Origin of the sequence: Streptomyces sp. LBL, assembly GCF_029893585.1 — a bacterium.
In the GTDB taxonomy this organism is placed as follows: domain Bacteria; phylum Actinomycetota; class Actinomycetes; order Streptomycetales; family Streptomycetaceae; genus Streptomyces.
Genome location: NZ_JARXYX010000008.1, coordinates 1 through 57,671, shown reverse-complemented (window position 1 = coordinate 57,671; position 57,671 = coordinate 1). Strand labels below are relative to the sequence as shown.

The 57,671-nt window shown below is 69.5% G+C and carries 41 protein-coding genes and 5 pseudogenes (1 of these 46 running past the window's edge); 27 read left to right on the top strand and 19 right to left on the bottom strand.

The annotated features are described in order from the left end of the window. From M2271_RS11645 to dnaK, 5 genes are all read left to right on the top strand, one after another. A protein-coding gene (locus tag M2271_RS11645; protein ID WP_280887074.1) for a phage holin family protein crosses the window boundary here: on the top strand, positions 1-934 show its 3' end. 1,214 nt of this gene lie to the left of the window's left edge; only the last 934 of its 2,148 coding nucleotides appear in the window; its start codon lies off the left edge, out of view; the stop codon is at positions 932-934. A gap of 172 nt (positions 935-1,106) precedes the next feature. After that, on the top strand, positions 1,107-1,535 hold the full coding sequence (locus tag M2271_RS11640; protein WP_280887073.1) for an OsmC family protein: 429 nt from the start codon (positions 1,107-1,109) through the stop codon (positions 1,533-1,535). 123 nt (positions 1,536-1,658) lie between these two features. Continuing rightward, entirely contained in the window at positions 1,659-1,820 is a 162-nt protein-coding gene (locus M2271_RS11635; protein ID WP_280887072.1) for a hypothetical protein, read from the top strand. Positions 1,821-1,987: 167 nt separating this feature from the next. Next, a complete protein-coding gene (locus M2271_RS11630; RefSeq protein ID WP_280887071.1) occupies positions 1,988-2,746 on the top strand; it encodes a glycerophosphodiester phosphodiesterase family protein in 759 nt (252 codons plus the stop codon). A 126-nt stretch (positions 2,747-2,872) separates the two neighbouring features. After that, on the top strand, positions 2,873-4,765 hold the full coding sequence (gene dnaK, locus M2271_RS11625) for a molecular chaperone DnaK (protein WP_280887070.1): 1,893 nt from the start codon (positions 2,873-2,875) through the stop codon (positions 4,763-4,765). Between the two features lie 47 nt (positions 4,766-4,812). Here the strand turns inward: dnaK and M2271_RS11620 are convergent, their stop codons facing one another. Further along, positions 4,813-5,676, bottom strand: a complete 864-nt coding sequence (locus M2271_RS11620; protein WP_280887069.1) for a helix-turn-helix transcriptional regulator — start codon at positions 5,674-5,676, stop codon at positions 4,813-4,815. 139 nt (positions 5,677-5,815) lie between these two features. Continuing rightward, a complete protein-coding gene (locus tag M2271_RS11615; protein ID WP_280887068.1) occupies positions 5,816-6,685 on the bottom strand; it encodes a helix-turn-helix transcriptional regulator in 870 nt (289 codons plus the stop codon). A 219-nt stretch (positions 6,686-6,904) separates the two neighbouring features. Here M2271_RS11615 and M2271_RS11610 point away from each other — a divergent pair, with 219 nt between their 5' ends. Then, entirely contained in the window at positions 6,905-7,210 is a 306-nt protein-coding gene (locus tag M2271_RS11610; RefSeq protein ID WP_280887067.1) for a 4a-hydroxytetrahydrobiopterin dehydratase, read from the top strand. 27 nt (positions 7,211-7,237) lie between these two features. Here the strand turns inward: M2271_RS11610 and M2271_RS11605 are convergent, their stop codons facing one another. Further along, positions 7,238-7,609, bottom strand: coding sequence for a substrate-binding domain-containing protein (locus M2271_RS11605; protein WP_280887066.1), 372 nt, complete (start codon positions 7,607-7,609; stop codon positions 7,238-7,240). Here M2271_RS11605 and M2271_RS11600 point away from each other — a divergent pair. From M2271_RS11600 to M2271_RS11595, 3 genes are all read left to right on the top strand, one after another. Beyond that, the gene (locus M2271_RS11600; RefSeq protein WP_348539160.1) at positions 7,602-8,651 is read left to right on the top strand and encodes a glycoside hydrolase family 32 protein; all 1,050 of its coding nucleotides are present in this window, start codon (positions 7,602-7,604) and stop codon (positions 8,649-8,651) included. The two genes, M2271_RS11605 and M2271_RS11600, sit on opposite strands and share 8 nt — an antisense overlap. Further along, positions 8,540-9,100 (top strand): GH32 C-terminal domain-containing protein, encoded by a 561-nt coding sequence (locus M2271_RS42505; protein WP_348539165.1) that lies wholly within the window; start codon positions 8,540-8,542, stop codon positions 9,098-9,100. Before M2271_RS11600 ends, M2271_RS42505 begins: the two co-directional genes overlap by 112 nt. 118 nt (positions 9,101-9,218) lie before the next feature. Then, a complete protein-coding gene (locus tag M2271_RS11595) occupies positions 9,219-11,036 on the top strand; it encodes a rhamnogalacturonan lyase (RefSeq protein WP_280887264.1) in 1,818 nt (605 codons plus the stop codon). 178 nt (positions 11,037-11,214) lie between these two features. Here the strand turns inward: M2271_RS11595 and M2271_RS11590 are convergent. Then, positions 11,215-11,529: pseudogene (locus tag M2271_RS11590) on the bottom strand (cellulose-binding domain-containing protein); the annotation flags it as partial. A gap of 148 nt (positions 11,530-11,677) precedes the next feature. Next, positions 11,678-14,593, bottom strand: coding sequence for a glycoside hydrolase family 48 protein (locus tag M2271_RS11585; protein WP_280887065.1), 2,916 nt, complete (start codon positions 14,591-14,593; stop codon positions 11,678-11,680). 250 nt (positions 14,594-14,843) lie between these two features. Here M2271_RS11585 and M2271_RS11580 point away from each other — a divergent pair, with 250 nt between their 5' ends. Both M2271_RS11580 and M2271_RS11575 read left to right on the top strand, forming a co-directional pair. Continuing rightward, complete coding sequence (locus M2271_RS11580; protein WP_280887064.1) at positions 14,844-16,316, top strand: cellulase family glycosylhydrolase; 1,473 nt, start codon at positions 14,844-14,846, stop codon at positions 16,314-16,316. A 284-nt stretch (positions 16,317-16,600) separates the two neighbouring features. Next, positions 16,601-18,325, top strand: a complete 1,725-nt coding sequence (locus tag M2271_RS11575) for a glycoside hydrolase family 6 protein (protein ID WP_280887063.1) — start codon at positions 16,601-16,603, stop codon at positions 18,323-18,325. A gap of 23 nt (positions 18,326-18,348) precedes the next feature. Here the strand turns inward: M2271_RS11575 and M2271_RS11570 are convergent. Next, positions 18,349-18,471, bottom strand: a pseudogene (locus tag M2271_RS11570) (phytanoyl-CoA dioxygenase); the annotation flags it as partial. Between the two features lie 109 nt (positions 18,472-18,580). On the opposite strand from M2271_RS11570, the gene M2271_RS11565 reads away from it, so the two are divergent. Beyond that, entirely contained in the window at positions 18,581-19,501 is a 921-nt protein-coding gene (locus M2271_RS11565) for a class I SAM-dependent methyltransferase (protein WP_280887062.1), read from the top strand. Between the two features lie 50 nt (positions 19,502-19,551). Beyond that, positions 19,552-19,756 (top strand): annotated as a pseudogene (locus M2271_RS11560) (short-chain dehydrogenase); the annotation flags it as partial. Between the two features lie 13 nt (positions 19,757-19,769). Here M2271_RS11560 and M2271_RS11555 read toward each other — a convergent pair. Both M2271_RS11555 and M2271_RS11550 read right to left on the bottom strand, forming a co-directional pair. Continuing rightward, entirely contained in the window at positions 19,770-20,465 is a 696-nt protein-coding gene (locus tag M2271_RS11555; RefSeq protein ID WP_280887061.1) for a glycoside hydrolase family 75 protein, read from the bottom strand. A 506-nt stretch (positions 20,466-20,971) separates the two neighbouring features. Then, entirely contained in the window at positions 20,972-21,808 is an 837-nt protein-coding gene (locus tag M2271_RS11550) for an aldo/keto reductase (RefSeq protein ID WP_280887060.1), read from the bottom strand. Between the two features lie 500 nt (positions 21,809-22,308). Between M2271_RS11550 and M2271_RS11545 the strand changes: the two genes are divergently transcribed. The 5 genes from M2271_RS11545 to M2271_RS11525 are packed head-to-tail and all read left to right on the top strand — an operon-like array spanning position 22,309 to position 31,899. After that, positions 22,309-23,514 (top strand): glycoside hydrolase family 88 protein, encoded by a 1,206-nt coding sequence (locus M2271_RS11545; RefSeq protein WP_280887059.1) that lies wholly within the window; start codon positions 22,309-22,311, stop codon positions 23,512-23,514. A gap of 4 nt (positions 23,515-23,518) precedes the next feature. Further along, positions 23,519-24,307 carry a heparin lyase I family protein gene (locus tag M2271_RS11540; protein WP_280887058.1) on the top strand — a complete coding sequence of 263 codons (789 nt, stop codon included), beginning with the start codon at positions 23,519-23,521 and terminating at the stop codon, positions 24,305-24,307. 13 nt (positions 24,308-24,320) lie between these two features. Beyond that, positions 24,321-27,587, top strand: coding sequence for a glycosyl hydrolase family 28 protein (locus M2271_RS11535; protein WP_280887057.1), 3,267 nt, complete (start codon positions 24,321-24,323; stop codon positions 27,585-27,587). Further along, on the top strand, positions 27,587-29,854 hold the full coding sequence (locus M2271_RS11530; RefSeq protein ID WP_280887056.1) for an alpha-galactosidase: 2,268 nt from the start codon (positions 27,587-27,589) through the stop codon (positions 29,852-29,854). Before M2271_RS11535 ends, M2271_RS11530 begins: the two co-directional genes overlap by 1 nt. An 11-nt stretch (positions 29,855-29,865) precedes the next feature. Continuing rightward, positions 29,866-31,899 carry a PQQ-dependent sugar dehydrogenase gene (locus M2271_RS11525; RefSeq protein ID WP_280887055.1) on the top strand — a complete coding sequence of 678 codons (2,034 nt, stop codon included), beginning with the start codon at positions 29,866-29,868 and terminating at the stop codon, positions 31,897-31,899. A 258-nt stretch (positions 31,900-32,157) separates the two neighbouring features. Here the strand turns inward: M2271_RS11525 and M2271_RS11520 are convergent, their stop codons facing one another. The 3 genes from M2271_RS11520 to M2271_RS11510 form a co-directional block, all read right to left on the bottom strand. Beyond that, entirely contained in the window at positions 32,158-33,105 is a 948-nt protein-coding gene (locus tag M2271_RS11520; RefSeq protein WP_280887054.1) for a nucleoside hydrolase, read from the bottom strand. A gap of 164 nt (positions 33,106-33,269) precedes the next feature. Then, complete coding sequence (locus M2271_RS11515; RefSeq protein ID WP_280887053.1) at positions 33,270-35,096, bottom strand: AMP-dependent synthetase/ligase; 1,827 nt, start codon at positions 35,094-35,096, stop codon at positions 33,270-33,272. Positions 35,097-35,617: 521 nt separating this feature from the next. After that, a complete protein-coding gene (locus M2271_RS11510) occupies positions 35,618-36,481 on the bottom strand; it encodes a LysR substrate-binding domain-containing protein (RefSeq protein ID WP_280887052.1) in 864 nt (287 codons plus the stop codon). A gap of 238 nt (positions 36,482-36,719) precedes the next feature. On the opposite strand from M2271_RS11510, the gene M2271_RS11505 reads away from it, so the two are divergent. Then, positions 36,720-37,757, top strand: coding sequence for a bile acid:sodium symporter family protein (locus tag M2271_RS11505; protein WP_280887263.1), 1,038 nt, complete (start codon positions 36,720-36,722; stop codon positions 37,755-37,757). On the opposite strand, the pseudogene M2271_RS11500 reads toward M2271_RS11505, so the two are convergent. Beyond that, positions 37,693-38,957: pseudogene (locus M2271_RS11500) on the bottom strand (DUF4185 domain-containing protein). The gene M2271_RS11505 and the pseudogene M2271_RS11500 overlap by 65 nt on opposite strands. 11 nt (positions 38,958-38,968) lie before the next feature. Next, positions 38,969-40,933: a sialidase family protein gene (locus M2271_RS11495; RefSeq protein ID WP_280887051.1), complete on the bottom strand. Its 1,965-nt coding sequence runs from the start codon at positions 40,931-40,933 to the stop codon at positions 38,969-38,971. Between the two features lie 323 nt (positions 40,934-41,256). Between M2271_RS11495 and M2271_RS11490 the strand changes: the two genes are divergently transcribed. Beyond that, positions 41,257-41,955: a response regulator transcription factor gene (locus M2271_RS11490; RefSeq protein ID WP_280887050.1), complete on the top strand. Its 699-nt coding sequence runs from the start codon at positions 41,257-41,259 to the stop codon at positions 41,953-41,955. Positions 41,956-42,033: 78 nt separating this feature from the next. On the opposite strand, the gene M2271_RS11485 is transcribed toward M2271_RS11490, so the two are convergent. The 4 genes and pseudogenes from M2271_RS11485 to M2271_RS11470 all read right to left on the bottom strand — a co-directional run. Continuing rightward, a complete protein-coding gene (locus M2271_RS11485) occupies positions 42,034-43,548 on the bottom strand; it encodes an HEXXH motif-containing putative peptide modification protein (RefSeq protein WP_280887049.1) in 1,515 nt (504 codons plus the stop codon). A gap of 96 nt (positions 43,549-43,644) precedes the next feature. After that, positions 43,645-43,779, bottom strand: a complete 135-nt coding sequence (locus tag M2271_RS11480) for a hypothetical protein (protein WP_280887048.1) — start codon at positions 43,777-43,779, stop codon at positions 43,645-43,647. Positions 43,780-44,120: 341 nt separating this feature from the next. After that, positions 44,121-44,969: a formate dehydrogenase accessory sulfurtransferase FdhD gene (gene fdhD / locus M2271_RS11475; RefSeq protein ID WP_280887047.1), complete on the bottom strand. Its 849-nt coding sequence runs from the start codon at positions 44,967-44,969 to the stop codon at positions 44,121-44,123. Between the two features lie 7 nt (positions 44,970-44,976). Beyond that, positions 44,977-45,291: pseudogene (locus M2271_RS11470) on the bottom strand (4Fe-4S binding protein); the annotation flags it as partial. 134 nt (positions 45,292-45,425) lie between these two features. Here M2271_RS11470 and murJ point away from each other — a divergent pair. Next, on the top strand, positions 45,426-47,102 hold the full coding sequence (gene murJ / locus M2271_RS11465) for a murein biosynthesis integral membrane protein MurJ (RefSeq protein ID WP_280887046.1): 1,677 nt from the start codon (positions 45,426-45,428) through the stop codon (positions 47,100-47,102). A 457-nt stretch (positions 47,103-47,559) separates the two neighbouring features. Here the strand turns inward: murJ and M2271_RS11460 are convergent, their stop codons facing one another. Beyond that, entirely contained in the window at positions 47,560-50,949 is a 3,390-nt protein-coding gene (locus tag M2271_RS11460; protein WP_280887045.1) for a glycosyl hydrolase, read from the bottom strand. A gap of 424 nt (positions 50,950-51,373) precedes the next feature. Between M2271_RS11460 and M2271_RS11455 the strand changes: the two genes are divergently transcribed. From M2271_RS11455 to M2271_RS11430, 6 genes are all read left to right on the top strand, one after another. After that, positions 51,374-52,612: a transposase gene (locus M2271_RS11455; protein WP_280887044.1), complete on the top strand. Its 1,239-nt coding sequence runs from the start codon at positions 51,374-51,376 to the stop codon at positions 52,610-52,612. A gap of 230 nt (positions 52,613-52,842) precedes the next feature. Continuing rightward, the gene (locus M2271_RS11450) at positions 52,843-54,177 is read left to right on the top strand and encodes an OFA family MFS transporter (protein ID WP_280887043.1); all 1,335 of its coding nucleotides are present in this window, start codon (positions 52,843-52,845) and stop codon (positions 54,175-54,177) included. Further along, positions 54,146-54,280 (top strand): hypothetical protein, encoded by a 135-nt coding sequence (locus M2271_RS11445; protein ID WP_280887042.1) that lies wholly within the window; start codon positions 54,146-54,148, stop codon positions 54,278-54,280. Before M2271_RS11450 ends, M2271_RS11445 begins: the two co-directional genes overlap by 32 nt. Before the next feature lie 150 nt (positions 54,281-54,430). After that, complete coding sequence (locus M2271_RS11440; RefSeq protein ID WP_280887041.1) at positions 54,431-55,378, top strand: beta-ketoacyl-ACP synthase III; 948 nt, start codon at positions 54,431-54,433, stop codon at positions 55,376-55,378. A gap of 333 nt (positions 55,379-55,711) precedes the next feature. Further along, complete coding sequence (locus M2271_RS11435) at positions 55,712-56,389, top strand: GntR family transcriptional regulator (RefSeq protein WP_280887040.1); 678 nt, start codon at positions 55,712-55,714, stop codon at positions 56,387-56,389. 299 nt (positions 56,390-56,688) lie between these two features. Further along, complete coding sequence (locus M2271_RS11430; protein ID WP_280887039.1) at positions 56,689-56,988, top strand: hypothetical protein; 300 nt, start codon at positions 56,689-56,691, stop codon at positions 56,986-56,988. 125 nt (positions 56,989-57,113) lie between these two features. Here M2271_RS11430 and tnpA read toward each other — a convergent pair whose 3' ends face one another. Beyond that, a complete protein-coding gene (tnpA, locus tag M2271_RS11425; protein ID WP_280887262.1) occupies positions 57,114-57,521 on the bottom strand; it encodes an IS200/IS605 family transposase in 408 nt (135 codons plus the stop codon). Positions 57,522-57,671: the final 150 nt, after the last annotated feature.

Here is a 57,671-nt window from a genome sequence, read left to right as displayed (position 1 = left end):
CGGGCGCACCGCCGTCTACGCCGACCTCGTCGCGTACGACGAAGTGGCACACCACTCCGGGCCGATGAGCCGGGACGCCGAGAAGGTCCTCGAGCGTCTCGACCGGTCCCTCGCGCTGATCGAGAACGTCGCCGACCACGCCCCCCGCCCGTACCGGATCGTGGTGCTCTCCGACCACGGGCAGAGCCCCGGCGAGACCTTCCGCACCCGCTACGGCCTCACCCTGGGCGACCTGGTGCGGGCCGGCTCCGGGCTGCCCGTGCCGCGCCGGGCGCGGCGTACCCACAGCGGTGCCGAGGCCCGCGCGGCCGTGCGCGCCGCGCTGCGCCGGCCCGTCGAGGAGGGCCGCGAGCAGTACCGGCCCTCCCGCCCGGCGGAGCCGGTCGTGCTGGCCTCCGGCAACCTGGGCCTGGTCTCCTTCCCCGACGTGCCGCACCGGATGACCAAGGAGGAGATCGACGCCCGCCACCCCGCCCTGCTGGCGACGCTCGCCAATCACCCCGGCATCGGCTTCCTGCTGGTCCGCAGCGAGTCGCACGGCGGGGTCGTCCTCGGCCCGTTCGGCGCGGAGATCCCGCTCGACGAACTCGACGAGAACCCGGGCCCGCTCGCGGACTTCGGGCCCGGCGCCGCCGCCGCGGTCCGCCGCACCCACTCCTTCCCGCACACCGCAGACATCATGGTCAACTCCTGGTACGACCCGGCCGAGGGCGAGGTCCTCGCGTTCGAGGAGCAGATCGGCTCGCACGGCGGTCTCGGCGGCGCCCAGGGCAGACCCTTCGTGCTGTCGCCGCTCGTCCTGTCCGCGCCCGTCGAGGGCGGGACGGAACTCGTCGGTGCCGAGCACATCCACCGTGTGCTGCGCCGCTGGCTGCGCGAACCGGACGGCCCCCAGGTCCCGGTGGAGGCACAGCCGGAACGACGCGCCGCCTGAATCGACGCCTGGTGCGACGTCCAGTGGGTGCGCCGAGAGCCCGCCCGACCGATCGCGCGGGGAGCCCGGCTGCTGTTCGGTCCGCGTGCGCCGGTCTTGCGAGTGAGCTGGGCCGGAGTGTGATCGGATGGTGCCGTAACCCCGGAACCGGGACCATACGAAAGGAAAGACCGTGGCCACCACGCGCTCCGCACACACCATCTGGGAAGGCAACCTGCTGGAGGGCAACGGGGTCGTCACCTTCGACTCCTCCGGCGCCATCGACGAGCAGCCGGTGACCTGGGCCGCCCGTACCCAGGAGGCGAACGGCAAGACCAGCCCCGAGGAGCTGATCGCGGCCGCCCACTCCAGCTGCTTCTCCATGGCGTTCTCGCACGCCCTCGCCGGGGCCGGCAACCCGCCCACCAAGCTCGTCACCTCCGCCGACGTCACCTTCCAGCCGGGCGAGGGCATCACCGGCATCCACCTCACCGTCGAGGGCGAGGTGCCGGGCCTCGATGAGGCGGGCTTCGTCGCCGCGGCCGAGGAGGCCAAGGTCAACTGCCCGGTCAGCCAGGCCCTGAAGGCCGTACCGATCACGCTGTCCGCGAAGCTCGCCTGAGCCGCGTCCGGGACACGGCACCCGACAGGCCGCCCCGCGCCGGGGCGGCCTGTGCGTGCGCCCGGCCGGTTCGCGGACACCGGTCCGGGTAAGCAGCTGAACGGCGGCGGAAGGACGGGGACGGTGGCAGGAACCTCCAGCGGGACGACGGCACTCGACTCCGCGACCCGTGAACTCACCCGCGCGGTCCTGCTGTTCAGCCTCGACGCCCGGGCCCGCCCGCAGCACTCCGCCTCCGGCCGCTCGTCGACCGGCTCGACTTCGGCCGCTTCGAGCCCCATCTGAGGTCCAGCGAAGCCGTACTGCCCGTACCGGTGCTGACCGTGCCCCTGACTCCCGAGGACCTGCGTCCGCCGGGGTCAGCAGACGCTCCGGCTCCCTCCTGTCCCCGCCCGACGGCCGGCCCGCACCGGTGCCCGCGCCCCGATCCCCGCCCGGGAGCTGACCCGCCGATGCCGCGACGACCCGCCGTGTCCGCGCACCGGGGCGGCTCCGAACACGCCGGCGCAGCCACCTGGGAGGCGTACGAGGACGCGGTCCGCTCCGGCGCCGAGTACGCCGAGTTCGACATTCGCCGTACGGCCGACGGCGTCCTCGTCGTCTTCCACGACCCCCGCGTCGGACCCGCCGGCCCGCCCCTGTCGACGCTCACCCACGCCGAGCTCAGTGAGCGGGCCGGATACGCCGTCCCCGTCGTGGAGGACGTCATGTCCCTGATCGCCGGAAAGCTGGCCGGGCACCTGGACCTGAAGGAGGTGGGGTACGAGCGCGCGGTGATCGACCGGGCGACCGCCCTGCTCGGCACCGACGGCTTCGTCGCCACCACTCTGGAGGATCGTTCCGTGGCGGCCATCGCCCGCGCCTTCCCCCGCGTACGCACGGCCCTGTCCCTGGGCCGCGACCGCCGGGAGATCGCTCCCACCCGGCTGGCGGCCACCCGGCTGAGTGAGCTGCTTCCGATCCGACGGGTCCGGGCCTGCGGCGCCTCCGGGGTCGCCGTCCACCACCGGCTGGCGCGGGCGGGCGTGCTGCGTGAGGCGGCCCGGCACGGCCTGCTCACCATGGTGTGGACGGTCAATGACGACCTGCCGCTGCGGACGTTCCTAGGGGACCCGCGCGTCGACGTCCTGGTCACCGACCGCCCCCGCCGCGCCCTCGCCCTGCGCGTCGGCCGACCCGACGAGCGCCCGGCGGGGTACCAGTCCGAGTAAGGCGGGGTGGGTACCCGCCCCGGCGAGCCTGGGTACCCGTCCCTTGACAGGACCTCCCATTGACAAGTAGGCACTCAGGTTTTGTGCTGGAATGGGGAGGCTCCCTGGCGCCGGAAGGGGACAGCGATGGGACGTGCGGTCGGAATCGATCTCGGGACCACGAACTCGGTGGTGGCCGTGCTGGAGGGCGGTGAACCCACCGTCGTCGCCAACGCGGAGGGGGCCAGGACCACACCGTCCGTCGTGGCCTTCGCCAAGAGCGGCGAGGTGCTCGTCGGCGAGGTCGCCAAGCGGCAGGCGGTGACGAACGTGGAGCGCACCGCCCGCTCGGTCAAGCGGTACATGGGCGAAGCGACCTGGCGGTTCCCGGCGGAGGGCGCGGTCGACGGCACCCGCTACCGGGCACAGGAGCTGTCCGCGCGGGTGCTGCAGAAGCTGAAGCGGGACGCGGAGTCCTACCTCGGCGAGGACGTCACGGACGCCGTGATCACCGTGCCCGCGTACTTCGACGACCCGCAGCGGCAGGCCACCAAGGAGGCCGGGGAGATCGCCGGCCTGAACGTCCTGCGGATCATCAACGAGCCGACCGCCGCCGCCCTCGCCTACGGACTCGACCGGGGCGAGGAGCAGACGGTCCTCGTCTTCGACCTCGGCGGCGGCACCTTCGACGTGTCGCTGCTGGAGATCGGCGACGGCGTCATCGAGGTCAAGGCCACCAACGGCGACACCCGTCTCGGCGGCGACGACTGGGACCAGCGGATCGTCGAGCACCTGGTCAAACGTTTCAAGGGGCAGACGAACGTCGACCTCGGCAACGACAAGATGGCCCTGCAACGGCTGCGCGAGAGCGCCGAGAAGGCCAAGATCGAGCTGTCCAGCTCCTCCGAGACGACCATCAACCTGCCCTACATCACCGCGTCCGCCGAGGGCCCGCTGCACCTCGACGAGAAGCTGACCCGGGCCCAGTTCCAGGAACTCACCGCCGACCTCCTCGACCGCTGCAAGACCCCGTTCCACCAGGCGGTCAAGGACGCCGGTATCAAGCTCGCCGCGATCGACCACGTCATCCTCGTCGGCGGCTCGACCCGGATGCCCGCGGTGACCGACCTGGTCAAGGAACTCACCGGCAAGGACCCGCACAAGGGCGTCAACCCGGACGAGGTCGTGGCCGTCGGCGCGGCTCTCCAGGCCGGCGTCATCCGCGGTGACGTGAAGGACGTCCTGCTGCTCGACGTCACCCCGCTGTCCCTGGGTATCGAGACCAAGGGCGGCATCATGACGAAGCTGATCGAACGCAACACCACGATCCCCACCCGCCGTTCGGAGATCTTCACGACCGCCGCCGACAACCAGCCCTCGGTGGGTATCCAGGTCTACCAGGGCGAACGTGAGATCGCCGCGTACAACAAGAAGCTCGGCGTCTTCGACCTCACCGGCCTGCCGCCCGCGCCGAGGGGCGTGCCGCAGATCGAGGTCGCCTTCGACATCGACGCGAACGGGATCATGCACGTCTCGGCGAAGGACCTCGCGACCGGCCGGGAACAGAAGATGACCGTCACCGGCGGCTCCGCCCTCCCCAAGGACGACATCGACCGCATGATGCGGGAGGCCGAGCAGTACGCCGAGGAGGACCGCACCCGCCGGGAGGCCGCGGAGACCCGTAACCAGGCCGAACAACTCGTCTACCAGACCGAGAAGTTCGTCCGCGAGAACCGCGAGATCGAGGACAAGGTCCCGGCCGAGACCAGGGGGGAGGTGGAGACAGCGGTCGCCGAGGTCAAGCGGCTCCTGGAACAGAAGGCGGAGACCGACGCCCTGCGCACGGGCGTCGAGAGACTCGCCTCCGTCAGTCAGAAGATGGGCCAGGCCATGTATGCCCAGGCCCCGCAATCTCCGCCGGAGGACGCCTCCGACGGGCACGGCTCACCGCAGGACGAGGAGGGCGTGGTGGACGCGGAGATCGTCGACGACGAGAAGGACGAGAAGGACGGGAAGGACCAGAAGGGCGGGGCGGCCTGACAGTGCTCATGGGCTGGGCTGGGCTGGGCCGCCTGACCGGGTTCCGCTCAGAAGTCCTCGCGCCGTTCCCGCAGCAGCTGCTTCGTGCGCTCCGCCGAGGCCGCCCGCGCCGACATGTGGTCCAGGACCTCCAGATGCGTGGCGACCTCCCGGCGGGAGTCGAGATAGAGGGCGCCGGTGAGGTACTCGGTGAAGACCATGTCGGGCAGCTCCGGCTCGGCGAAGCGGAAGAGGGAGAAGGGTGCGTACGTCCCAGGATGCGGGCCCTGCTCGAACTCCGCGATCTGGAGCGTGACCCGGTCGCCCTCGGCGAACTGGAGGAGGGCGTCCAGTTGGTCGCGCATGACCTTGCCGTGGATGCTCACGGGTCGTCGCAACACCGTCTCGTCCATGATCACCCACAGGTGGGGCGGGTTCGGCCGCTCCAGCAGGCGCTGTCGGGCCAGCCGCAGCGACACATGCCGCTCGATCGTCTCCGGCCCTGTCTGCCCTATCGTCCCGGCCTCCATGACGGCGCGGGCGTAGTCCTCGGTCTGCAGCAGGCCGGGGACGAAGTGCGGCTCGTAGGAGCGGATGATCTGCGCGGCTCCCTCCAGGCTGACATAGAGGCTGAACCATTCCGGCAGCACGTCGTGGAAGCGCTGCCACCAGCCCGGCTGGTTCGCCTCCTCGGCCAGCGCGACGAACGCGGCCGTCTCGTCCTCGGGGACGCCGTACGTCTCCAGCAGCACCTGCACGTACGGGATCTTCAGGGCGACGTCGGCCGTCTCCATCCGCCGAATCGTCGCGGGGGCCACCCGCAGCCTCCGCGCGGCCTCCTCGCGTCTGAGGCCGGCGCTCTCCCGCAGCTCCTGCAGCCGCCTGCCCAGGACCACCTGACCCACGGTGGGCGCAGGACGCCGCTCACTCACCCCACGCCTCCCCTACGCGTCGAAGGTCGACGCAGTGTTTCATGCTCCGTCATCAGTCTCAGCGCTCACAGCCGCTGTTGTGTCACTGCCGCGCTACTCCGCGGCTCCTTCACCTCGTGGGTGATCGGCCAGGGGCCCGTCAGGGAAGCAGCGAGTGAAGGTATTTGACGGTCGCCGGGTCGGCCGGGAGCAGTGTCTCGATGGCCAGTTCGGCGACGGTCACGTCCATCGGGGTGTTGAAGGTGGAGATGGAGGAGACGAAGGACAGCGTCCGGCCCTCGTGCTCGATCCGCATCGGCAACGCGAAGCAGAGGGCGGACTCCGCCGGTTCCCCACCCTCCTCCGGCGCCTCCGTCTCAGCCTCCGTCTCAGCCTCCGCCCCGGCTTCCGGCACCGGATACGCCGCGACCTCCTCGTACAGCGCCCGCAGTTGCTGCGAGCGGTGCAGGGCGATCTGCCGTCCCATCTGTGCGAGCAGATGCCCGCGCCACTCACGCAGGTTGCGGATGCGCGGCGCCAGCCCCTCCGGGTGCAGAGTCAGCCGCATGGCGTTGAGCGGCTGGGTGAGCAGGGACTCCGGGATGCCGTCCAGGAGCATCAGGACGCCCCGGTTGGCCGCGACGACGTTGTACAGCGCGTCGACCACCAGCGCCGGGTAGGGCTCGTAGCCCTGGATCAGCCGCTGCAGTCCCTCGCGCAGGGCGGCCAACGCCGGGTCGTCCAGCGGGGTGTGCGGGTAGCGGGGCGCGTAACCGGCCGCCAGCAGCAGCGCGTTGCGCTCCCGGACGGGCACGTCCAGGTGCTCGGCCAGCCTGAGCACCATATCCTCGCTCGGCTTGGAGCGGCCCGTCTCGATGAAGCTGATGTGCCGGGCCGAGGAGTCCGCCCGCAACGCCAACTCCAGCTGACTGACCCGCCGTTGCTCCCGCCACGCCCGCAGCAGGGGACCGACGCCCTGGTCGGCGGGGGTGGCGGCGGGCGCGGCGCTTCCGGGGGCGACAGTGGTCATACGGACGACCGTAGTCGAGGAACGGCACCCGGCACATGGACGGCGACGGCAGCAGAGGAACGGTCTCCGCCTGCACGACGGTCAGGCAGAGGAAACGGTCTCCGCCACCACGAACGGACGGCTGCCCGGCTGACCAGCGGGAACCTTCCTGACCAGGACCGAAGCAGCCCACCTGTGGCAGGCTGAAGAAGCACCCGGCATCCAGGAAGGAGCGAGGTCATGCCCGTGGAACCGCTGTCACAGAAGGAGATCGAGGACCGGCTCGCGGAGCTGCCCGGCTGGTCGATCGACGGTGACCGTCTCACTCGGTCCTACCGGCTCGGCAATCACTTCGCCGCGACCGCGATGGTCGTCCACATCGCCCAGGTCCAGGAGGAACTCGGCCACCACTCCGACCTCACCCTCGGCTACAACACGCTGTCCCTGAGCGTGAACACGCACAGTGCGGGCGGCGCGGTGACCGAGCTGGACTTCGAGCTCGCACGGAAGGTGGAGGCGCTCGCCCCAGGCCACGGGGCCCAGTGACACCGGTACAGCGCTGCCCGGCGGGGATCAGCCCTGGGCGGGGGCGCCGATGGAGGCGCGTTCCCGAAGCGGCAGGGGCACCCGGTGTACGGCTGCCTGGAGCGGCCCATCGCCGAGAATCAGCTCCACAGCGAGGCGGCCGAGCTGGTAGTGCTGCAGTTTCAGGGTGGTGAGTGCCGGGCGCAGTGCGGACGCGATGTCCTGGTCGTCGAAGGAGACCACCGACACGTCGCCGGGCACCGAAAGACCTGCGTCAGCGAGCGCCTGGTAGGCGCCCAGTGACACCCGGTCGGTCAGGCACACGAGCGCCCGGGGCCGATGGCCCGCCGCGAGCAGGCTCTCTCCTGCTCCGCCCCCACTGCGCCTTGCCGCACCTTTCGAAAGGTCCCGTGTGTCCACGCCGCCCGCAGACCCTCACCTGCCCGCCGTACACCTGCGACCGCCCCGCAACTGGATCAACGACCCCAACGGGCTGGTCTTCCACGAGGGCCATTACCACGTGTTCTTCCAGTACAACCCGCACGGACCGCAGCACGCGACCATGCACTGGGGCCACTTCCGCAGCCCCGACCTGATCAACTGGGAACCGCTCCCGGTGGCCCTCGCCCTCACCCCCGACGGCTACGACGCCGACGGCTGCTTCTTCGGCAACGCGATCTCCGCCGACGGCCGCCTGGTCGCCTTCTACTCCGCCCACCGCACCGACCGCTGGTGGCAGCCGGTCACCACCGCCGAGTCTCACGACGGCGGCCACACCTGGACCAGGCGGCCTGAGCTGCTCATCCCACAGCCACCGGCCGACACCACCATGTACCGGGACCCCTACGTCTGGCAGCAGGACGGCCGCTGGCGGATGCTGGTCGGCTCCGCCCTCGCCGACGGCCGTGGCGCGGCACTTCTCTACGAGTCGGACGACCTGGAGAACTGGGGCTATCGGGGTCCCTTCCACTCCAGCAGGCCCGCCTCCACGGCCGAAGCGGTGGGCTGGGAATGCCCTCAATACGCCACCTTCGGCGACCGCGCCGTCCTGATCGTCAGCGACTGGACCCCGCAAGGAGGCCCCAGCCATACGACGGTCCACACCGGCAGGGAGGAAGACGGCCGCTTCACGGCGTCCGCACCGCCGGTACCGCTGGACCACGGCCCGGACTTCTACGCCCCCGCCCTGCTCAAGGCACCCGAAGAAGACCGCTGGCTGCTGTGGGGCTGGGCCTGGGAGGCCCGCGACGCCGACTGGGTGGACGAAGCCGGCTGGGCCGGCGTCCTCACCCTCCCCCGTGAGGTGACCCTCACCGCCGACGGCACGGTCGTCCAACGCCCCGCCGCGAACTGCTCGCCCTGCGCGGCGCACGTGTACTGCACCGCACCGGACACCTCAGCCGGTCCGAGACAGCCGAACTCGGCCATATCAGCGGCACCTTCGACCTCACCGCCGTCCTGACGCCCGACCCCACGGGCACCAGCGGCCTGCGCCTGGTCACCTCCGCGGACGGCACCGAGTACCTCGACATCACCATCGATCCCACCGCAGGCCGACTCACCGTCGACCGCGGCCACGCATCACTGGACGCACGGGCGCGCGGCGGCTCGTACGTCGTTCCGTGCCCGGCCGCGGCGGCTCCCGGCGCTCCCGTCGAGTTCCGCGTGATCGTGGACCGTTCGATCGCCGAGATCCATCTCGCCGACGGCCAGGTTCTCACCCTCAGGTTCTATCCGCTCGCCGACGGACCCTGGCGGCTGCAGGCCCGCACGACAGGCACCGGCCGCGGCGACTTCACCGTCGAGGCATGGAACCTGAATCCGGGCGGAATGCCCCAGGCACCGGTGCCGGTCAGGATCGGTGAATCGACCGGGAGGGGCGGCAACCCGAGCCCGCGCGGTGGCGACTGACAGGGAACGGAATCCGTCCGTCCCCCAGGAGGTTCGTCCCGTGCAGCACCCGCACGCGCACCCGCAACCCCGGCCGCTCGCTCCCGCACACCGCAGACGCCGCGCGCTGCTCGCCGCGGTGACCGCCGCCGCGACCCTCGTCGGCGCCGGACTGACCACCGCCGACACCGCCGAGGCCGCCACCGCCCGCCAGGTCGAGAAGCTCGACCGCGGAGTCGTCAGCGTGCACACCGACGCCGGCAACCTGGTGAGCTGGCGCTGGCTCGGCACCGACCCGAACGACGTCTCCTTCAACGTCTACCGTGCGGGTACCAAGGTCAACTCCACGCCCGTCACCGGCTCCACGAACTACTTCCACTCCGGCGCACCCGCCCAGGCCGACTACACGGTCCGCGCGGTCGTCGGTGGCGTGGAACAGGCCGACTCCGTGCACGCCGTCCAACTCCGCACCGGCTACAAGGATGTTCCGATCACCCCGCCCGCCGGCGGCACCACCCCCGACGGCGTCGCCTACACCTACGAGGCGAACGACGCCTCCGTCGCCGACCTCGACGGGGACGGCGCCCTCGACTTCGTCCTCAAGTGGCAGCCCACCAACGCCAAGGACAACTCCCAGTCCGGCTACACCGGCAACACCTTCGTCGACGGGATCAAGCTCGACGGCACCCGGCTGTGGCGGATCGACCTGGGCCGCAACATCCGCTCCGGCGCCCACTACACCCAGTTCCAGGCGTACGACTACGACGGCGACGGCAGGGCCGAGGTCGCCATGAAGACCGCCGACGGCACGGTCGACGGCACCGGCGCGGTCATCGGCAGCTCCTCGGCCGACCACCGCAACTCCAGCGGCTACGTCCTGTCCGGCCCCGAGTACCTGACCATGTTCGACGGCCGGACCGGCAAGGCCCTGCAGAGCGTCGACCACGTCCCGGCCCGCGGCACGGTCTCCTCCTGGGGCGACTCGTACGGCAACCGCGTCGACCGCTTCCTCGCGGGGACGGCCTACCTCGATGGTTCCCGCCCCTCCCTGATCATGGCCCGGGGCTACTACACCCGTACGGTCATCGCCGCCTGGGACTGGCGGGGCGGCGCCTTCACCCGCCGCTGGACCTTCGACACCGGTTCCTCCACCAACAGCGGCAAGGGCTACGACGGGCAGGGCAACCACGCCCTGTCGGTCGGTGACGTCGACGCCGACGGCAAGGACGAGATCGTGTACGGCGCCATGACCGTGGACGACAACGGCTCCGGGCTGTGGACGACGAAGCAGGGCCACGGCGACGCGGCCCACCTCGGCGACCTCAACCCCTCCCGGGCGGGCCTGGAGTACTTCAAGGTCGACGAGGAGACCAGCAAGCCGGGCTCCTGGATGGCCGACGCGCGCACCGGCAGCATGCTGTGGCAGACCGTCTCCGGCGCCGACAACGGCCGCGGGGTCGCCGCCGACATCTACGCCGGCAGCGCGGGCGCCGAGGCATGGTCCGCCTCGGACACCACCCTGCGCTCGGCGACCGGCGCCTCCCTCGGCAGGGAGCCCTCCAGCACCAACTTCGTCAGCTGGTGGGACGGCGACACCGTCCGCGAACTCCTCGACGGCACCCACATCGACAAGTACGGCACCTCGGGCGACACCCGCCTGCTGACCGGTTCCGGAGTCCACTCCAACAACGGCACCAAGGCGACCCCGTCCCTGTCCGGGGACATCCTCGGCGACTGGCGCGAGGAGGCCGTCTGGCCGACCTCGGACAACACGGCCCTGCGGATCTACTCGACCCCGGTCGAGACCGGCACCAGGATCACGACGCTGCTGCACGACACGATGTACCGCACGGCACTCGCCTGGCAGAATACGGCGTACAATCAGCCGCCGCACCCCAGCTTCTTCCTCGGCAACGGGATGGCGACGGCACCGCGGCCGACGGTCCACACCCCATGAGCCGCTGAGAACCGCAGGCCGAGGCCGCCCCCGCCCCCGACGTCGACTCGGAGACGGCGATCTTCACCGGCGGTGTGAAGCAGTCCCCGCGCGGCTCCGGCACAGCCCCTCCGGCCCTCGCCCGGCCCTCGCCCGGCCCCCGTCCGAACCCGTGTCCGGACGGGGGCGCCTCACGGACTCAGCCGACCCTGCAGTTCTGGTCGCCCAGCTTGAACACGGTCGGTTTCGGATTGCTCCCCGACCAGCTCCCGGTGAACCCGAACCCCACCGACGAGCCGGCCGCCACGGCCCCGTTCCAGCCGACGTTCTTCGCCGTCACCGCCGTGCCGGACTGCGCGGCCTCGGCGTTCCAGGCCTGCGTGACCTTCTGGCCGTCGGTGAAGGTCCAGCCCAGTGACCACCCGTTCCAGGCCCCCGACCCGGTGTTGGTGAGCCGCACGTCCGCCTGGAAGCCGCCCGACCACTGGTTGGTGACCTTGTACGTCACCGAGCAGGTGACGAGACCGCGCGCGCGGAGTTCTCAAGCGCTCCGGAGACGGGCGCTGCTGTATCGATCTGCGGCTTCGCCGCGTGGGAGCGACCAGCCACAGACGGGGCCCACAGCTCACGTACCGCCCGACCCGCGGAGCGCTTGGCGGGGACTATTCGAGGAGCTCCGCGTACGAGCCCATGGCCGTGGCGATGTCCGCCTGGGCCCAGAACCGGTGGTACGTGAAGGAGGGCGCGGCTCCGCCCGCCAGATAGGCCTCGATCTTCGACCAGGCCGGGTCGTTCTTGTAGAAGGACCGGATCGACTCGAAGGTGGACGAGGAGTTGACCGCGTCGCCGTTCGGCATCGTCCCGGTCCAGCCGGAGGGGACGTAGACGCCGTCGTCGAAGCGGTTGTAGTCGGCGCGGGTCTCCGGGACGGCGATGCCCAGGCCGTCCTGGTCGTTGTTCCACATGCCGTCGAGGAGCGCCTTCGCCGTGCTCGCCGCCTGGGTGTCGCCGGAGCGGTCCGCGTAGTACGTCAGGGTCTTGGCGTACGAGGCGGTCACCCCGACGTCGTTGGTGTAGTCGGCGACGGTGGCGTGAAGTCCGCTGTTGGCGCCGGGACTTGACGCGTTCCAGGTGTCGGGCTGGCCCGACCACTGGAGTGTCGAGGGGATCCGGTAGGTGCCGTCCGGGTTGATCGTGGTCTTGGACAGCGCCCAGTCGACCCACTTGTCGAGGACGACCTTGGCGTCCGCGTCGCCGGTCTGCTGGTAGTACTCGGCCACTCGCTCCATCGACCAGGCCTGGAAGCCGAACCACTGGTTGGACGGGGGGTCGTGGTAGACGGGCTGCTGGTCGTAGTACATGCCGTAGAACGTGGACTTCCCGGCGGGCGGGGTCGCGTACCGGCCCGCCCAGCTGTTGGTCGCGCCGCCCGCGATGGCGCCCTCGTCCGACTGCAGCCAGCGGTAGAACTCCAGCTGCCGGTCGAGCGACTTGGCCCAGTCCGCCTGCCCTGTCACCGACTTGGGTTTCAGGTCGGCGTAGGAGCTGAGTGCGTAGGCGGCGAGGGGGTTCTGGTAGCCGCCGTGGGCGTGGCTGGAGCTGATGCGCCAGGCCCAGCCCGCCGAGGCGTCGGTGGCGCCGCCCCAGGCGTAGTACCAGGACATCAGGTAGTGCGAGGCGTCCTTGCCGGTGCCGGCCGGGCAGGTCGACGGTCCGACACAGTTGCCGATCTTCTTGAAGTACTTGTCGTACATCGAGTAGCGCAGGTAGTCACCCATCTTCGCGGCCTTGCCGACGGTCGCCGAGACGTCACCGCCCTTGCCCTGCTGCTTGGCCCAGACGTCCGCCCAGTACGCGGCCTGGACGGCACGCGCGTCGGCGTCGGGGGCGTTGGTGAACTTCCACTGCTTCGCGTAGGACGCGTCACCCGTGAAGAGGTCCAAGTACCCGTTCGTACCGCCGTACTTGAAGGCGTCACAGGTGGGCTGCGGCACCGTCTCCCACACCGACTCCTGCGCGCCGCGCTGGAAGGTGTTGATGTACGACGGTCCGGTGTCCGTCGGGCCCGCCTCGCACGTGCCGGGCGAGTTGCCGTAGCCGTACACGTTGTCGACGTCCTGCAGCCAGTGCATGCCGTAGACGTCGTCCGTGCCGTAGGCGCTCTTCAGCTCACCGGCGATCGGGTCCGAACCGACGGGGACCGAGTTGTCGAGCTTCGCCGGATACTCGTTCGGGGTGTCCAGCTCGGGTGCGTACGTCGCCGGTTTCGAGGCGTTGTAGAAGGAGTTGGTCGGCTGGTCGGCGTGGGTGGGGATCATGTACTTCTCCATGATCTCCCAGGCGCCGTTGAACTTGGTCCAGTCGCCGGTGACCTTGCCGTACATGGCCTGCAGCCACAGGAGGTAGCTGTACGCCTCCGACGTGGTCTCATGTCCCTGGTCCGGTGCCTCGACGATCAGCGTCTCGACCGAGTGGTAGGGGATCCCCTCGGGCGAGAAGTAGCCGCTGGCAGGATTGGTGATCTTGCCGTACAGCTCCAGGAACCGGGCGTCGTACTCCTTCGACGCGGCGATCTGGGTGACCGTCACCGAGGCCTTGCCGTGACCGGTGGCCGTCGACTCGAAGGTCGCCGCGCCGGTACCGGACGAGTCCGCTGTGATCGTCACCTTCTGCGCGGTACTCCAGTTCGAGGGCGTGAAGGTGAGCGACGCCCCGCCGGTCGCGGTGAGGCCCGAGTTGCCCGTGGTGCGGGCGGTCGTCACGGTCACATTGGCGGACGGCTGCGTCGACAGCTTCACGTCGTACGTCGCCGTCTTGCCCTGCTGGACGGCCAGTTGGCTGGTCGAGGCGACCACGACGGGACCCGAGGCGACCGTGATGCCGACCGGCGTGGACTCCGCGGACGCGCCCAGGCTGTCGTACGCCTTGGCCAGCAGTGAATGACTGCCCACGGTCAAGCCGGAGGCGGAGAGCGAGTAGGGCGCGCTGGTGTCCGTGCCGAGCAGGGTGGTGTTGTCGTAGAACTCCACCTTGCTGACGGTCGCGTTGTCCGCGGCCGCGGCGGTCGCCGCGAGCGGGACCGCGGCACCCTGCGTGTAGACCGCGCCCGCCGCGGGGCTGGTCAGCACGGTGATGGGTGGCTGGTGCGCGCCCGTGCAGCTGGTGCCGTTGACGGCGAAGTTCGTCGGCGCCGCGTTGGTGCCGCTGTAGCTGAACTGCGCGCCCGCGGAGACGGCCGCGCCGGCGGCGATCGTGGCGTTGTGCGAGGCGTTCTTCACCGTGATCGCCTGGCCCGACTGGGACCAGACGCCGTTCCAGCCGTTCGCCAGCTTCTGGTTGCCGGCGTAGCCGTAGGTCAGGGTCCAGCCGTTGACGGCGTCCGTGCCGCGGTTGGTGATCGTCAGATCCGCGGTGAAACCGGCGCCCCAGTCGTTCGTCTTGTAGTCGACGCTGCACTGAAGCGGCGCCGCCTGAGCAGGAGTCGAACCCGTACTCAGCATCGCGAGCGGCAGCGCGAGGGCCGCCAGGGCAGCGGTCCAGATACGCCGAGTGGCCCGGCGTCTCTTCCTGGGGGACATGTGCTGGTTCCTCCTTGCGGCTCGGAGAAGTCAAGGCTTGAACCAGTGGGAGCGCTCCCATAGTGGGGACGGGGGTGAGAGGGGTCAAGATGCTTGAAGAGTCGAAAAGATTCGATGAGCGGTGTCGAGGGAAAGTCGGCTACCCCTCTGTTCTTTGCCGTCACGTGGCGCTACCTTCCTTGACACCAGTGGGAGCGATTCCATCAGTCGACGCGTCTGTCACGGCGCGCTGATCTGCAAGGAGTCGCTCATGCGACACCCTCCGCGTTCAGTACTTTTAGCCGTCACCGGCGCCCTCGCTCTTATCGGGTCCATGACGGTTACGGCAGTCACGGCGTCCGGGGCCGCCCCCGCCTGCTCGGTGGAGTACTCCGTCACCAGCCAGTGGGACAGCGGCTTCCAGGGAACCGTGAAGATCACCAACAACACGGCCGGCGTGAGCAGTTGGCAGCTCGCCTTCGACTTCGCGAACGGCCAGAAGGTCAACCAGGGCTGGAACGCCAAGTGGTCCCAGTCCGGGACGACGGTCACCGCGGCCAACGAGAGCTACAACGGGCAGCTGGGCACCGGCGCGAGCGTCAGCGCCGGGTTCGTCGCCTCCTCGTCGGGCAGCAACGCCGTACCGACCTCGTTCAAGCTCAACGGCACCACCTGCAACGCCGACACCGGGCCGACCGATCCGACCGATCCACCCGCCCCTGGCGACGGCACGGCCCCTGTCCTTCGCGTCGTGGGCAACAGGCTGGTCGACGCCTCGGGCGCGACCCGCCGCATGCTCGGTGTGAACCGCTCCGGCGGCGAGTTCATGTGCGTGCAGGGCCGCGGCATCTGGGACGGCCCGGTCGACGACGCCTCCGTCAGGGCGATCGCCGACTGGAAGGCCAACACCGTCCGTATCCCGCTCAACGAGGAGTGCTGGCTGGGCCTTTCCAACATCCAACCGCAGTACGCCGGCGCCCACTACATCGACGCGGTCAAGGACCTGGTGGCGAAGGTGAAGGCGCACGGTATGACGCCGTTGCTCGAACTGCACTGGTCCTACGGCCAGTACACCGGCAACTCCGCAGGCTGCTCCGACGTGCACGCCAGTTGCCAGAAGCCGATGCCCGACCTGCAGTACTCGCCGGCCTTCTGGACCTCGGTGGCGAACACCTTCAAGGACGACGCGACCGTCGGCTTCGACCTGTTCAACGAGCCCTACCCGGACCGCGCCACCGCCACGACCACCCAGGCGTGGCAGTGCTGGCGGGACGGCGGCACCTGTCCCGGCATCGGGTACCAGGTCGCCGGCATGCAGGACCTCGTCGACGCGATCCGGGGAACCGGCGCCAGGAACCTCATCCTGGCCGGCGGACTGGCGTACTCCAACGACCTGAGCCAGTGGCTCACGTACCGGCCGACCGACCCGGCGGGCAATCTCGCCGCCGCCTGGCACGTGTACAACTTCAACACCTGCGCCAACGAGAGCTGCTGGAACTCCACGCTCGCCCCGGTCGCCGCCCAAGTACCGCTCGTGGCCGGGGAGATCGGCGAGAACACCTGCTCGCACGGCTTCGTCGACCAGGTCATGAAGTGGTTCGACGACCGCGGCCTGTCCTACCTGGGCTGGACCTGGAACACCTGGGACTGCGGCACCGGTCCGTCCCTGATCTCCCGTTACGACGGTACGCCCACCGCGTACGGCGCCGGGCTGCGTGACCATCTGCGCGCCCTGAACAGCTGACAACCCCGCAACCGAGTCACCGGCAACCAAGCCGGCCCGCAACCGAGTCACCGGCAACCAAGCCGGCCCCGCGACCGAGTCACCCGCAACCGAGCCACCGGCAACCGAGCCGGCCCGCAACCGAGTCACCCGCAACCGAGCCGGCCCGCAACCAAGCCTGGCCCGCAACCGAGTCAGTCCGCAACCAAGTCAGTCCGCAACCGAGTCAGTCCGCAACCAAGTCAGTCCGCAACCGAGTCAGTCCGCAATCGAGTCGCCCACAACCGAGAAGGAAACCCGCGCTCATGAGTCGTACCAGAACCGCGATGTTCGCCGCCCTGGCGCTGGTCGCCGGGGCCTCCGGGACGGCGTTCGCCGTCGTTCCCGGCGCCGTCGGCACCGCCGCCGCCGCACCCTGCACCGTCGACTACAAGGTGCAGAACCAGTGGGACACCGGCTTCACCGCCAACGTCACCGTCACCAACAACAGTGCGGCGAAGTCCAGTTGGTCGGTGAAGTGGTCGTACGCCGGCAACCAGAAGGTCACCAGCGGCTGGAGCGCCAAGCTCAGCCAGAGTGGCGCCGCCGTCACCGCGGCCAACGAGAGTTACAACGGCTCGCTGGCCACCGGCGGTTCGGTCAGCTTCGGCTTCCAGGGCACCTACAGCGGCACCAACGCGATCCCGGCCGCCTTCACTCTCGACGGCGTGACCTGCAACGTCGACGGCGGCCCCACCGGCCCCACCGACCCCACTGACCCGACGGACCCCGGTGGCGGCACCCGGGTCGACAACCCCTACAGCGGCGCCAAGGTGTACGTGAACCCGGAGTGGTCCGCGAAGGCCGCCGCCGAGCCGGGCGGCAGCCGGATCGCCAACCAGCCCACCGGCGTCTGGCTCGACCGGATCGCCGCGATCAACGGCGTCAACGGCGGGATGGGCCTGCGCGCCCACCTCGACGAGGCACTGAAGCAGAAGGGCTCCGGCCAACTCGTCGTCCAGCTGGTGATCTACAACCTGCCCGGCCGCGACTGCTCCGCCCTCGCCTCCAACGGCGAGCTCGGCCCGACGGAGATCGACAAGTACAAGACGCAGTACATCGACCCGATCAAGGCGATCCTCGCCGACACCAAGTACGCCGGGCTGCGGATCGTCACCACCATCGAGATCGACTCGCTGCCCAACCTCGTCACCAACACCAGTGGCCGGCCCACCGCCACCCCGCAGTGCGATGTGATGAAGGCCAACGGCAACTACCAGAAGGGCGTCGGCTACGCCCTGAACAAGCTCGGTGACGTGCCCAACGTCTACAACTACATCGACGCCGGGCACCACGGCTGGATCGGCTGGGACGACAACTTCGCCGCCAGCGCCACCGTGATGAAGGAGGCGGCCACCAGCGAGGGCGCCACCGTCAACGACGTCCACGGCTTCATCACCAACACGGCCAACTACAGCGCCCTGAAGGAGAACAACTTCACCATCAACGACTCGGTGGCCGGCAAGTCGGTCCGCGAGTCGAAGTGGGTCGACTGGAACCGGTACGTCGACGAGCTGTCCTTCGCCCAGGCGTTCCGCAACCAACTGGTGTCGACCGGCTTCAACTCCGGTATCGGCATGCTGATCGACACCTCCCGCAACGGCTGGGGCGGCACCGCACGGCCGACCGGCCCGGGCGCCACGACCGACGTGGACACCTACATCAACGGCGGGCGATACGACCGCCGTATCCACATCGGCAACTGGTGCAACCAGTCCGGCGCCGGCCTCGGCGAACGCCCCCAGGCCGCCCCCGCCGCCGGAATCGACGCCTACGTCTGGATGAAGCCTCCGGGCGAGTCCGACGGCTCCAGCAGCGCCATCCCGAACGACGAGGGCAAGGGCTTCGACCGGATGTGCGACCCGACCTACACGGGCAACCCGCGCAACGGAAACAACCTGTCCGGCGCCCTGCCCAACGCCCCGGTCTCCGGGCACTGGTTCTCGGCCCAGTTCCAGGAGCTGATGAAGAACGCCTACCCGGCGCTGTGACACCCTGACGTGATCCGCCGGAGTCAGCCCTCGCGGGCCAGACCCCGGCGGATCGCGAACTCCACAGCGGAGTGGTCCCCGTCCGCCCGCTCCAGATCGAAGGGCACCGCCGGATCCAGCGGCGGCTGCGCCACCCTCGGGAAGGTAGCTGCCCGCCCTCTCCGCCGTCGGTTTGTTGCCATCGCGGCAACATCAGTAGCCCCCGTGCGGTGCGTCGGCGCACGCTGGCCCCAGCGCGACGAGAGGCTGGCCACCATGGCGCACGACCATCTGCACGATCACCAGGACCGCAGCCGACACCACCACGACCACACCGATGTCGACTGGGGCGAGATGGCCCCGATGCTGGAGTCCCAGGCGGAGCTGTTCACGCCCCTGTACGAGCGGGCCCTGGCCTGGCTCGGGCACAAGCAGACCGAGCCCGGGCTGATCGTCGACGCGGGCAGTGGCCCCGGTGTCGTCTCCTGTCTGCTCGCCGACGCCTTTCCCGGCGCCCGGGTGGTCGCCGTGGACAGCGCCGAGTCGCTGCTGGAGCGGGCCCGCACCCGGGCCGCGAGGCTCGGCGTCGCCGACCGCTTCGACATCCTCGCCGGTGAACTGCCCGGTGTGCTGGACGCGTTGGACTACCCGCCCGACCTGCTGTGGGCCGGCCGCAGTCTGCACCACCTCGGCGACCAGCGGGCCGCGATCGCCGCGTTCGCCGCGCGGCTCGCGCCCGGCGGCACCCTCGCGCTGATGGAGGGCGGCCTGCCCGCCCGCTTCCTGCCCCGTGACCTCGGCATCGGCCGGCCCGGGCTGCAGGCCCGGCTGGACGTGCTGGAGGAGGAGTGGTTCGCGCGGATGCGCGCGGACCTGCCCGGTACCGTCGCCGAGACCGAGGACTGGCCGGGACTGATGGCCGCCGCGGGTCTGCGGCACACCGGTACGCGCAGCTTCCAGCTCGACCTGCCCGCGCCGACCACGGACCGGGCCCGCGCCTATGTCACCGCCGTCCTCTCCCGTCTGCGCGACGGTTTCGGCGACCGCCTCGACGCCACCGACCGCGCCACCCTCGACCGGCTGCTCGATCCCGAGGACCCGGCGAGCGTGCACCGGCGGCGGGACCTCTTCGTACTGGCGACGCACACGGTGTACACGGCGGAGCGCACGGTGCACCCGGCGGAGCGAACGGGCTGAGACCCACCGTCGGTGCCCGGCACCCTCAGTCGCCCTTGACTTGGAGAGTGGTGACCGAGTTCGGGGTGGGCGTGACGCTGATCGCGCCGGGCCGGGTGGAGACTCCGTTCTGGGACAGCTACGGCAGTCTGCCGCCCGGCCATCTGCTCACCGCCGACCAGATCGCCGACTCGATCGTGTGGGCGGGCCGTCGGGCAGCCCGTCGGCGTCGACGTCAACAGGGTCGTCATACGGCCGATCGGGCAGCCCAACTAACGGGCGCCGGAGGTCAGTTGTCCTTCAGGAACTGCTGTGCGAGGCGGTCGCCGAGGGTGACCGCCGCGCTGTGGTTCTCGATGGGGGACACCTGGGAGTTCTTGAACAGGATGTAGGTCACCCCGGATTCTGCTCCGCCGGTCTCCGGGTCCGGATCGATACCGAGGGACTTCGCGGTGGCGTACGAGGCCTCGCCGATGATCTTCGTGGGGCCGGTGTCGCCGACGACGGCGTACTCGACCTTGTTGTTGTAGATCACGGCGACCACGCCGCCGCCCTTGATGCCGGCGCCGGAGTAGTTCCAGATGCTGCTGGAGCTGGGCACGACGACGTACGGCAGCGCGTCGGCCTTGAGCGGCTTGCCGTTGGACTGGTGGAACGCCGTGTCGTCCTGGTACCAGGGGTCGGTGTCCTCGTTGCAGTTCGAGGTGCGCTGGCCGTCGCAGTCGACGTCCATGTCGGCCTTCCAGAACACCGCGCCGTTCTTGCCGCACACGGGGATCGTGGCCGAAGTCTCGTCGTCGGTCTTGTACTTGCCGCTGGAGAGCTGCGAGCAACCCGTCACCTTGGCGAGCAGGTCGGCCGCGCTGACCGTGCCCTCCTGGGCGGATGTCGGTGAGGTGGCGCCGGTGGCGGTCGCCGGGAGCACTCCGGCGGTGAGCAGGGCAACCGAGCAAGCCACGGAGAGGGTCAGTGGTCGCATACGCACTGTGGGGGACCCTTCTGTTAGGAAAGTTTCCTTACCTGGCGGAACCAAGGTGCCCCCTCTGCATGGTCGCGTCAAGCCTGTCGGCACGGGATGCGCCAGAGGTGTGAGTGCGGCGTGGGGGCGCGGGCGCGCGCCACGACGCCGTACCGCGGCCCCGCCCGGAGGAGGCCGCCGGGGCCCGTACGGACACCGCTCCCGCGTCGGTGGCCCTCGACTCGCCGCGGCCCCACCGCAGGTGAGCGGTCCGGCTGCTGCTCACCCCCGCCGGCGCGTCGGGGCTCGGCGACCCGGTACTGAGGGAGCGGCAGACGCTCGCGCAGTGGGCGGCGGGCCGTGCACTGATCCTGGTGAGCGCCTACGCCACCACGAGCGCCTACGCCATCACGAGCGCCTACGCCATCACGAGCGGCGGCGCCACCACGAGCCGCGGCACGCCCCGGACGCCGCGGGAGAGCGGGTCGGGGCGCGCCGGCGACCGGGAGGACGAGGAGGGTGAGGAGGAGGGGTCAGCCTCCGTTGAACGTCGAAGGGTCCGGGCCCAGGCGCCGGTCCTCGTTCAGGGCGCTGATCGCCGCGAGGTCCTCGGTGTCCAGACTGAAGTCGAAGACCTCGATGTTCTCCTTGATCCGGGACGGGGTCACGGACTTGGGGATCACCACGTTGCCGAGCTGGACGTGCCAGCGCAGCACGACCTGGGCCGGGGTGCGGTCGTGCTTCTGCGCGATGGCCACGATCGCCGGGACCTCCAGGAGGCCCTTGCCCTGGCCGAGCGGCGACCAGGCCTCGGTGGCGATGCCCTGCTCGGCGTGGTACTCGCGGGCCGCCTGCTGCTGCAGCTGCGGGTGCAGCTCGATCTGGTCGACGGCCGGAACGACGGACGTCTCGGCGGTCAGCCGCTCCAGGTGACCGGGTTCGAAGTTGGATACACCGATCGCCCGGATCCGGCCGTCGGCGTACAGCTTCTCGAAGGCCTTGTACGTGTCGACGTACAGGTCCCGGGACGGGGTGGGCCAGTGGATCAGGTACAGGTCCACGTAGTCCAGGCCGAGCTTCTCCAGCGAGGTGTCGAAGGCACGCAGCGTGGAGTCGTACCCCTGGTCGCTGTTCCAGAGCTTGGTGGTGACGAAGAGGTTCTCGCGCGGGACGCCCGAGGCGGCGATGGCCTTGCCGGTGCCCTCTTCATTGCCGTAGATCGCCGCGGTGTCGATGCTGCGGTACCCGGCCTCCAAAGCGGTGGCGACCGCCCGCTCCGCCTCGTCGTCCGGCACCTGCCAGACGCCGAAACCCAGCTGGGGCATCTCGACGCCGTTGTTGAGGATGATCGGGGGGACCTGGCTGCTCACGAGCTGTTGATCCTTACGGTTGTCGTCAGATGGCACTCCCATCGTCAACGATCACGGGCCGTGATGCATTCCTGACCGCGGAATCCGTCGGAATCCAGCGGAACTGACGGACGGCTCAGCGCCAGGAGGACGAGGGTCGGCCGGAGATTGGCCGGAAACGCATCCGACGTCTTCAGTCCGGACCATTGACCACGCCGCCTCGTGCCGCAACTCTGTATGGCGCTGTCGAACGAGTCGCTGAACGTGGTACACGCATGTGAACACCAAGCTGTCCTGGGCTTTCCACACCCCCCACCGTCCGGAAAGCAGGTACGCCGTCATGAACAAGACCACGACGTCGACCGCGTAGACAGAGGCCCCCTTCCGCCAGACATCGGATGAAAGGGTCCGGCAAGCCTCGCCCTCTACCGCAGACCCCACTGCAAGGCCCCACCGCAAAGGCCTCACCGCAAAGGCCTCACCGCAAGGCCTCACCGCAAGGCCCCTTGAAAGGGAGGAACATGAGACGCCGACGCCTGTCCGCGGCGCTGACGACCGTCGCCCTGGCCGCCGTCACCCTGTCCGCTCTGCCGGCGGCCGCCTCGCCCCCGGCCGCAGCCGCGAGCGAGCAGCCCGCGAACCAGCCCGCGAACCGCCCGGCCACCGCCCCCGACTGGTCCGTGGCCCTGGTCGACTCCACCATGGCCCGCTACACCCCGAGCACCATCGGCAGCTGGTCCTACCCGGTCGGCCTCTACCTGTACGGCCAGTACCTCACCTACCGGCGCACGCACGAGGCCCGCTACCTCACCTACATCAAGGACTACGTCGACCGCTTCGTGAAGAGCGACGGCACCATCGACCAGTCCTTCAACAGCCTGGACAGCATGCAGGCCGGCCGGCTGCTGGTGATCCTGCACCATGAGACGGGCGAGGAGCGCTACCGCACGGCGGCGAAGAAGATCCGGGACCGCCTGAACACCTATCCGCGCACCTCCGACGGCGGCTTCTGGCACGCCGACACCGCCAGCCGCGCCAGCCAACTCTGGGCGGACGGCGTCTACATGGTGAACCCGTTCCTCGTCGAGTACGGCAAGGAGTTCGGCGACAGCGCGTACGCCAACGACGAGGCGGCCAAGCAGCTCTCCCTCTACGGCAGCCACCTCCAGGTCGCGAACGGGCTGCTGAGGCACGCCTACGACGAGTCGAAGACCGTGAGCTGGGCGGATCCGCAGACCGGGCTCGCCCCCGAGCACTGGTGCCGGGCGGTCGGCTGGTACTCCATGGCGATCACCAACGTGCTCGACGCGATCCCCGCCAACCACCCCCGCCGAGCCCAACTCCTCAAGATCTATCGGAAACTGGCGGCGGGCCTGGAGAAGTACCAGGACCCGGCGACCGGGCGCTGGTTCCAGGTGATGGACAAGGGCGGCAGCAGCGACAACTGGACCGAGACGTCCTGCTCCAGCATGTTCACCTACGCCCTCTCCCGCGGCGCCCAAAAGGGGTACCTCGACCGGCACTACGCGGCCGTCGCCCGCCGCGGCTACCAGGGTGTCCTGGCGAAGCTCTCGGTCGGTGCGGACGGCCGCACCGATCTCGCCGACATCTCCGTCGGCACGAACGTCGGCGACTACGCCTACTACATCGCCCGCACCCGGGCCACCAACGACTTCCACGGGCTGGGCGCCTTCCTGATCATGAACGAACAGCTGCGAGGTGATTAGTGTCATGAGCACATCCAGAAGGAGGCTGCTGGGCGCCGCCCTCGGCGGCGCGGCGGGAGCCGCGGTCGGTCTGCCGGCCGCGACCACGGCGCACGCCGCCTCCTGGCAGCAGAAGTGGGCGCCGTCCGCGAGCGGTGACGGTCTGGGCGCCTTCGAGTCGATCGAGGACGACCGCGCGGACTCGCACACCGCCGGACAGCCGCACATCTACGCCACCGGCAACAACTGGCGCTTCAACATGCACACGGTCGACCGCGACACGTCGACCGACCGGCAGCGGCAGGAGGTCACCGGACTGCGCACCGGCAGCAGCAGCTACCTGAAGTGGACCGAGGGCCAGACCTGGCGGGTCACGTACTCCATGTACATCCCGAGCTCGCTGAAGGCGACCACCACCTTCACGCACATCATGCAGATGAAGCAGCCGGGCACCGGCACCTCGCCGATCGTCGTGCAGTCCCTGCGCCGGGTCAACGGCAAGCAGACCATCGAGCTGAAGCTCGCCATCGACGACATCCTCATCGGCCGCACCGATCTGGAACCCCTGCACGACAAATGGACGGACGTCGACTTCCAGATCAAGGTCGGCGACGGCTCGGCGGGCTCGGTCCGCTGGATCCTCAAGAGTGGCGGCTCGACCGTCATCGACGCGTCGAAGACCGGGGTCGACACCTTCCTCGCCGACCGTGTGCGCCCGAAGTGGGGCATCTACCGCTCCCTCGGCGACACCTCCGGATCCCTGCAGAACACCTACCTCCTGCTCACCGATCTCCGCGGCTACCAGCTCGGATGAGGAGCCCCGCCCCATGAGACCCCCCACCGTTCCCGGACACCGGGTCGCGGCGATCGTCCTCTTCGCCTTCGCCGTCGTCCTCGGGCTCACCCAACCCGCCGCCCCCGCGGCCCAGCCGACCGCCCCCGCGGCCCAGCCGACCGCTCCCGCCGCCGCTGCCGTCTTCGACGTACGCGACTACGGCGCCAAGGGAGACGGCTCCACCAACGACACGCCCGCCATCAACAAGGCCATCACAGCGGCCGGTTCGGCGAGCGGAGGCGGCACGGTCCGCTTCCCCTCCGGCGACTACAAGTCCAAGAACACCATCCGCATGAAGAGCCACGTGACGCTTCAGCTCGACAAGGGCGCCACGATCCAGGGCTCCAGCGCCGACGCCTACGACAAGGCCGAGTCCAACCCGTACGACGCCTACCAGGACTACGGGCACAGCCACTTCCGCGACGCGATGATCTACGGCGACCGGCTCACCGACATCGGGTTCGTCGGCCAGGGCGTCATCGACGGCATGGGCAACCTGATCACCGGCAACCCGGACTCCGGGGAGGCCGACAAGATCATCTCGCTGACCCGGTGCGACGGACTGCGCATCGGGGACGGGCTCACGCTCCGCCGCGGCGGCCACTTCGCGGCCCTCATCAACGGCTGCAAGAACGTCGTCTCGGACCGCCTGACCATCGACACGGCGAACGACCGCGACGGCTGGAACATCATCTCCACCACCGACGTCACGATCACCAACGCCAGCATCAAGGCCAACGACGACGCACTGGTCTTCAAGAGCGACTACGCCCTCGGCGCCAAGCTCGCCAACGGACACGTCCGTGTCAACGACTCCTATCTGTCGGCCCGTTGCTGCAACGCCCTGATGTTCGGCTCCGAGACCTGCGGCGACTTCTCGGACTACCGGTTCGAGAACATCCGCATCGAGGGCGCCGACAAGTCCGGCCTCGGCATGGTGTCGATGGACGGCGCGAAGATCTCCGACGTCCACTACCGCGACATCACGATGACCGACGTCCACTCACCGATCATGCAGAAGATCGGCACCCGGAAACGGTGCGGGAACAACCCGGGCGTCGGCTCCATCAGCAACGTCACGTACGACAACATCACGGCCACCGGCAACAGCCCCTCCTTCAGCCCCACCCTGTGGGGCGAGAGCGGCCACCGCATCGACGGCGTGACGTTCACCAACGTCAACATCACGGTCCCCGGCGGCAACGGCACCATGTCCACCGCGGTGCCGAGCAACGACCCGGCCGACTACAACCCGAAGGCCATCGGCACCCGGCCGGCGTACGGCTGGTACCTGCACAACGCCGACAACGTCACCTTCACCGACAGCTCGGTGAGGTCCGCGGCGGACGACGGACGCCCCGCGGTCATCGCGAACGAGGCGAGCGGAATCAGGTTCACCGGCTTCACCGCTCAGCGCGGCAGCAACTCCCCGCACGACGTGGGCTTCCAGAACGTCACCGGCTACTGCCTGACGGACACGCAGAACACCTCCGGCGGCGCGCTGCGGGTGTCGGGCAGCGGGTCGAGCGAGAACTGCGCGGCCACGGCGGCGAAGCCGCTCGACCTGGAGAACCCCCGCCAGGAATTCCTGCGCAACTCCGTCGGCGGCCTGTTCCTGCACTGGGGCCTGCGCACCGCGCCCGCCCACACCAGCTGCACCGAGTGGGAGAGCGACGTCACGAACGGCGGCTGGAACGCCGACTACTGGGTGAAGGAGGCCCAGAAGCTGCACACGCAGTACATCGTCCTCGCCTCCTTCCACAGCCGCCTCGGCTACGCCCGCGCCTGGCCGTCGAAGATCCCCGGCTCCTGCTCCACCAAGCGGGACTTCCTCGGCGAACTGGTCACCGCCGCGAAGGCCAAGGGGCTGAAGGTCATCCTCTACATGACCGACGACCCCCAGTGGCACGCCGAGGGCGGCAACGAGTGGCTCGACTCGGCGGCGTACTCCTCGTACAAGGGCAAGGACGTCGACCTGACCACCCGGGACGGCTTCGGGCAGTTCAGCTACGACAACTTCTTCGAGGTCATGGACCGCTACCCCGACCTCGGCGGCTTCTGGATCGACAACGACAACGCGTACTGGGAGAGCAACAACCTCTACGCGCAGATCTACCAGAAGCGCCCGAACTACACGATCAGCAACAACAACGAAGACACGTCGATCATGGACATGATCAGCAATGAGCAGAAGACGGGAATGACGCCGGCGTACGACTACCCGCAGGCGGTCTACACGGCCCAACCCCGCCTCACAGAGGCCGACTTCAAGCTGCCCTCCACCGGCGCCTGGTGGTACGGCGGCACCGACCCGGCGGTCGACAAGATGCTCACCTTCGGCCGTCTCGTCACCAACGTCGGCTCGTCCGTGAAGGCGCTGATGGCGGAGACCGCCCAGGTCAACGGTAAGTTCCCGGCCAACCAGGCCGACTTCAACACCTTCGCGAACTCCTACCTCGACCCCATCTGGGAGTCCCTGCACGGTACGGAGGGCGGCGGCTACATGTACGGCGGTCTCAAGCCGGGCTTCTGGAACGACGGCGCGCACGGCGTGACCACGATCAGCAAGACCAACGCCAACCGCCAGTACATCCACGTCCTGACCCCGCCCAGCACCAGCACCCTGCGCATCCGCGACAACGGCTACCGCATCGCGTCGGTCACCGACCTCCGCACCGGAGCGGCGGTTTCGTGGTCGCAGTCGGGCGGCGTACTCACCCTGGACGGCCTCGGCGACTGGGACCCGTACGACACGGTGTTCAAGGTCACGACGACCGGCCGCCAGGGCATCCTCTCCGGCGTCAAGGTGAGCGCGAGCGCTTCGGCGAGCGGTCACGCGGCCTCGGCCGCCGGTGACGGTGACTACCGCACCTACTGGGACAACAACAAGACCCTCCCGGTCAGCCTCACCTTCGACCTCGGTAGCTCGAAGAAGGTCCAGTACGTCGGGCTCAACCAGCGCGAGGACTCCGTCGCCTACGCCCGCTCGGACACCGAGCAGTCGGCGCGGATCAAGGACTACAAGGTGTACCTGAGCGCCGACGGCTCGACGTGGGGCAGCCCGGTGAAGACCGGCCAGCTGCCGAGCCGCCGCGGCATGCAGGGCATCGACCTGACCGCCGCCAACGCCCGCTACGTACGCCTCGAGGTCGACTCCACCTGGGCCGCGGCCACCGACACGACCCGCTACCAGCGGCTGCGGATCGACGAGGCGTGGATCGGCACCTCGTACGCGACTCCCGCGAAGAGGGGACAGTGATGACAGGCATCACCCGCGTCACCCGCGTCAGATCACTGATCGTGGCCCTGGTCGGGCTGCTGATCGCCTCGGCCGTCCCGCTGCTGGCCGCCGCCCGTCCGGCGGCCGCCTCCGACAACGGCCAGTCGGTCCGGCCCGCGATGGGCTGGAGCAGCTGGAGCTTCACGCGCCGCTGGCCGACCGAGGCGAAGATCAAGGCCCAGGCCGACGCGCTCGTGTCCAGCGGCCTCAAGAACCACGGCTTCGTCCACATCAACCTCGACGACTTCTGGCAGAAGTGCGACGACAACGGCTTCGTCGTCGACTCCTACGGCCGCTGGTCCGTGGACTCGGCCAAGTTCCCCGGCGGCATCAAGGCGCTGGCCGACTACATCCACTCCAAGGGCCTGAAGTTCGGCTTCTACGTGACGCCCGGCATCGCCAAGAACGCCGTCACGAAGAACACGCCGATCGAGGGGACCTCGTACCACGCGAAGGACATCGCGGACACATCGAAGACGGAGAAGAACTACAACTGCAAGAACATGTACTACATCGACTACCAGAAGCCGGGTGCGCAGGAGTTCGTGAACTCCTGGGCGCGGCAGTTCGCCTCCTGGGGAGTCGACTACCTGAAGATCGACGGAGTGGGCAGCCAGGACATCCCCGACGTCCAGGCCTGGGACAAGGCGCTGCGCGCCACCGGACGGCCCATCAATTTCGCGCTGTCCAACAACCTCGCGATCGCGGACGCCCCCACCTGGGGCAAACTCGCCAACAGTTGGCGCACGCAGGGCGACGTGGAGTGCTACTGCGGTCCGGGTGACAACGGCAGCGGCTACCCGCTCACCGACTGGTCCCACGTCTCCTCCCGCTTCAACACCGCGGCCTCCTGGCAGCCGCACGCCGGTCCGGGCGGCTGGAACGACCTCGACTCCCTCGAGATCGGCAACGGCGACCAGGCGGGCCTCACCGCCGACCAGCGCCGGTCCCACTTCACCCTCTGGGCGATGGCCGCCTCACCGCTGCTGCTCGGCACCGACCTGACCGATCTCGACCCGGTCGACAAGGCGATGCTGACGAACGACCGGCTCATCGGAGTCAACCAGGACGGCGTCGCCGCCAAGCGGATCGTGAACAGCGGGGTCAAGCAGGTCTGGAGCAAGAAGGAGAGCGACGGCCAGTACGTCGTGGCCCTGTTCAACACCGGGACGTCCGGCAACGCGACCGTCGCCGTGGACTGGTCTGAGGTCGGCTTCACCGGCTCCGGTGACGTCACCGACCTGTGGTCCGGCTCCCACAAGGGCGTGATCGCCGACTCCTACAGCGCGACTCTGCGGCCCGGCGAGACCCGGCTGATCCGCGTGAAGCCCGTCAATTCCCTGAAGAGCGCGGTCGCTTCACCGGGCATGGCCGTCGCCCCCTACGAGTACCTCGGCTGGGGCAACCCGCCGAACCCCACCTCGGTGATGTCGGCGACCGGCGTCAAGTGGTTCACGCTCGCGTTCATCCTCTCCGACGGCGGCTGCAACCCGAAGTGGGACGGCTCGCGCCCGCTGACCGGGGGCACCGACCAGTCGAGGATCGACGCGATCAGATCCGCCGGCGGTGACGTCATGGTCTCCGTCGGCGGCTGGAGCGGGAACAAGCTCGGCGAGAAGTGCTCCAGCGCCTCGGCGCTCGCCGGCGCGTACCAGAAGGTGATCGACGCGTACCGGCTGAAGGCCCTCGACATCGACATCGAGGACACCGAGTGGTCCAACGCCACCGTGCGGCAACGCGTGGTCGACGCGCTGAAGACGGTGAAGGCGAACAACCCCGGCCTGAAGACCGTCATCACCTTCGGCACCACCACCAGCGGCCCCGACTCCACCGGCGTCGACATGATCAAGCGGGCCGCGAACTCCGGTCTGGCGAACGACGTCTGGTGCATCATGCCGTTCGACTTCGGCGGCGGCACCACGAACATGGGCACCCTGACCACGCAGGCCATGGAAGGACTCAAGGCACGGGTCAAGTCGGCCTACGGCTACAGCGACGCCACCGCCTACGCCCACATCGGGCTGTCGTCGATGAACGGCAACACCGACGACTCGGGGGAGCGGGTGCGGGTCGCCGACTTCAAGACCATGCTCGCCTATGCGCAGGAGCACCACATCGGGCGCCTCACCTACTGGTCCGTCAACCGTGACCGCGCCTGCGGCTCGGGCAACGACGGCGACGCGTGCAGCGGCGTGTCGCAGCAGCCGTACGACTACCTGAAGGTTTTCACCCAGTACACCGGCTGAGGGACACCATCATGAAACGACCCACCAGAACACTGGTGTGGGCCATTCCCCTGGCCCTCGCCGTACCGCTCGTCGGCTTCACCGGGGGCAGCGCCCTGGCGGCCACCGACTACCAGGCCGAGGACGCCGCCATCTCCCAGGGCGCCGTCGCCACCAACCACACCGGCTACACGGGCACCGGCTTCGTCGACTACACCAACGTCACCGGCTCCTCTGTGGAGTTCACGGTGAGCGCGACCGCCGCCGGGACCTCGTCGCTGGCCGTCCGGTACGCCAACGGGACCGCCGTGGACCGGCCGATGGACATCTCCGTGGGCGGCACCGTCGTCGCCTCCGGGGTGTCCTTCCCGGCGACGGCCGACTGGGACACCTGGGCGACGAAGACCGTGAACGTGCCCCTGAAGGCGGGGTCCAACAAGATCCGCGCGACCGCCACCAGCGACGGTGGCGGCCCCAACCTGGACCGCGTCAGCCTCGGGGCGGCCGCCGACACCCAGGCCCCGACCCGCCCCGGCCAGCCCAGTTGCCCGGACATCGGTGAGGACGACCTCACTCTCGCCTGGGGCGCCGCCACGGACAACGTGGGCGTGACGACGTACGACCTCTACGAGCACGGCAACAAGATCGGTGAGGCGCCGGGGAGTTCGACCTCCAAGGCGGTGACCGGCCTCACGCCCGGTACGACGTACAACCTCACCGTCATCGCCCGGGACGCGGCCGGCAACACGTCCTCCGCGAGCCCGGTCGTCGACTGCACGACCAAGGCGAGCTCCGACACCACACCGCCGGCCAAACCCGGTACGGTGTCGGTGTCCGGCATCACGTCGAACGCCGTCGACCTGACCTGGGGCGCCTCGACCGACGACCGGGCGGTCGTCGGGTACGACGTGCGCAGCGGCACCACGGTCTACAAGTCGGTCACCAGCGGCACGTCGACCACCCTCACCGGGCTCGCCTGCGACAGCCCGTACGCCCTGAACGTCGTCGCGCGCGACGCGGCGGGCAACGTCTCGGCGCAGAGCAACACGGTGAACGTCACGACGAAGGCGTGCGCCACCGACGGCGGTGTCCCGTCGTCCGTCGCCACCCTGTCCACGGGCTGGACGATCCCGTGGGGCACCTACTGGATGCCCGACGGACAGTCCGCCCTGGTCACCGAGCGGGACGACTTCCGTGTCTGGAAGGTCACGAAGGCCGGCGCGAAGACCCAGGTGGGGACCGTTCCCAACGCCGTCACGACCAACGGCGAGGGCGGACTCCTCGGCGTCGCCGTCGACCCCAAGTGGGCGACCAACCATTACGTCTACTTCATGCACACCGCGTCCGAGGGCAACCGCGTGGTCCGTATGACGTACGACGGCACCAAGCTCAGCGACTACAAGGTGCTGCTCCAGGGCATCAAGAAGAACCGCTATCACAACGGCGGTCGCCTGGTCTTCGGCCCCGACGGCTACCTCTACGTCTCCACCGGCGAGGCCCAGACACCCGATCTCGCCCAGGACAAGGACTCCCTGAACGGCAAGATCCTGCGCATGACGACGGACGGGAAGGCGGCCCCCGGCAACCCGTTCGGGAACTACGTCTACAGCTACGGGCACCGCAACCCGCAGGGCCTCGCCTTCGACCGCAACGGCCGGTTGTGGGAGGCGGAGTTCGGCAACAGCTCCAAGGACGAACTGAACCTGATCAAGCCGGGGGCCAACTACGGCTGGCCGACCTGCGAGGGCAACTGCAGCGTCTCGGGGATGACCAACCCGAAGGCCACCTGGAACGTCTCCGAGGCCTCGCCCAGCGGTATCGCGATCGTTCGCAACGTCGTCTACATGGCGTCCCTGCGCGGCGAACGCCTGTGGCGGATCCCGATCAACGGCGACAACGAGAGCGTCGGCACCCCGGCGGCGTACTACGTCGGTACCTACGGTCGCCTGCGCACGGTCACCGCGGTGCCGGGCGCCGACCAGTTGTGGTTGACGACCACCAACAGCGACAACAACGGAGGTGAGGCGGACGGCTCGGACAAGATCTTCCGAGTCGATATCAGCTGACCTGGGGTGTGCAGAGCGTTGACCTGTAACAGCAGACATTGCCGGCAGCCGAGTTCGAGGCGATCCTTCCGCCTCTCGACGAGCGTCAGCGGTGTCTGCTGACAGGAGCGGAAGCCCGGTCGATCAGCCAGGGCGGGATCAGGCTGGTCGGCCGGTGCGCTCCTGCGTCCGGAAGGCCCCCGAGAGCCCCGAGGCCCCCGTGTCGCCGTGTCGCCGGGAGTGCGTGAACTCCTACGCCGGGGAAGCGTCGTCGGGACGTCAGCCGGTGTGGTGCGCCTCGAGTTTGGCGTAGAAGTCGTGGACCATCAGCCTGACGTCGAGTTGCGTGTACACACGGATCATGCGGCCGTTCTTCCCGTGGGTGTATGACCCGTCGTCATTGATGCGGGGTGCGTTGACCATCTGGTGACTGCTGCTCGATGAAGCGGACAGGTCGAACGGCATCTGAAGGGCCGTCAGCAGTACCATGGGGTTGTCGCCCAGGACGTACACCTCTCCCAGATTGCCGCCCTTCTCGGCGAACAGCTCGTGGGCGTCGTTGAGGCGGGCGAACAGGTATGCGCCGATGGGGCCCTTGGGCTTGACGTGCACGACCAGTTCGGTCATTCCCACGAGCGCCTGGAAGTAGGCGTCGCGCGGCACCTGCCACAGGGGAATGGGGGAGTCGTTGAAGATGACCTTCGCCGCGTTGATGTCGATGCCGATGTTGTATTCCGGGCCCTGCGACTCCATCGGGGCGGCGGTTCCGAAGTATTCCGGTCCGCCGATCCAGACAGCGGTCAGCCGGTCGGCGATTCTCGGCTCCATCAGGTAAGCGCTGGCCAGTTGGGTCAGCGGTCCTCCAAGAGCGACGTACAGCGGCGACGTGGTGTCCGTGCGCATCGCCTCGGCGATGAGCGCTTCGGCTCCTGCCGTCTCCTGAGGGGTCGTGGTGTCCTTCATCGGCTGGTTCGCCCCCTGGAACACGGGGACCTTGCCGGTGAGCTGCATCAGCTCGAGTACCTCGGTGACGCGCCGACACGCGTCGCGCGCGTGGTGTTCGTCCGGCGCCGGCATGCTCTTGCCGTGTCGGGAGCCGATGACGCCCCTGATGTCCACGGACGGGGAGAGAAGATGGTGTACGAGCTGGTACAGACCGTCCGGGTCGCCGGCGTAGTCGTTGTCCATGATCACGCGGGTCCGCGGGCCGGCAGGGGGAACGAACATGGTCGTGACCTCTCCTCGCCTGAAGGTCGCTCTCCGGTGCGGGCAGGCCGGTCAGCGTGGACGAAGCATCAGTGCGCGAGAGCGCACAGGCAACCCTGACGTTCCGCTGACCGGGACCGATCTCCGTGCCCGCTGCGTGCTCAACCCGCGAACACTGCCTGTCGCTAGGCCCGGTACAGCGCCTCGACCTCGCCCGCGTACGCGTTCTCGATGGCCTTGCGCTTGAGCTTGAGCGACGGCGTCAGCAAGCCGTGCTCCTCGGTGAAGGGCTGCGCCAGGATACGGAAGGTGCGGATCGACTCGGCCTGCGAGACCAGGGTGTTGGCGGCCACCACGGCACGCCTGACCTCGGTCTCCAGGTCGGCGTCCCGCACCAGTCGGGCCGGCGGCATCTGCGGTTTGTCGCGCATCGTCAGCCAGTGCTCGACGGCCTCCTGGTCCAGAGTGATCAGGGCGGCGACGTACGGGCGGTCGTTGCCGACGATGATGCACTGGGAGACCAGCGGATGGTCGCGGACGCGCTCCTCCAGCGCACCGGGCGACACGCTCTTGCCGCCGGAGGTCACCAGGATCTCCTTCTTGCGGCCGGTGATCGTGAGGTAGCCGTCCTCGTCGAGGGAGCCCAGGTCGCCGGTGGCCAGCCAGCCGTCGTGCAGGGTCTCGTCGGTGGCCTTGGGGTTGTTGAGGTAGCCCTGGAAGACGTTGTCGCCGCGCAGCCAGATCTCACCGTCGTCCGCGATGTGCACGGTCATGCCGGGGATGGGCTGCCCGACGGTGCCGTAGCGGGTGCGCTCGGGCGGGTTGACGGTGGCGGCGGCGGTGGTCTCGGTGAGTCCGTAGCCCTCGTAGACGTGCACGCCCGCCCCCGCGAAGAACAGACCCAGCCGCCGGTCCATGCCCGAGCCGCCGGTCATCGCATGCCGGATACGGCCGCCCATCGCCGCCCGCATCTTGGAGTAGACCAGTTTGTCGAAGAGCTGGTGCTGCATACGCAGACCCGCCGACGGGCCGGGCCCGATGCCCCAGGCCTTCGCCTCCGTCGCCTCCGCGTACTTCACGGCGACCTCGACGGCCTTCTCGAACGGCCCGGCCTTGCCCTCCTTCTCCGCCTTGCGGCGGGACGCGTTGAAGACCTTCTCGAAGATGTACGGCACCCCGAGGAAGAACGTCGGCCTGAACGCGGCCAGGTCGGGCAGCAGGGCGCCCGCGCTCATCTGCGGCTGGTGGCCGAACTTCACCTTGCCGCGGATCGCGGCGACCTCCACCATCCGCCCGAAGACGTGCGCGAGCGGCAGGAACAGCAGGGTCGCCACCTCGTCGCCCTTCTTGGTGTGGAACACCGGCTCCCAGCGCTGGAGGACGGTGTCCGCCTCGTACATGAAGTTGCCGTGCGAGATGACACAGCCCTTGGGGCGGCCCGTGGTGCCGGAGGTGTAGATGATCGTCGCGACCGAGTCCGGGGTGACCGCCTGCCGGTGCCGGTGCACCACCTCGTCGTCGATGTGGGCGCCGGCGTCGTACAGCTGCTGCACGGCGCCCGAGTCCAGCTGCCACAGCAGGCGCAGCTGCGGCAGCCGGTCGATGACGGTGGCGATGGTCATCGCGTGGTCCTCGTGCTCCACCACCGCCGCCGTGCACTCGGAGTCGTAGAGCATCCAGAAACACTGCTCGGCCGAGGAGGTGGGGTACACCGGCACCACCTGGGCGCCGATCGACCACAGCGCGAAGTCGAACAGCGTCCACTCGTAGCGGGTGGGGGACACGATCGCGACCCGGTCGCCGAAGCGGATGCCCTGGGCCAGCAGGCCCTTGGCGAGGGCGAGGACCTCGTCACGGAACTCGGCGGCCGTCACGTCCCGCCACCGGCCGTCGTCGTCCTTGCGGCCGAGCGCGATGTGCAGCGGGTCTTCCAGGGCATGCTGGAAGACGACGTCGGCCAGGCCGCCCACCGGCGGCGCCAAGGCCGACGGAGGGTTGGTGAACTCGCGCAAACCCCGCTCCCCGCTTCTTGTGACGCTCCCCACAGCGCCGTGAAAGCTACCCCACCCGGGGATGGTTCGGGAGAGGGGTCGAACACGAACAGTGCTTACGTGTGCATGGATCGGTGACGATCGGTGACGAGAAATGCGCTCACATGGGTAAGGGTCGGACAGAAAGCTGACGGTTGGGTACGTTTCGGTCCCGCAATCTCCACCGAATCTGTACGACGCGATGACGCTGCTGAGCCCGGGGCGGCAGGCTTCCCGGACGGCGAACGGTCGGCCTGTGCGTGGGCGCGCGGCCCTTTCCTCTGTCAGCGCCCGCCGGGCCGGATCCGTCACGGTCACCCTCGGCGGAGCGGGCAGGCCCGGCCGGCGCGAGCACCCTCGGTGACCACGGCCGGGTGGCCGGCGTCCGGCCCGCGCGCGGCGACGTCCCTCCCGCGCGCGGCCACGTTTCTTCCGCGCCTGGCCACGCCCCTCCCGCGCCGCGGCAGGCAGCTCAACCCGCCGACAGGCGGCGCGCTGACCGGTCAGCGCCGGTGCAGCCGGTCTCCGCCCGCCAGGATCGCCGCCGCGAGCGCGTCGGCGGCGCCCTCCGCGGCCGTACGGCGGGGGCCGTGCACCAGGACGAAGTCGACCCGGCCGAGCTCCGGCAACCCGGCCCGCTCGGGGACGCGCACCAGGCCGGGCGGGATCAGCCCGCGGGAGTGGGCCATCACGCCGAGCCCCGCCCGGGCCGCCGCGATCAGCCCGTTGAGGCTGCCGCTGGTGCACGCGATGCGCCACGCCCGCCCCTGCCGCTCCAGCGCCTCCAGTGCGAGCGCGCGGGTGATGCCCGGCGGCGGAAACACGATCAGCGGCACCGGACGGTCCGCGTCCAGCCGCAGTCGCTCCGCACCGATCCACGCCAGCTCGTCACGCCACACCAGCCGTCCACGCGGGTCCTCGGGGCGCCGCTTCGCCAGCATCAGGTCCAGCTTCCCGGCCGCCAGCCGCTCGTGGAGCGTGCCCGACAGCTCGACCGTCAGCTCCAGGTCGACCTCGGGGTGGTCGTAACGGAAGCCCTCCAGGATCTCCGGCAGCCGGGTCAGCACGAAGTCCTCCGACGCGCCGAACCGCAGCCGGCCGCGCACCCTTGTGCCCGTGAAGAACGCCGTCGCCTGCTCGTGCACCTCCAGGATCCGGCGCGCGAAGCCCAGCATCGCCTCGCCGTCCTCGGTCAGCTCCACGGAGTGCGTGTCCCGGCTGAACAACTGCCGTCCGGCCGCGTCCTCCAGCCGCCGCACATGCTGGCTGACGGTGGACTGGCGCAGGTCGAGGCGGTGGGCGGCCTGCGTGAAGCTCAGCGTCTGCGCCACCGCCAGGAACGTACGCAGCTGGGAGGGGTCGTACACGTCTGCAGGCTACTCCAGGCTATCGCGGAACGTGATGACAGTCAGAGTGGTATGCCGGATTCCCGATCAAGGTCCGGAGGAGGACGATGGACGGGGCGCTCCGTGGCCCCGACCGCACACGCCACATGCACCCCTACACACGCACATACATGCACCCCTACACACGCACATGCACCCGTACATGCGTATGACAATCAGCAAGTGGAGCACCGTGAAACGCCTGCGATGGCCGAGTTGGATGCCGATCGACCCCTACATCCTGCTGTTGCTCGGGACGGTGGGCCTCGCGGCCCTGGTCCCCGCGCGCGGGACGGGCGCCGACGTGGCCTCCGGCGCCTCCACGGCCGCCATCGCCTTCCTGTTCTTCCTCTACGGCGCCCGCCTGTCCACCCGTGAGGCCCTGGACGGGCTCAAGCACTGGCGGCTCCACGGCACGGTCCTGGCCTGCACGTTCGTCGTCTTTCCGCTGCTCGGCCTGGCCGCCCGCGGACTCGTGCCGGTGTTCCTGACCCACCCGCTCTACCAGGGCCTGCTCTTCCTCACTCTCGTCCCGTCGACCATCCAGTCCTCGATCGCCTTCACCTCGATGGCCCGCGGCAACGTGCCCGCCGCGATCTGCGCGGGCTCCTTCTCCTCCCTGGCCGGCATCGTCATCACCCCGCTGCTCGCGGCCGCCCTGCTCGGCAGCGGCGGGGGCGGGTTCTCCGCCGACTCGCTCATCGAGATCGTGCTGCAACTGCTCGTGCCGTTCCTCGCCGGGCAGGTGCTGCGCCGCTGGATCGGAGGTTTCATCACCCGCCACAAGAAGGTCCTCGGCTACGTCGACCGCGGCTCGATCCTCCTCGTCGTCTACACCGCGTTCAGCGAGGGCATGGTGCAGGGCATCTGGCACCAGGTGAGCGCCGTCCGACTGGGCGGACTGCTCGTCGTCGAGGCCGTGCTGCTCGCCGTGATGCTCACCCTGACCTGGTACGGCGGCAAGGCGCTGCGCTTCAACCGGGCGGACCGCATCGCGATCCAGTTCGCCGGGTCGAAGAAGTCCCTCGCCTCCGGACTGCCGATGGCGAGCGTCCTGTTCGGTGCGCACGCCTCGCTCGCCGTGCTGCCGCTGATGCTCTTCCACCAGATGCAGTTGATGGTGTGCGCGGTGATCGCCAAGCGCCGCTCGCGTGATGTGCCCGAGCCCGGGACGGCCGCGGAGACCGAGGGGGTCACCCCGACCGGGTCAGCCGCAGGGCCACGAACCTCGGTCGGTACAGGGACACGTTCCGGTTGAGCTGCGCGGCGGCCCCGGTGGGCTCCAGCCAGTTGACGTCGTAGCTGAGCACCAGCCGCTCACCGTCGCTCAGGACGGGGTGGACCTGCGGGTTGTACGCGGCGACCTGCCCGGCCGGCAGCGCGGGGGTGAAGTCCTTCGCCGGGCCGTGCCAGGGCCCGATGGGGGAGCAAGCCCAGTACGACGTCACCGTGGTCAGCCCGCGCGTGCCCGCGGCCATCGTGAACAGGACGTACGTGCCGCCCTGGCGCACCACCGAGAACGCGCTGCCCACCCCGGTGCGCCGCCCGTCCCCGAGCACCGCCGCCGGGCGGCCGCGTGCCGTCCAGGCTGAGCCGTCCCCGTACTCCCAGGCGGCCGGGTCCCCGAGCCCGCCCTCGGGTACCCGCGCCACATACGCGTGCGAGGCGGGCCGGGACGCGGCCTGTCCGTCGTCGCCGCCGAAGACGTACGTCCAGCCGTCCCGTTCGGCCAGCGTCGTGCCGAACAGCACCCGCCGGGACGGATCCTGGACGAGTCGCTGGTCGAGCACCTCGGTCACGGACTCCACCCGCAGGTCGGGCAGGGAGAGCGTGGCGACCTCGGTGGCGGTGGGGACGCCGTACACCCATGGCGCCGCTCCCGCGGTCCGCACCCACAGCAGCACCCGTAACACCTGCTCGGAGGAGCCGGAGGCGCCGGAGGAGCCGGGGGAGCCGGGGGAGCCGGGGGAGCGGGGTTCGACGCGGGCCGCGACCGGCCAGCGCCACTGGTTCGGGCCGGGGTCGGGAAACAGGGACGCGGGCAGTGTGGTCTCCAGGCGGCCGTCCCGCATCACGACGGCGAGTTGCGCACCAGGGGCGCGCTGCCGTCCCGCCAGGCGAAGGACTCGCCGACCGGGTTCGGCGGGCCGTGCACCTGGCCGAGGTAGGTGTCCGAGAACAGCCACAGCACCCGGCCGTCCGGCAGCCGCACCGAGTGGGTGCCGTCGCCGCCGGTCCAGTCGTCGGCGCGGGCGGCGTCGTCGCCGTAGCGGGCGAACTCGGCGGTGAGGCGGTCGTCCGCCGACCAGGAGGCGACGGTGTGCGGTCCGCAGGCGTCGGTATCGGGGCGGGAGTCGTCGTCCGGGAGCGCGGTGAGCAGCACAGCCGTGAGAACCAGGGCCAGGAGCAGGCCGGCCCCGGTTCCCGTCCGCGGTCGTGCTCGTCCGTCCTCGGGCACGCTCCGGGACGTTAGCGGCTGTCGCTCACCTGGTCCATGGGCAGCCAGAGAACCGTGTCCGTCAGGGGCGCCGTTCGGGCGGCGATTTCGGCGTCGGTGAGCGCCCGGTCCCAGACGTGGACGTCGTCGATCGCCCCGGTGAAGAAGGCCCGGCTGTCCATCCGCTGCCCGATGTGCACCCCGAACGGCGAGTTGCGGCTGACGGAACCGGACACGTCCGCGGTGCCGCCGATCGCGGTGCCGTCGACGAACAGGGTCAGTCGCCCTTCCCTCCGCCCTTCCCTCCGCCCTTCCCTCCGCCCTTCTCCGAGCCCTTCCTCGCGCCCGGCGCCGCCCGCGCGGGAGCTACCTCCGTCGCGGCGCAGAGCCAGTCGGTGCCACGTACCGTCGTTGAGGGCGGCGGTGCTGCTGACGGTGGCCGCGCGCACCGTCGTGGCGCCGTCCCGCACGGTGATCTGGCCCTGCAGCCGGTTGTCCGCGGGATCCGCGCTCAGCGTGACCTGTGGCTGACCGTTGCCGACCCCGCCCATCCACAGCAGCGGCTGCTCTCCACTCGTGGCGGTGTACCGGAACCACAGGGACGCGGTGAACTCCTTGGTCCCGAGGAGGAGTCGGCTGCGGTACGGCAGGCGCACGGCGTCGTCGGTGCCGTCGAACTCCAGGGCGCCGCCCAGGGCGCCGTCCGTCTCCTTCGCCCCGCCGAGCACGGCCGCGGGCAGCCCGCCCGGGGAGAGGTCGACGGTGGTCGGATCCGCGGCCCGGCGCGGCCCGAGCCAGTCCTCGGTGAAGCGGGCGAAACGGATCTCGTCGCGGGCGTCGACGGTACCGCCCTCGTACAGCAGGCCCACGGTGTCCTCGTCGACCGGGGCCAGGTCGGAGTAGCCGGACCAGTCGGTGGTCACGACCGTGCCCCGGTCGGCGCTGTCCCAGGTGGTGCCGCCGTCGTAGGAGGAGCGGATCATCATGGTCCGACGGCGGTCGGGATCGCCGGGGCAGGACAACAGGACACGGTCGTCGAAGGGGAGCGTCGCGCACTGGACCTGGGGCGCGTACAGGTCGGGGAGGCCGGCGAAGGGGGCGGCGAACGTGTCGCCGCCGTCGAGGCTGACGGCCTGGGTGCGGTGGCCGAGGTCGGTGCCGTCCTGTTCCCGGCCGCTGACCAGCAGCGAACCGTCGGGGCGTGGGGTGAGGGTCAACTCGGACGGCTTCTGCCGGAACGCGCCGTCCGCCGGGATCGGCCAGGAGTCGGTGGCGCCGACCTTCCAGTGGTCGCCGCCGTCGTCGCTGACGACCAGGGCCGCGTGGTTGGTGGTGACCCGGCTGCCGTCCCACGTCTCGGTGTTGGCGCCGAACACCAGCCGTCCGGCGTGCGGACCGTGCGTGAGTTGGACGCCGTGCACGGGGCCGGTGGCGTACCAGGAGTTCCACTGGGCGGGCCGGATCTCGGGGCTCAGGTCGCGCGGCGCCGACCAGGTCAGACCGTTGTCGTCGCTGTACTGCAGACGCGGGGTGCGGTCGCAGGGCACGGTACAGCTCTCGGCGTCGGTGCGGCCGGTGTTGTAGGTCTCGGCGAGCAGGATGCGGCCCGTCGTCCGGTCCACGACCGGGGCGGGGTTGCCGTGGGTGTCGCCGCCGCCCTCGCTGACCACCTGGAGCGGGCCCCAGGTACGGCCGCCGTCCGTGGAGCGCTTGAGGACGATGTCGATGTCGGCGGCGTCACCGCAGTTGACGACCCGCCCCTCGGCGAAGGCCAGCAGGGTCCCGTCGACGGTCTGCACGATCGCCGGGATGCGGAAACAGGCGTAGCCGGGGTCCTGGGAGGCCTTGAAGAGGACCTGCTGCTCGAACTCCGCCGCGTGGGATTCGGGCCGGTCGGGTACGGGAGTGGGAGGGGGCGTGGGGGTGGCGGCCAGCGCCATCGCGGTGAAGGCCGCTGCCAGGGTGGGTCTCAGACGCGCGTGATGCCATGCCGACATGGGGCTCCTGCCCTTTTTCGGTCCGAACATCACGAGATGCTATGTCTGACGATCCGTCAGTCACGTGAACCGGATCGGTGGGCGCGTCACGGACGCGCGAACCGGCGCGGTGGGCCCGTCACGGACGCAGCAGCACCTTCCCGAGCCTGGTGACGAGGAATTCGCCGACAGCGCCTTCGGCGGGACGTCATCGGGGCCCCATGCCGCGTGCCGGCCCGCCGGTCAACGGAGGTTCTACGCTTCACCCGGAAGTTGATAATGACGGTGTGGGGAAGAGCGCTTCGTGGTAGCTCACACCGACGCGGGTGTAAGGATGAGTCAGAATGGCCGATGCGGTCCGAGATGTCGGTACGCGCGTGGTGGTAATAGAGAGCATCCCGCTGATTCTGAGCGGTTTACGTTCCGCGCTCGAAGGTGATGGGATCACCGTTGCCGCAGGGACCCACGACCCGTACACCGGCGTTCGGGCGGTTCGGGAGGAGAAGCCCGATGTGGTCATCGTCGACCTCGACCTCCCCGGCCGCGCGGGGATCGGGCTGCTTCAGCAGCTGCGCCGACAGTACCCGGCGCCGCGACTGGTCGCCTCGGTGTCCCCGGAGCACGACGACGACAACCTGCTGCTGACCACACTGTTGGCGGGGGCCACGGGCTACCTGCTCAAGAACACCGACACGGCGGACCTGCTGCGTACCGTGCGGGCCGTGCAGCGGGGGTACGTCACGCTGGGCCCGCGGGCCGGGGGCGAACTTTCCGCCCTCCTGGCGCGGCTGGTGCGAGACGACAGCACGCTCCCCTTCCCGGCGCTGACGCACCGGGAGCGGGAGGTACTGCGACTCGTCTCGTTCGGCTACCGAAACCGCCGGATAGCACAGGAGCTGTTCATCTCGGAGAAGACCGTGCGCAACTACGTCTCGGCCATCCTGCCGAAAATCAATGTCTCCAATCGGCTGGAGGCCATTGTGTCCGCACGGCTGGCCGGCCTGGAGACGGTCGGCCCCGGCACGGGCTTGGCAGGTAGGTGAGCGGAGGAGGGGAGGAGCGGAGGAGCGGAACAGTTCGAGGGTGGTGGCCGACGGGATCGGTGCCCGGAGCGCGGACCGTCATGTGTCCTGGGTGACGAGGCCGGCGGCCACAAGCCGGCGCACGCTGTCACTCACCTGCCGGCCGACCTCCTCCGAGCCGGCCGGGAGACCGGCCGCTCGGGCGTAGGCCGTGTGGACCGAGCCGAGGTCACGCCCGTCGCACAGGGAGTAGACCGTCCACGAGCGCGCGTTCAGCCAGTGCATGCGGGCCGACCGGGTGGGGCTGACGACGAGTTGTCCCAGGCCGGGCAGCGCGCATGCGTCCACCGGTGTGACCCGCTGGAGGGCGCCTGTCGGGGAAACCGCCGACGGCTGCGACGGCTGCGTCCGCCCGGTCGTGGCCGCGGCCCGATCCGGGGGAAGCGGCGCGTCGTCGTCCACCAGACGCAGCGCGGTGAGGAGCCACCGGGCGAACCGGTGCCCGTTCTCGGTGAGCGCCTCCTCCGGCAGCGAGAGCACACACTCGGCGAGGTGACGGGCCCGTTCCACGCTGGTCCGGTACTGCCCGCTGCGGGCGGCGGGGGTGCCGGGGCTGGGCTCGTCGAGGTCCTCGACCGACGGGGGCGGACCGAACCTCTCCCGGACCTCTTCCCCAGCGGTGGCCGCCGCGGCCCGGAAGACCAGCAGGTGCACGTAGAAATGCAGGGCGACGAACACCTGGATGACCGTCCAGGAACCGATCCGCCACGGGATCGGGACGCGCTCGGTGGCGTTCTTGACGACGGAGCCCGTACGGAGCGCGTCGAAGAGTTTGAGGTGCGCGCCCTCGTGCAGCAGGCTCTCGGCGGCGAGCCACGGGGACGTGCAGCGTTCGGGCGCCAGCAGCACCGTCGAGGGGAGCGGGTCGCCGCCGGACATGGATTGCAGGGGGCCCTCCTCGCTCTCCCGGTGGGTGAAGCCGACCATGGTGACGTGCCCCAGCACACCGGCTCCCGCGGCGGGCAGTAGCGTCGCGAGGAGTTCCGCGCCCTCACCCAGGACGGCGTGGACGCTGTCCGTCGGATCGACCGGGCCGGCCGTCCGGCTGCCGAGCGCGTCACGGAACAGCTCCATGAGGCGTTCGGCCAGCATCTTCTGCGCACTGTCGTCCGACGTCGGCTCCGTCAGTACCCAGGCGTTCCCGAGAGCGGGCCAGGCTTGCCGGTGGGGGCGGGTGAGGGCTTCGCAGGGCCCCATGGGCGACGACGGGTCCGCCGCCGAGGCGGACGCCCCCGCGGCCACGAAGGCCCCGAACGAACTGTGTTGGAGCTCGCCGCTCTCCAGTCGCGCGAGGTCCACTTCGAAGCAGTTGCGCAGCACCGGGTCGTACAGGAGCGGACGGAGGCGTTCGTCGGCCGCCGCGGCCGTCGTGCGCAGCACGTCCGCTGCCCCGTCGTCATGCCGAGCCAGCATGGTCAGACCCAGCCGGAACCGGGCGAGATTGCGCTCGCCGATGGCGGCGGAGTCGCCGAACTGCTGATCGGCGCAGAGCAGGGTGTCGGCCTGTGCCGCCCGGTCGGTGACCGTCTCAGCGGCGGAAGGTGAAGCGGGCACGAGAAACCGTCCTTCGAAGTCTGGCGGCGAACGTGGACGCAACGCGCCGGCACCGGGCCCCTGTCGGGACCCGGTGCCGGGCGGACGCGCCGCGCGTCAGGCGGTCCGGACCGCCTGGTACGACGGGAGCCAGGCGCGCTCCTCCGCTGCGTCGACGGCCACCTCGGGGGCTTCGTCGTCGAGGTAGGTCTGCGGAGCCAGGTCAGGGGTCTCGATGTGGTCTACCAGCATGTCCGGTCCCTTCGATCATCAGTGCGTGGAGCGGCCCGGCCAGGGCGGATGGCACCCTGCCGGACGCATCATCTTCCGTCACCCCGCGTCCCGCATCGACATGATCGTTGTCCCGACTTTGGTCCCATGTCCCGGCAAACGCCTTGTACTTACGCCCCGGGCATAACGACGAGAGCGGGCCGCGAGGCGACCGGCACACCGCTGCCCGTGACCTCCGCCTCCCCCCTCACCTTCAGTCCGGCTGCGGAGGGCGCAGACACGACGGGCTGAGGCGGGCCCCCGCGGCGCGGGGGCGCTCCCCGCCGGCCGGGGCCCCGCCGCCGTGCAGCGGGGAGAACCGGTCAGCCCCCGGCGGCGGCGGCCCGCAGGGCGATGCGGTCCTCGCCCGCGTACACGTTCATGGAGGTGCCCCGCAGGAAGCCCACCAGCGTCAGCCCCGTCTCCGCGGCCAGGTCCACCGCCAGGGACGACGGCGCCGAGACGGCCGCCAGCACCGGGATGCCCGCCATCACGGCCTTCTGCGCCAGCTCGAAGGAGGCCCGGCCCGACACCAGCAGGAGCGTGCGGGACAGCGGCAGGTCCCCGTTCTGCAGGGCGCGGCCGACCAGTTTGTCGACCGCGTTGTGCCGGCCCACGTCCTCGCGTATGTCGACCAGCTCCCCCTCCTCGGTGAACAGGGCCGCCGCGTGCAGGCCCCCGGTCCGGTCGAAGACCCGCTGGGCCGCCCGCAGCCGGTCGGGGAGGCTCGTGAGCAGCTCGGGGTCGACGCGGACCGGGGGATTGTCGGAGATGGGCCAGCGGGCCGTCGTACGGACCGCGTCGAGGCTCGCCTTGCCGCACAGGCCGCAGGACGAGGTGGTGTAGACGTTCCGTTCGAGGGTGATGTCGGGTATCAAGACGTCCGGCGCGGTGCGCACGTCCACCACGTTGTACGAGTTCGATCCGTCGACCGTGGCACCCGCGCAGTAGACGATGTTCAGTAGGTCGGACGCGGCGGCCAGGACACCCTCGCTCACCAGGAACCCGGCGGCGAGCGCGAAGTCGTCGCCCGGGGTGCGCATGGTGATCGCGAGCGGCTTGCCGTTGAGCCTGATCTCCAGTGGTTCCTCGGCGACGAGCGTGTCCGGGCGGCTGGAGACCACCCCGTCCCGGATGCGGATCACCTTGCGTCGTTCCGTGACTCGTCCCATGTCCTGATCAGCCCCGGTTCTGTACGTGCTGGTAGCCGAAACGGCCCTTGATGCAGAGGTTGCCGTGGGTCACCGGATTGTCGTGCGGCGAGGTGACCTTGACCATCTCATTGTCCTGCACGTGCAGGGTGACATTGCAGCCCACTCCGCAGTAGGCGCACACCGTGGTCGTCTCGGTCTGCGCCGACTCGTCCCACGTACCGGCCGCCCGCATGTCGAACTCCGACGTGAACGACAGCGCCCCCGTCGGGCACACCTCGATGCAGTTGCCGCAGTACACGCACGCCGAGTCGGTCAGGGGTGCGTCGTGCTCCACCGCGAGCGGATTTGATTTCTGGTTGGCGGCTGTGACTCGCGGTGATGGTTGGCCGACAACGGCGCCCTGGGTGGTTTGTCCTGGACCTCGATTTCCGAGGCTCCTTCGGATGGGCGAGGTGTGGATCGTAGATTGTGCCCATGATCGAGGAGACGTCGTCCGAGCGGTTAGAGCGGTCCACAAGACGGAGGCACGCGGCCCTGAAGAAGCCGAGAGGTGGGGGCGGGCTGCTGCGGTCGTCCGCGTTGATGGCGGCGGGAACGCTTGTCTCGCGTGCCACCGGGCTGATACGGCAGGTGTTGCAGGCCGCCGCGCTGGGCACGGGGCTGCTGGCCACTACCTACAACCAGGCCAACACGGTGCCGACCAGCCTGTACTTCCTGCTGATCGGCGGCGCGCTCAACTCTGTCCTGGTTCCCCAACTGGTTCGAGCCCGCGCGGAAGATCCCGACGGCGGCGCCGCTTTTGAGCAACGCCTGGTCACCCTGGTGCTGTGCGTCCTCGGCGTGGGGACCGCGCTGGCCACGTGGGCCGCCCCTGAGATCATCAGCGTCTACCAGCACGACACACTCGCCACGCACGACGCTTTTGAGCTGACCGTGGTCTTTGCCCGCTTCCTGCTCCCGCAGATCTTCTTCTACGGCGTGTTCAGCATCTTCGGTCAAGTCCTCAATGCCCGGAACCGGTTCGGCGCGATGATGTGGACCCCAGTCCTCAACAATCTCGTCCTGATCGCGATGTTCGGCCTTTACCTGGGCCTGATGACCGCCCCCGAACAGGTCTCGGACGTCACCGACGCCCAGGTCAGACTGCTCGGGATCGGGACCACACTCGCTCTCGCCCTCCAGGCACTCGCCTTGATTCCCTACGCCCGCGCGGCCGGCTTTCGATTCCGGCCGCGCTTCGACTGGCGCGGCACCGGCCTGCGCAAGAGCGTGAACGCGGCCCGCTGGACCTTACTGTTCGTGCTGGCCAACCTCGTGGCGAGCACAGTGGTCACCCGCCTGGCCTCCTCCGCCGACGCTGCTCTGCCTCGCGACGGCGTCGGCTACACCGCCTACAGCTACGCCCAGCAGATATGGATGCTGCCCCAGTCGATCGTCACTGTCTCCCTCGTGACTGCCCTGCTCCCGCGCATGAGCCGGGCAGTGACGGAGCATCGCGTCGAGGACCTGCGCGCCGACCTGTCCCGCGCGCTGCGGGTCAGCGGTGTCATCATCGTGCCGGCTGCCTTCTTCTTCCTCGCCTTCGGTCCGCAGATCGCTCAGCTGCTGTTCGCCCACGGCGCCGCCGACACGGCAGCCACTGTCCCCCTGGGCCACATGCTGCAAGCCTTCGGCCTGGGACTGATCCCGTTCTCCGCCCAGTACCTCCTGCTGCGCGGCTTCTACGCCTTCGAGGACACCCGCACGCCGTTCCGGATGGCGGTGTGGATCAGTGGCATCAACATCGCTCTCGCCACAGCCTGCCACCTCCTGTTGCCCCCGCGTTGGGCGGTCACGGGGATGGCCGCCGCCTACGCCCTGTCCTACGCGATCGGCCTGCTGGTGACCGCCTTGCGCCTGCGGCGGCGCACGGAGGGGCTCCTCGACGGCCGGCGGATCTGTCGCACCTACACAAAACTGACCGCAGCCGCCACCGTCGCCGGGGCTGCAGGGTGGCTCATCGCCCGCTCTTGCAGCCAGAGCCTGACGTCAGTTTCTTTGGCGCCCGCGCTCTCGCTCGCTGCGGGCGGCATCGCCATGGCCCTGCTGTTCCTGCTCCTTGCGCGGCTCCTGCGGATCGTGGAAGTGCGCAGCCTGCCGGGGCTGAGCTGAGCCCGGCACCGGTGGTCACACTCGATCATGCTCGGACACCGAAGACGTGTGGGCCTGATCGATTGGTTGCGGGCTGTGAGCATGTCGTTGAAGTGCGCCTTGGGCTTCTTCTCGTGATGCTGTTCTGGTGGGCAGGAACAACTGCGGGAGGCCGCGGACGGCACGTCCTTCGGGCATCTGGTGGAGTCGACCTCCTTACCGGTCGTCGCCCGCGCCCAGGCTCTGCACCGGCTACCTGCCTGACGTCCCTTTACTCTGCCAAATTGCGCTGACCTGCGGAGAAAGCGCCGCGACCCGGGACAACGCTGGAGAAGACCGCGCCCGCCATCCTGCGCGTACCGCGTACCGCATACCGCATACCGCATACCACCGGCCTACCGCAAGGATCACCACCTGTCACTCTCCCAGCCAACACCCCGCCGATCGGCAGGTCTGAGCCGGTCTTGCGGCCAAGGGCTCAGGCACGTCGCAGCGATACCTCCACCGTCCGTGAAGGGTGCAGGGTCACCGGACCCAACAGTCCTGACGCGACCGCCTCACCGCGTTCGTCTGCTCCGGTGTTGGTCACCTGGACATGCACGGTGTTGCGTCCTGGCCGCAGTGCGTCAGTGACGTCGATCCGGTACGGGGACCACAGCCGGGATCCAAGTATCGTGCCGTTGACGGAGATGCGGGCGACGTCGCGTACGTCTCCAAGCTCCAGCGTCCAGCGGCGTTCGGTCAGAGTCCCAGCGTCCATCTGGAAGGTCTTTTCGTAGTCGGCCGTTCCGGAGTGTCTTGCGTCCAGTTCCGTCCAGGAGCGCAGAGGCTGGGAGAGGGAGGGGGCTCCTTCGCGGTCGAAGCGGAAGGTCCAGTCGCCGTCCAGGGCGATCGCGGTGAGCGGATCGGTCACCTCGGTGCTGCCCTTGAAGGTGCGTCGTCCGTCGGTGGCGGCCACCGTGACCTGGCCTGGCTCGTCCGCCACGACGACTGCGAGAGCACCGTGTGCCGTCGTGCGGATCCGTTCCACGGGAGCCGAGGACGAAGTGGCATGGAGGGGTTGGCGAACAACCTTGCGCACCACGACCAGCAGCGTCGCCCTGGCCTCGATCCGTACCTCCACCGCTGTGCCGTCCGTGCGCCGGCCGGGGAACGGGGCGGGGCGCCACACTCCCGCGGGCGTCACCGTGCCGGTGTCCGGGTCCCATATCTCCGGTGTGCCGGCCGCCGGAAGCGTCAGGGTGGCAGCCACGGCCGCCGCGTGTTCGTTGGTCACGACGAACGCCGTGTCATGGCCGTATGCCAGCCGCATCACCCGCACGTCGGCGGTGTGCGGGGAAACAGTTGCCGCGGCGCAGCCGGCGGACACCACCGCCGTTGCCGCGGACGACACGTCGGTGACTCGGTGCGCTGACCGTTCGGCGAACAGCCCATCCAGTGCACGGCGCAGGCCGGCATGGTCACCGCCGGACTCCTGGCCGGGAAGATCCCCGACGGCCACGACCGTGCCTCCGCCGCGCGCGAAGCGCCGCAGCGTCTCGACAGTGCCCAGGGCCAGCATGGGAGTCCGGGGCAGCACCACAGCGCGGTACTCCTGGTGGCCGACAACCAGGTGTGCCCCATCGGGCCGGGCGACGGCCCGGAGCGCCGGATCGTCGTCAAGTGCTCCTTCGTCGAGGAAATCGAAGTCGACCTGGGAGTCCTCCAGCGCGTGGGCGGCGGCGGTGAAGTCCTTGTCGAGTTGTTCCGCGAGAGAGGTGTCCTGGTAGTTCTCGGCTGCTCGTTGGGGTTGAAGGAGAGCGGTGTGGGGAGCCGCCGGCGCCCGGCATGCCTCCATCAGGCGGCCGATCCAGTCGTTGAGCGGCTGCGCATGGTCCCACCAGGGGTTCACCGGCTGGAACGGCGGCGGGTACACGATCTGCTTCTCATTGGTGAAACTGGCGTGCAGAAGGGTGTGGTTGACGCCACGTACCGCGAACGCGCCGACGACCTCGCGTGTCAGAGCCGGTGTGACGGACCAGCCGGTGGCCCCCATCGCTTCCAGGTAGACGCGTTCCTTGCCGAGTTGGTGGGCGGCGCTGGCGGGCCAGCGGGACAGGGTGCGGTGGTATCCGCGCTGGTAGTGGTCGCCGATCAGGTCGGTTCCCGGGATCTGTGCCCACTGGTTGCTCGTGTTGAGGTTGCCGGAACTGCGTATCTGCTCCGCCGGGCCGTATTCGTCCCACAGGGGGTTGGAGATGAAACGCAGCCCCCTTTCCGCCATCCAGGCTCCTTGGCGGCGATAGTAGGCGGCGGCGTAGCGGTTCGACACCGCGCGCCAATAGGTGCCACGCAGCGGCTCGCCCTTGGCGCCGAGGCTGGTCAGGGCAGCAGCCAGTGCCGGGCCGGGGCGGGCGCCGAGCCGGTCGAGTTCCCGCTCCAGCGTCGTCGACCAGGGGAGGGCGTTCAACTGCCGTGAGTCGGCCGAGGCAAGGAACGGCTCGTCGTCGGCGAAGCCGCGCAGTACGGTTCCGACCGCCCACGGGAACCGGCGGACGTATTCGCCGGGGACGGTCTCCAGGAACAGATCGACGGCTTCGTCGTCCAGCAGGTTCAGATAGTTGCGGCTGGGGTCCGCGTTCTGGGCCAGTTCCCGTACGGGGAAGAGCCCGACGTGCCACTGCCCGCCGGGGGCAGTCCATGTGCCCGAGGCGCGTGCCTCGGCGGTGAGGTCGATCAGGCTGTCCGTGGATGTCGCACCCTTCGGCCAGGCCGCCGCGCCGGCGAGCGGAGCCGGCTCGGGCAGCAGGAAGCTGTCCAGCGCGTCCGGGCTGTCGAATGACTGGCTGTACAGCTGATCGCCGTCGGCATCGCGTACGGACAGGGCGTCCCACGCGGAGCGCTGACTCGCGGTGGCCCTCACCCCGACGCGGCCGGCTGCAACAGCGTTGTCCTCAAGGAGAGGGAGGTCCGTCCCGTCCAGGGAGATCTGCACTCGGGAACCGCGCAGCACCACGTCCAGCCGGTGAGGCTCCGCCGGGACGAACCCGCTGACATCCCCACCCCGGTACAGAAGGTCGAACCGGCCCTCGCGCTGACGCCACAGGTCCACTCCCCCGTCCGCGCGCAGGTCCACCAACAGTCCGTTGGACTCGTCGGCGCTGCGCACCATCAGCCCGGCGGTGGCCTGCTCGATGCGTACGACCGCGTGCACGTCGTAGTCCCGCCAGTCGGATCCGTCGCGCAGGAGGGTCACCCCGTCGCGCGTCCGTGCGTCGACCATCAGCTGACCGTCCACGACCGAGAGCCCTTGGGCGACCAGCCGGACGGTGGTGCCGCCGGGTACGTCCAGTTGAGCCAGTCCGACGCCCTTCAGTCCGTATTTCGGTCGCGGAGGCAGGACCCGGTCGCCCACCCTGCCGCCTGCGACGACGAGTCCGCCCGCTCGACCGCTCGGGAAGTAGTCGTCATTGAACAACCACACGTGCATGCCGCGGCGTTGGGCCTCACGAAGGGTGAAGCCGATGAGGTCGAACCATGCCTCGCTGAAGAAACGCGGCTGCAGTTCCGCGGTCTCGAAGGGAAAGACGAGTACCTCACGGATGCCTTTGTCGCGCATGTCGGCGAGTTGCTCGCGAACGAGGTCGTCGGTGACGGTGCCGTTCCAGAACCACAGGATCGTGGGCCTGCTGTCGGAACGGGGGTTCGCGAAGCGAGCCGCCTGAGACCCGTTGCCGACTTCTGCCGGGGTGGCTGACGCCGGCCCGGCAGAAGCCGACGGGGCGGTCGCGACCAGCGCGGCAGCGCCGGTCAGGGCGAGGACGGTGCGCCGGGAAAGTTCGGGGCCGTCATGGGTGGTCACGATCTCAACGGCTCTTCTGTCGCTCAACCTTGCTCCTCGGGACGGAAGGACCGGGGGCGCAGGACAGGGCATGGCACTTCCGGGAGCAGTTCGTCGCGCCGGAGCCGCGTGAGGCGGGGGCGGCACGCAGGAAAAGCCACACTGATTGAAACGTTTCATCCAACCCTAAGGGGCGCGTGTTGCCGGCGTCAACGGGTAGGGCGGCAGAAACTGTTGAGCATGTTTCAGCGAGATTCTTGCGAGGAACCCCAGGCGTTTACGCCTGGGAGGAATCGCATCGTGTGGTGGCGACGCGGAGCGTCGCAGTGTCCGGGAGTTCGGGCGCGGAGCGCCCGCAGGGCTGTCCGGCGGAGCCGTCAATGTCGAACATACGGTCGGTGGGTCACTGGATGGTGGGGCGGGTGTGCGGAAGGCGTCTGTGTGTGCGGGCGGCTGTGTAGGTTCGGGTGTCATGAAGCTGGTGGTGCAGGTCAAGCTGTTGCCGACGCCCGTACAGGCGGCGGCGCTTGAGGCGACCCTGCGCTCCTGTAACGAGGCGGCGTGCTGGGTGTCCGAGGTGGCCTTCGCCAAGGATGTGAAGCGGAACTTCGCGTTGCGTGAGCACACCTACACCGAGGTCAGGCGGCGGTGGGGGCTGGGCGCGCAGGCCGCTCAGCACACCATCAAGAAGACCTGTGACGCCTACCGCACGCTGGCGGCGAACCTGAAGGCCGGGCACCTGGGCAAGCCGTGGTCGAAGCGGTACCGGCGGACGGTGGAGAAGCCGATCACGTTCCGGCCCGAGGGCGCGCAGCCCTATGACGACCGAATGCTGTCCTGGCAGATCACCGAGCGGACCGTCTCCGTCTGGACCCTGTCCGGGCGGATGAAGGGGGTGGCGTTCGCCGCCTCCCCTAAGCAGCTGGCCTGTCTGGCGCTGTACCGCAAGGGCGAGTCCGACCTGCTCTGTCGGGACGGCATGTGGTTCCTGAACGCCACCTGCGAGATCCCCGAAACCGAACCGAGCACAGCCCCGGATGGGTTCCTCGGCATCGACCTGGGGATCGTGAACATCGCCACCACGAGTGACGGCCAGATCATGGCCGGACGCGCCCTGAACCGGGGACGGCTGCGCGAACGCACCCTGCGCACCAAACTGCAGAAGAAGAACACCCCGTCCGCCAAGCGCCGTTTGAAAAAGCGCGGGCGCAAGGAAGCACGGCGGGCGAAAGACATCAACCACAAGATCGCGAAACATGTGGTGGCCGAGGCAGAACGCACCTCGCGCGGCATCGCCCTGGAAGACCTGACGGGCATCCGCGAGAGGGTACGGCTTCGCAAGCCCCAACGGGCTACCCACTCCAGTTGGTCCTTCGCCCAGCTGGGACAGTTCATCGCGTACAAGGCCAAGAGGGCCGGGGTGCCGGTGGTGTACGTCGATCCGGCGTACACATCACGCACCTGCACCGAATGCGGCCACATCGACCAGGCGAACCGGGTCTCCCAGGCGTGGTTCGCGTGCCGGTCCTGCGGATTCGTTGATCACGCGGACCGGAACGGCTCCCGCAACATCCGTGCTCGCGCGGAAGAGTTGTGGCGACGCGGGGCGCAGTCAACCGCCCCAGACCCACCCCCGAAACCCGAGGGCGGGACCGGACGCAAGCGCAGCACCACAACCAGTGGCGCCCGCTGTGCAAGCCTGGGACTTTAGTCCCGGGTCGTTGACGGTGGTCGGTTCAGGGTCTTGCGTCAGGAAGCGGAAGGCGTGTTCCAGATCGAAGCGACGGAGCATGCTGCAACGGCGCCAAGGGGCCGATGTGCCTGGCAGGGGTCGGTGAAACCGGTCGGTACGACCGTTCGGCGCGTGTTGGATACCGTTCATCGCATACCGTCGACGTGCCGTCTTCTCAACTCCTCGCCGACTTCATAACGTTGGGGATCATGAGTCCCCCAGTCGCACCCCCGGGATGGAGCCGCTGGCTGGTTCCGCCTGCCGCCCTCTCGGTCCACCTCTCCATCGGCCAGGCCTACGCCTGGAGCGTGTTCAAGCCGCCCCTCGAATCCGCTCTCGGCCTCACCGGCACACAGAGCGCGCTGCCCTTCCAGCTCGGCATCGTCATGCTCGGCCTGTCGGCCGCGTTCGGCGGCACGCTCGTGGAGCGCAACGGACCGCGCTGGGCGATGACCGTGGCGCTGATCTGCTTCTCCTCCGGCTTCCTGCTCTCCGCCCTCGGCGCCGCCACCGAGCAGTACTGGTTGATCGTCCTCGGCTACGGGTTCGTCGGCGGGATCGGCCTCGGTATCGGCTACATCTCGCCGGTCTCCACACTGATCAAGTGGTTCCCGGACCGGCCCGGCATGGCCACCGGCATCGCCATCATGGGCTTCGGCGGCGGCGCGCTCATCGCCTCGCCGTGGTCGGCGCAGATGCTGAAGTCGTTCGGCAGCGACAGCTCGGGCATCGCGCTCGCGTTCCTCGTCCACGGGCTGGTGTACGCGGTCTTCATGACCCTGGGCGTGCTGCTGGTGCGGGTACCTCGTACCGAGAAGCCGGTCGGGGGCGCGCCGAGCGTACTGGCGGGCCCGCAGGTCTCCGCACGCAACGCCGTGCGCACTCCGCAGTTCTGGTGCCTGTGGGTCGTGCTCTGCATGAACGTGACCGCGGGCATCGGCATCCTGGAGAAGGCCGCCCCGATGATCACGGACTTCTTCGGGGACACCTCGACCCCGGTGTCGGTGTCGGCCGCGGCGGGCTTCGTCGCCCTGCTGTCGGCGGCCAACATGGCGGGCCGCATCGGCTGGTCCTCCACCTCCGACCTGATCGGCCGCAAGAACATCTACCGCGTCTACCTGGGCGTCGGCGCGGTGATGTACGCGCTGATCGCGCTGTTCGGTGACTCGTCCAAGCCGCTGTTCATCCTCTGCGCCCTGGTGATCCTGTCCTTCTACGGCGCCGGGTTCGCCACCGTCCCCGCCTATCTGAAGGATCTCTTCGGGACCTACCAGGTCGGCGCCATCCACGGCCGGCTGCTCACCGCGTGGTCCACGGCCGGTGTCCTCGGGCCGCTGATCGTCAACTGGATCGCCGACCGGCAGGAGGAGGCGGGCAAACACGGTGCGTCGCTGTACGGTCTGTCTTTCGTCATCATGATCGGGCTGCTCGTCGTGGGCTTCGTCGCCAACGAACTCGTCCGGCCCGTCCACATCCGTCATCACATCCCCGCCCCGAGGGAGGAGACCGCCGATGTCCAGCGACAGCAGTCAGAGTCCGCCTGACCGACGTGGGCTGATCGCCTTCGCCTGGCTTTGGGTGGGCACGCCGCTCGTCTACGGTGTCTACGAACTCGTACAGAAGGCGACCCAGTTGTTCACCGGGTGACTGTCAGGAAGTCTCGGGGCGCCCAGAGGTATGACGGAAGCTGACAACCCGGGTGCCTGTTTCCTGTGGCATCACCTGCCGTCGTACCCGCGAGTCACTGATCAGACTGGTGAATCCCGCTACCTGAAGTGCAATGAGGGGGATTCACCCATGAACGGCTCGCGCATCGCCGCCGTCGGTCACTACCAGCCCGCCAAGGTGCTCACCAATGAGGACCTGGCGGGAATGGTCGACACGAGCGACGAGTGGATCAGGTCCCGGGTGGGCATCCTTACGCGGCGCATCGCGGGCCCTGATGAACCCGTCGACGAGCTCGCCGCGCACGCCGCCGCCAAGGCGCTGGCTGCGGCCGGCCTGATGCCCGCCGACATCGACCTGGTGCTGGTGGCCACCTCGACCGCCGTGAACCGCTCCCCGAACATGGCCGCCCGGGTCGCCGCGCGGCTGGGCATTCCCTCGCCCGCCGCGATGGACGTCAATGTCGTGTGCTCCGGGTTCACCCATGCGCTGGCCACCGCCGACCACACCCTGCGCGCTGGTGCGGCGACCCGTGCGCTGGTCATCGGCGCCGACAAGATGTCCGAGGTGGCCGACTGGACCGACCGCACAACCTGTGTGCTCGTCGGCGACGGGGCGGGGGCCGCCATCGTGGAGGCGTCGGCTGCGGGCGAGGAGCCGGGGATCGGGCCCGTCCTGTGGGGTTCCATGCCCGAGATGGGGCACGCCGTGCGGATCGAGGGGCAGCCCGCACGGTTCGCGCAGGAGGGGCAGAGCGTGTACCGCTGGGCCACCACCCAGCTGCCGGCGCTCGCGCGACAGGCCTGCGAGCGGGCGGGCCTCGAGCCGGCGGACCTTGCCGCGGTCGTGCTCCATCAGGCGAACCTGCGGATCATCGGCCCCCTCGCCGAGAAGCTGGGCGCGGTGAATGCCGTGATCGCCCGCGATGTCGTCGAATCCGGCAACACCTCGGCCGCGAGCATCCCGCTGGCCCTCTCCAAGCTGGTGGAACAGGGCGTGATCGGCACGGGGGGCCCGGTGCTGCTCTTCGGGTTCGGCGGGAACCTGTCGTACGCCGGACAGGTGGTCCGCTGTCCCTGAGCGGGGCGGTGCGTGAAATGCGGTGAGGTGCTGTGCGGTGGGGTGCGGTGAGGTGCGGTGCGGTGCGGTGTCGCGCAGTGTGACGACATACGGCAGGATGTGCCGATCTGTGCCGATCCGCGTCGGGATGTGTCGAGGTTGTAACGAGGTCGAACGTGGTGCGACGCGGGTAACCTCCCGTTTGTCTGGCTTTTGCGCACCGTAGACTGTAGACGAAAGACGATCGATACTGGCGCTACCGGGTGCCTGGCGCCCGGTGCCTGATGCCAGGGCGCCCGGCGGCACACCGGCTTCACGGCTGTGGTGCACGGCCCGCCGAGGAGGGGGACCGCGATGCTGTCGACAGGACTGCCGCAGGGAGCAGTGCCCAAGCTCGAACGACCCGGTCCGCTGCGCGACCGGGTCTACGAGGCCCTGCTCGAGCTGATCACCACCCGTGCCCTGCAGCCCGGCCAGCACCTCGTCGAGAGCGAACTCGCCGGGCATCTCGGGGTCTCGCGGCAGCCGGTGCGCGAGGCGTTGCAGCGGCTGAACACCGAGGGCTGGGTGGATCTGCGGCCCGCCCAGGGCGCGTTCGTGCACGAGCCGACCGAGGAGGAGGCCGACCAACTCCTCACCGTGCGCACGCTGTTGGAAGCGGAGGCGGCGCGCCTCGCGGCGGCGAACGCGGGCAGCGCCGGGATCGCAGCGCTGGAGGAGTTGTGCGCGGAGGGTGAGAAGGCCGTCTCCACCGACGACGTGGACAGCGCGGTCGCCGTGAACGCGCGTTTCCACGCAAAGATCATGGAACTCGCCGGCAACGCGGTCCTTGGGGAACTTGCCGCACAGGTGGACCGCCGGGTGCGCTGGTACTACACGCCGGTCGCCCGGCAGCGCGGCAACCAGTCCTGGATCGAGCACCGCGCCCTGATCGCGGCGATCGCCGAGCGGGACGAGCGGCGCGCGACCGAGCTGATGCGGGAGCACACGGAGCACACGCGCCACTCGTATCACGGGCGTCAACGGTCGTAGGCCTGCGGGCGTTGGCCCACGGGTGTTTGCCGACTCGTGCTGGCCCACCCGTGCTGGCCTACATGTGTTTGCCCACATGCGTTGCCCAATGAGCAGTGTGCATCGTGAAGTTGCAGGTCGTGGGTCTGGTGTGAGGGGCGGGCGGGATACTCGCGCTGGTCGTCGGCCGGTGTCCACGGTGAAGATCGTCTGACCTGTCGGCCGGAGGCGTTGTCGGGTTCTGCTGCGCTGGCGGCCCTGCCGCTCTTACGATCCGTGACCGGGCTGGTACGCCGGGAGAGTGCGGGGAGGGTGTGGGGATGCAGGAGCTGGAGCGGATCACGGCTCGCCGCAGTGAACTGGACACCCTCGCCGAGGAGTTGGCCAAGCGGCTTCAGGAGGTCCAGGCCGAGCGGGAGGAGCCGGTGATCGCCGAGCGGGTCCTGAATCGGCTGGCCGAGCAGGACCGGGCCGCCGCGACCGTTGCCCCGGCTCCCGCCCGGGTGGCGGGGCGGGCGGTCTTGCTGATCCCGCACCGCAGCGAGACGCCCGACGAGGCCGCCCTGCCAGCCGGCTACCGGGATTCATTCGCAGTGCCCCGGTGTTCACGCCGGGGGTGAAGCGAATCATGTTGTTGCGAGGCGGATCGTCGCCGCGTCTGGTCCGGCGGAGCCGGGCATGGGGTGCTCGCCACCTGCGGTGCGGAGCGCCGCGACGGCTTGGTCCCGGTGGAGCCGGGCAGTGCTCACACCGGCCGGTTCTGCTGCTCGATGTACTGCCTGACCACGGTGAGCGGGGCGCCACCCACCGTCCCGGCGAAGTAGGACCCCGACCATAGTTTGTTGGCCCGCCAGTAGTGGCGGACCAGGTCGGGGAACTCCTGGCGCAGGCGGCGCGAGGAGACGCCCTTGAGGGAGTTCACGAGCTTGGTGACGGCGACTTTGGGCGGGAAGTTCACCAGGAGGTGTACGTGGTTGTCCTCGCCGTTGAACTCCACCAGCTCGCACTCGAAGTCCGCGCACACCGACCGCATGATCTCCTCCATGCGCGTGAGATGAACATCGGTGAACACCTTGTGCCGGAACCTGGTCACAAAGACCAAGTGGACATGCATCACGAAAGCACATTGCCGACCAGTCCTGATCTTCTGCATCTCGCCCACAACCCAAGTATGTACCGTGACCGTCATGCAGCTTCGGTACAGCTTCCGCGTGCGACACGAGGTCGCACCATTCAAGTGGGCAGCCCGGTCTCAACTGGGCTGTCCCAGACCAGTGTTCTGAGGTCTGGCCCCACGCTCACA

Excerpts from the sequence above, each read along its gene's own strand:
- M2271_RS11540 (WP_280887058.1), top strand. The coding sequence starts at position 23,519 with ATGAGCACATCCAGAAGGAGGCTGCTGGGCGCCGCCCTCGGCGGCGCG.
- M2271_RS11545 (WP_280887059.1), top strand. The coding sequence starts at position 22,309 with ATGAGACGCCGACGCCTGTCCGCGGCGCTGACGACCGTCGCCCTGGCC.
- M2271_RS11580 (WP_280887064.1), top strand. The coding sequence starts at position 14,844 with ATGCGACACCCTCCGCGTTCAGTACTTTTAGCCGTCACCGGCGCCCTC.
- fdhD (WP_280887047.1), bottom strand. The coding sequence starts at position 44,969 with ATGGGACGAGTCACGGAACGACGCAAGGTGATCCGCATCCGGGACGGG.
- M2271_RS11585 (WP_280887065.1), bottom strand. The coding sequence starts at position 14,593 with ATGTCCCCCAGGAAGAGACGCCGGGCCACTCGGCGTATCTGGACCGCT.
- M2271_RS11525 (WP_280887055.1), top strand. The coding sequence starts at position 29,866 with ATGAAACGACCCACCAGAACACTGGTGTGGGCCATTCCCCTGGCCCTC.
- M2271_RS11480 (WP_280887048.1), bottom strand. The coding sequence starts at position 43,779 with ATGCTGGTAGACCACATCGAGACCCCTGACCTGGCTCCGCAGACCTAC.
- M2271_RS11505 (WP_280887263.1), top strand. The coding sequence starts at position 36,720 with ATGCCGATCGACCCCTACATCCTGCTGTTGCTCGGGACGGTGGGCCTC.
- M2271_RS11435 (WP_280887040.1), top strand. The coding sequence starts at position 55,712 with ATGCTGTCGACAGGACTGCCGCAGGGAGCAGTGCCCAAGCTCGAACGA.
- M2271_RS11450 (WP_280887043.1), top strand. The coding sequence starts at position 52,843 with ATGAGTCCCCCAGTCGCACCCCCGGGATGGAGCCGCTGGCTGGTTCCG.
- M2271_RS11430 (WP_280887039.1), top strand. The coding sequence starts at position 56,689 with ATGCAGGAGCTGGAGCGGATCACGGCTCGCCGCAGTGAACTGGACACC.
- M2271_RS11575 (WP_280887063.1), top strand. The coding sequence starts at position 16,601 with ATGAGTCGTACCAGAACCGCGATGTTCGCCGCCCTGGCGCTGGTCGCC.
- M2271_RS11520 (WP_280887054.1), bottom strand. The coding sequence starts at position 33,105 with ATGTTCGTTCCCCCTGCCGGCCCGCGGACCCGCGTGATCATGGACAAC.
- M2271_RS11615 (WP_280887068.1), bottom strand. The coding sequence starts at position 6,685 with ATGACCACTGTCGCCCCCGGAAGCGCCGCGCCCGCCGCCACCCCCGCC.
- M2271_RS11490 (WP_280887050.1), top strand. The coding sequence starts at position 41,257 with ATGGCCGATGCGGTCCGAGATGTCGGTACGCGCGTGGTGGTAATAGAG.
- M2271_RS11455 (WP_280887044.1), top strand. The coding sequence starts at position 51,374 with ATGAAGCTGGTGGTGCAGGTCAAGCTGTTGCCGACGCCCGTACAGGCG.
- M2271_RS11610 (WP_280887067.1), top strand. The coding sequence starts at position 6,905 with ATGCCCGTGGAACCGCTGTCACAGAAGGAGATCGAGGACCGGCTCGCG.
- M2271_RS11530 (WP_280887056.1), top strand. The coding sequence starts at position 27,587 with ATGACAGGCATCACCCGCGTCACCCGCGTCAGATCACTGATCGTGGCC.
- M2271_RS11630 (WP_280887071.1), top strand. The coding sequence starts at position 1,988 with ATGCCGCGACGACCCGCCGTGTCCGCGCACCGGGGCGGCTCCGAACAC.
- dnaK (WP_280887070.1), top strand. The coding sequence starts at position 2,873 with ATGGGACGTGCGGTCGGAATCGATCTCGGGACCACGAACTCGGTGGTG.
- tnpA (WP_280887262.1), bottom strand. The coding sequence starts at position 57,521 with ATGCAGAAGATCAGGACTGGTCGGCAATGTGCTTTCGTGATGCATGTC.
- M2271_RS11495 (WP_280887051.1), bottom strand. The coding sequence starts at position 40,933 with ATGTCGGCATGGCATCACGCGCGTCTGAGACCCACCCTGGCAGCGGCC.
- murJ (WP_280887046.1), top strand. The coding sequence starts at position 45,426 with ATGATCGAGGAGACGTCGTCCGAGCGGTTAGAGCGGTCCACAAGACGG.
- M2271_RS11565 (WP_280887062.1), top strand. The coding sequence starts at position 18,581 with ATGGCGCACGACCATCTGCACGATCACCAGGACCGCAGCCGACACCAC.
- M2271_RS11445 (WP_280887042.1), top strand. The coding sequence starts at position 54,146 with ATGTCCAGCGACAGCAGTCAGAGTCCGCCTGACCGACGTGGGCTGATC.
- M2271_RS11440 (WP_280887041.1), top strand. The coding sequence starts at position 54,431 with ATGAACGGCTCGCGCATCGCCGCCGTCGGTCACTACCAGCCCGCCAAG.
- M2271_RS11535 (WP_280887057.1), top strand. The coding sequence starts at position 24,321 with ATGAGACCCCCCACCGTTCCCGGACACCGGGTCGCGGCGATCGTCCTC.